At 66.1% G+C, this 55,774-nt stretch carries 55 protein-coding genes and 1 other RNA gene (2 of these 56 running past the window's edge); 15 read left to right on the forward strand and 41 right to left on the reverse strand.

Translation table 11 applies throughout. The annotated features are described in order from the left end of the window. On the reverse strand, window positions 1–647 hold the beginning of the coding sequence (gene ppc, locus N7607_RS01565; RefSeq protein ID WP_279867196.1) for a phosphoenolpyruvate carboxylase. The gene continues 1,990 nt to the left of window position 1, outside the view; only the first 647 of its 2,637 coding nucleotides appear in the window; the start codon lies at window positions 645–647; its stop codon lies off the left edge, out of view. A gap of 192 nt (window positions 648–839) precedes the next feature. Here ppc and N7607_RS01570 point away from each other — a divergent pair, with 192 nt between their 5' ends. The 3 genes from N7607_RS01570 to N7607_RS01580 all read left to right on the forward strand — a co-directional run bounded on the left by N7607_RS01570 (window position 840) and on the right by N7607_RS01580 (window position 2,555). After that, window positions 840–1,184 carry a pilin assembly protein gene (locus N7607_RS01570; protein WP_279867194.1) on the forward strand — a complete coding sequence of 115 codons (345 nt, stop codon included), beginning with the start codon at window positions 840–842 and terminating at the stop codon, window positions 1,182–1,184. Window positions 1,185–1,377: 193 nt separating this feature from the next. After that, window positions 1,378–1,758: a DUF4398 domain-containing protein gene (locus N7607_RS01575; protein WP_279867193.1), complete on the forward strand. Its 381-nt coding sequence runs from the start codon at window positions 1,378–1,380 to the stop codon at window positions 1,756–1,758. Window positions 1,759–1,775: 17 nt separating this feature from the next. Next, on the forward strand, window positions 1,776–2,555 hold the full coding sequence (locus N7607_RS01580; RefSeq protein WP_279867191.1) for an OmpA family protein: 780 nt from the start codon (window positions 1,776–1,778) through the stop codon (window positions 2,553–2,555). Window positions 2,556–2,595: 40 nt separating this feature from the next. On the opposite strand, the gene N7607_RS01585 is transcribed toward N7607_RS01580, so the two are convergent. From N7607_RS01585 to N7607_RS01635, 11 genes are all read right to left on the reverse strand, one after another. Beyond that, on the reverse strand, window positions 2,596–3,099 hold the full coding sequence (locus N7607_RS01585; protein WP_279867189.1) for an O-acetyl-ADP-ribose deacetylase: 504 nt from the start codon (window positions 3,097–3,099) through the stop codon (window positions 2,596–2,598). Between the two features lie 24 nt (window positions 3,100–3,123). Continuing rightward, complete coding sequence (locus tag N7607_RS01590) at window positions 3,124–3,453, reverse strand: hypothetical protein (RefSeq protein ID WP_279867188.1); 330 nt, start codon at window positions 3,451–3,453, stop codon at window positions 3,124–3,126. A 77-nt stretch (window positions 3,454–3,530) separates the two neighbouring features. Then, on the reverse strand, window positions 3,531–4,280 hold the full coding sequence (locus tag N7607_RS01595) for a TIGR00266 family protein (RefSeq protein ID WP_279867187.1): 750 nt from the start codon (window positions 4,278–4,280) through the stop codon (window positions 3,531–3,533). Between the two features lie 81 nt (window positions 4,281–4,361). Beyond that, a complete protein-coding gene (locus N7607_RS01600) occupies window positions 4,362–5,651 on the reverse strand; it encodes a flavohemoglobin expression-modulating QEGLA motif protein (RefSeq protein WP_279867185.1) in 1,290 nt (429 codons plus the stop codon). 9 nt (window positions 5,652–5,660) lie between these two features. Further along, window positions 5,661–6,212, reverse strand: coding sequence for a hypothetical protein (locus tag N7607_RS01605; RefSeq protein ID WP_279867184.1), 552 nt, complete (start codon window positions 6,210–6,212; stop codon window positions 5,661–5,663). A gap of 90 nt (window positions 6,213–6,302) precedes the next feature. Then, entirely contained in the window at window positions 6,303–7,016 is a 714-nt protein-coding gene (locus N7607_RS01610; RefSeq protein ID WP_279867183.1) for a TetR family transcriptional regulator, read from the reverse strand. A gap of 131 nt (window positions 7,017–7,147) precedes the next feature. Further along, window positions 7,148–8,650 (reverse strand): lysine--tRNA ligase, encoded by a 1,503-nt coding sequence (gene lysS, locus N7607_RS01615; protein WP_279867181.1) that lies wholly within the window; start codon window positions 8,648–8,650, stop codon window positions 7,148–7,150. 63 nt (window positions 8,651–8,713) lie between these two features. Beyond that, window positions 8,714–9,809 (reverse strand): peptide chain release factor 2 gene (prfB, locus tag N7607_RS01620; RefSeq protein WP_279867179.1). Its coding sequence is split into 2 segments (ribosomal slippage): window positions 8,714–9,736 and window positions 9,738–9,809, totalling 1,095 coding nucleotides; the frame shifts between segments, so codons are not numbered across the junction. Between the two features lie 317 nt (window positions 9,810–10,126). Further along, a complete protein-coding gene (locus tag N7607_RS01625; protein ID WP_279867177.1) occupies window positions 10,127–11,059 on the reverse strand; it encodes an autotransporter outer membrane beta-barrel domain-containing protein in 933 nt (310 codons plus the stop codon). Window positions 11,060–11,091: 32 nt separating this feature from the next. Then, complete coding sequence (xrtQ, locus tag N7607_RS01630; RefSeq protein WP_279867175.1) at window positions 11,092–12,447, reverse strand: exosortase Q; 1,356 nt, start codon at window positions 12,445–12,447, stop codon at window positions 11,092–11,094. Continuing rightward, entirely contained in the window at window positions 12,437–14,434 is a 1,998-nt protein-coding gene (locus N7607_RS01635; protein ID WP_279867174.1) for a VIT domain-containing protein, read from the reverse strand. Before N7607_RS01635 ends, xrtQ begins: the two co-directional genes overlap by 11 nt. A gap of 190 nt (window positions 14,435–14,624) precedes the next feature. On the opposite strand from N7607_RS01635, the gene N7607_RS01640 reads away from it, so the two are divergent. Then, window positions 14,625–16,256 (forward strand): sensor domain-containing diguanylate cyclase, encoded by a 1,632-nt coding sequence (locus tag N7607_RS01640; RefSeq protein ID WP_279867173.1) that lies wholly within the window; start codon window positions 14,625–14,627, stop codon window positions 16,254–16,256. Between the two features lie 3 nt (window positions 16,257–16,259). Here N7607_RS01640 and N7607_RS01645 read toward each other — a convergent pair whose 3' ends face one another. After that, on the reverse strand, window positions 16,260–17,006 hold the full coding sequence (locus tag N7607_RS01645; RefSeq protein WP_279867171.1) for a tellurite resistance TerB family protein: 747 nt from the start codon (window positions 17,004–17,006) through the stop codon (window positions 16,260–16,262). Window positions 17,007–17,266: 260 nt separating this feature from the next. Here N7607_RS01645 and N7607_RS01650 point away from each other — a divergent pair, with 260 nt between their 5' ends. Next, window positions 17,267–17,947 (forward strand): transglutaminase-like cysteine peptidase, encoded by a 681-nt coding sequence (locus N7607_RS01650; protein ID WP_279867170.1) that lies wholly within the window; start codon window positions 17,267–17,269, stop codon window positions 17,945–17,947. Here N7607_RS01650 and N7607_RS01655 read toward each other — a convergent pair. From N7607_RS01655 to N7607_RS01715, 13 genes are all read right to left on the reverse strand, one after another. Then, window positions 17,944–19,275: a choice-of-anchor Q domain-containing protein gene (locus tag N7607_RS01655; protein WP_279867169.1), complete on the reverse strand. Its 1,332-nt coding sequence runs from the start codon at window positions 19,273–19,275 to the stop codon at window positions 17,944–17,946. The genes N7607_RS01650 and N7607_RS01655 overlap by 4 nt on opposite strands. Before the next feature lie 176 nt (window positions 19,276–19,451). Next, window positions 19,452–20,783, reverse strand: coding sequence for a choice-of-anchor Q domain-containing protein (locus N7607_RS01660; RefSeq protein WP_279867167.1), 1,332 nt, complete (start codon window positions 20,781–20,783; stop codon window positions 19,452–19,454). Window positions 20,784–20,988: 205 nt separating this feature from the next. Next, window positions 20,989–22,326, reverse strand: coding sequence for a choice-of-anchor Q domain-containing protein (locus N7607_RS01665; RefSeq protein WP_279867165.1), 1,338 nt, complete (start codon window positions 22,324–22,326; stop codon window positions 20,989–20,991). A 127-nt stretch (window positions 22,327–22,453) separates the two neighbouring features. Then, the gene (gene recJ, locus N7607_RS01670; protein WP_279867164.1) at window positions 22,454–24,169 is read right to left on the reverse strand and encodes a single-stranded-DNA-specific exonuclease RecJ; all 1,716 of its coding nucleotides are present in this window, start codon (window positions 24,167–24,169) and stop codon (window positions 22,454–22,456) included. A 154-nt stretch (window positions 24,170–24,323) separates the two neighbouring features. Beyond that, window positions 24,324–24,863, reverse strand: a complete 540-nt coding sequence (locus N7607_RS01675; protein WP_279867162.1) for a YaeQ family protein — start codon at window positions 24,861–24,863, stop codon at window positions 24,324–24,326. A 72-nt stretch (window positions 24,864–24,935) separates the two neighbouring features. After that, window positions 24,936–25,625 carry a phospholipase D-like domain-containing protein gene (locus N7607_RS01680; protein WP_279867160.1) on the reverse strand — a complete coding sequence of 230 codons (690 nt, stop codon included), beginning with the start codon at window positions 25,623–25,625 and terminating at the stop codon, window positions 24,936–24,938. A 10-nt stretch (window positions 25,626–25,635) separates the two neighbouring features. Next, the gene (locus N7607_RS01685; RefSeq protein ID WP_279867205.1) at window positions 25,636–26,133 is read right to left on the reverse strand and encodes a rhomboid family intramembrane serine protease; all 498 of its coding nucleotides are present in this window, start codon (window positions 26,131–26,133) and stop codon (window positions 25,636–25,638) included. A gap of 50 nt (window positions 26,134–26,183) precedes the next feature. Further along, window positions 26,184–31,430 (reverse strand): DNA repair ATPase, encoded by a 5,247-nt coding sequence (locus N7607_RS01690; RefSeq protein ID WP_279867158.1) that lies wholly within the window; start codon window positions 31,428–31,430, stop codon window positions 26,184–26,186. Between the two features lie 179 nt (window positions 31,431–31,609). Then, window positions 31,610–31,849, reverse strand: a complete 240-nt coding sequence (locus N7607_RS01695; RefSeq protein ID WP_279867156.1) for a hypothetical protein — start codon at window positions 31,847–31,849, stop codon at window positions 31,610–31,612. Window positions 31,850–31,939: 90 nt separating this feature from the next. Continuing rightward, window positions 31,940–33,991, reverse strand: coding sequence for a flotillin family protein (locus tag N7607_RS01700; protein WP_279867154.1), 2,052 nt, complete (start codon window positions 33,989–33,991; stop codon window positions 31,940–31,942). Between the two features lie 39 nt (window positions 33,992–34,030). Then, complete coding sequence (locus tag N7607_RS01705; RefSeq protein ID WP_279867152.1) at window positions 34,031–34,669, reverse strand: OB-fold-containig protein; 639 nt, start codon at window positions 34,667–34,669, stop codon at window positions 34,031–34,033. A 56-nt stretch (window positions 34,670–34,725) separates the two neighbouring features. Continuing rightward, complete coding sequence (locus N7607_RS01710; protein WP_279867150.1) at window positions 34,726–35,421, reverse strand: PspA/IM30 family protein; 696 nt, start codon at window positions 35,419–35,421, stop codon at window positions 34,726–34,728. A 10-nt stretch (window positions 35,422–35,431) separates the two neighbouring features. After that, window positions 35,432–36,049, reverse strand: coding sequence for a YjfI family protein (locus tag N7607_RS01715; protein ID WP_279867149.1), 618 nt, complete (start codon window positions 36,047–36,049; stop codon window positions 35,432–35,434). A 267-nt stretch (window positions 36,050–36,316) separates the two neighbouring features. Here N7607_RS01715 and N7607_RS01720 point away from each other — a divergent pair, with 267 nt between their 5' ends. After that, window positions 36,317–37,513: a CaiB/BaiF CoA-transferase family protein gene (locus N7607_RS01720; RefSeq protein WP_279867147.1), complete on the forward strand. Its 1,197-nt coding sequence runs from the start codon at window positions 36,317–36,319 to the stop codon at window positions 37,511–37,513. Window positions 37,514–37,581: 68 nt separating this feature from the next. Here the strand turns inward: N7607_RS01720 and N7607_RS01725 are convergent, their stop codons facing one another. The 4 genes from N7607_RS01725 to N7607_RS01740 all read right to left on the reverse strand — a co-directional run bounded on the left by N7607_RS01725 (window position 37,582) and on the right by N7607_RS01740 (window position 40,526). Continuing rightward, the gene (locus tag N7607_RS01725) at window positions 37,582–38,466 is read right to left on the reverse strand and encodes an amino acid ABC transporter substrate-binding protein (RefSeq protein ID WP_279867146.1); all 885 of its coding nucleotides are present in this window, start codon (window positions 38,464–38,466) and stop codon (window positions 37,582–37,584) included. Continuing rightward, the gene (potE, locus tag N7607_RS01730) at window positions 38,463–39,791 is read right to left on the reverse strand and encodes a putrescine-ornithine antiporter (protein WP_279867144.1); all 1,329 of its coding nucleotides are present in this window, start codon (window positions 39,789–39,791) and stop codon (window positions 38,463–38,465) included. The genes N7607_RS01725 and potE overlap by 4 nt, the downstream gene beginning before the upstream one ends. A gap of 61 nt (window positions 39,792–39,852) precedes the next feature. After that, a complete protein-coding gene (locus N7607_RS01735; protein ID WP_279867142.1) occupies window positions 39,853–40,197 on the reverse strand; it encodes an antibiotic biosynthesis monooxygenase in 345 nt (114 codons plus the stop codon). Continuing rightward, complete coding sequence (locus N7607_RS01740; protein WP_279867141.1) at window positions 40,194–40,526, reverse strand: NIPSNAP family protein; 333 nt, start codon at window positions 40,524–40,526, stop codon at window positions 40,194–40,196. Before N7607_RS01740 ends, N7607_RS01735 begins: the two co-directional genes overlap by 4 nt. Window positions 40,527–40,599: 73 nt before the next feature. Here N7607_RS01740 and N7607_RS01745 point away from each other — a divergent pair, with 73 nt between their 5' ends. Next, the gene (locus N7607_RS01745; RefSeq protein WP_279867139.1) at window positions 40,600–41,280 is read left to right on the forward strand and encodes a helix-turn-helix domain-containing protein; all 681 of its coding nucleotides are present in this window, start codon (window positions 40,600–40,602) and stop codon (window positions 41,278–41,280) included. A 71-nt stretch (window positions 41,281–41,351) separates the two neighbouring features. Here the strand turns inward: N7607_RS01745 and moaE are convergent, their stop codons facing one another. The 5 genes from moaE to N7607_RS01770 all read right to left on the reverse strand — a co-directional run bounded on the left by moaE (window position 41,352) and on the right by N7607_RS01770 (window position 44,175). Then, entirely contained in the window at window positions 41,352–41,807 is a 456-nt protein-coding gene (gene moaE, locus N7607_RS01750) for a molybdopterin synthase catalytic subunit MoaE (protein WP_279867138.1), read from the reverse strand. Window positions 41,808–41,812: 5 nt separating this feature from the next. Further along, window positions 41,813–41,888: non-coding RNA, sX9 sRNA (locus N7607_RS01755), on the reverse strand. A gap of 61 nt (window positions 41,889–41,949) precedes the next feature. Next, complete coding sequence (locus N7607_RS01760) at window positions 41,950–42,195, reverse strand: MoaD/ThiS family protein (protein ID WP_279867137.1); 246 nt, start codon at window positions 42,193–42,195, stop codon at window positions 41,950–41,952. After that, window positions 42,192–42,683 carry a cyclic pyranopterin monophosphate synthase MoaC gene (moaC, locus tag N7607_RS01765; protein ID WP_279867135.1) on the reverse strand — a complete coding sequence of 164 codons (492 nt, stop codon included), beginning with the start codon at window positions 42,681–42,683 and terminating at the stop codon, window positions 42,192–42,194. Before moaC ends, N7607_RS01760 begins: the two co-directional genes overlap by 4 nt. A gap of 100 nt (window positions 42,684–42,783) precedes the next feature. After that, complete coding sequence (locus N7607_RS01770; protein ID WP_279867134.1) at window positions 42,784–44,175, reverse strand: PhoH family protein; 1,392 nt, start codon at window positions 44,173–44,175, stop codon at window positions 42,784–42,786. A gap of 442 nt (window positions 44,176–44,617) precedes the next feature. Here N7607_RS01770 and yaaA point away from each other — a divergent pair, with 442 nt between their 5' ends. The 5 genes from yaaA (at window position 44,618) to N7607_RS01795 (ending at window position 48,510) form a co-directional block, all read left to right on the forward strand. Further along, window positions 44,618–45,397: a peroxide stress protein YaaA gene (yaaA, locus tag N7607_RS01775; protein WP_279867133.1), complete on the forward strand. Its 780-nt coding sequence runs from the start codon at window positions 44,618–44,620 to the stop codon at window positions 45,395–45,397. Between the two features lie 80 nt (window positions 45,398–45,477). Then, a complete protein-coding gene (locus N7607_RS01780) occupies window positions 45,478–46,308 on the forward strand; it encodes an SDR family oxidoreductase (RefSeq protein ID WP_279867132.1) in 831 nt (276 codons plus the stop codon). A gap of 5 nt (window positions 46,309–46,313) precedes the next feature. Beyond that, window positions 46,314–46,685, forward strand: coding sequence for a hypothetical protein (locus N7607_RS01785; RefSeq protein WP_279867130.1), 372 nt, complete (start codon window positions 46,314–46,316; stop codon window positions 46,683–46,685). Between the two features lie 4 nt (window positions 46,686–46,689). Then, window positions 46,690–47,322 carry a 2'-5' RNA ligase family protein gene (locus N7607_RS01790; protein ID WP_279867129.1) on the forward strand — a complete coding sequence of 211 codons (633 nt, stop codon included), beginning with the start codon at window positions 46,690–46,692 and terminating at the stop codon, window positions 47,320–47,322. Window positions 47,323–47,349: 27 nt separating this feature from the next. Then, window positions 47,350–48,510, forward strand: a complete 1,161-nt coding sequence (locus N7607_RS01795) for an AAA family ATPase (protein ID WP_279867128.1) — start codon at window positions 47,350–47,352, stop codon at window positions 48,508–48,510. 100 nt (window positions 48,511–48,610) lie between these two features. On the opposite strand, the gene N7607_RS01800 is transcribed toward N7607_RS01795, so the two are convergent. Then, a complete protein-coding gene (locus N7607_RS01800) occupies window positions 48,611–49,513 on the reverse strand; it encodes a DMT family transporter (protein WP_279867127.1) in 903 nt (300 codons plus the stop codon). Window positions 49,514–49,659: 146 nt separating this feature from the next. Here N7607_RS01800 and N7607_RS01805 point away from each other — a divergent pair, with 146 nt between their 5' ends. Further along, complete coding sequence (locus tag N7607_RS01805) at window positions 49,660–50,529, forward strand: AraC family transcriptional regulator (RefSeq protein WP_279867126.1); 870 nt, start codon at window positions 49,660–49,662, stop codon at window positions 50,527–50,529. On the opposite strand, the gene N7607_RS01810 is transcribed toward N7607_RS01805, so the two are convergent. The 4 genes from N7607_RS01810 to N7607_RS01825 all read right to left on the reverse strand — a co-directional run bounded on the left by N7607_RS01810 (window position 50,530) and on the right by N7607_RS01825 (window position 53,254). Next, window positions 50,530–50,850: a DUF3325 domain-containing protein gene (locus N7607_RS01810; RefSeq protein WP_279867203.1), complete on the reverse strand. Its 321-nt coding sequence runs from the start codon at window positions 50,848–50,850 to the stop codon at window positions 50,530–50,532. Window positions 50,851–50,852: 2 nt separating this feature from the next. Next, the gene (locus tag N7607_RS01815) at window positions 50,853–52,385 is read right to left on the reverse strand and encodes a PepSY-associated TM helix domain-containing protein (protein WP_279867124.1); all 1,533 of its coding nucleotides are present in this window, start codon (window positions 52,383–52,385) and stop codon (window positions 50,853–50,855) included. Continuing rightward, on the reverse strand, window positions 52,382–52,678 hold the full coding sequence (locus N7607_RS01820) for a DUF3649 domain-containing protein (protein WP_279867122.1): 297 nt from the start codon (window positions 52,676–52,678) through the stop codon (window positions 52,382–52,384). The genes N7607_RS01815 and N7607_RS01820 overlap by 4 nt, the downstream gene beginning before the upstream one ends. Window positions 52,679–52,786: 108 nt before the next feature. Continuing rightward, complete coding sequence (locus N7607_RS01825; protein WP_279867120.1) at window positions 52,787–53,254, reverse strand: phosphate-starvation-inducible PsiE family protein; 468 nt, start codon at window positions 53,252–53,254, stop codon at window positions 52,787–52,789. 159 nt (window positions 53,255–53,413) lie between these two features. On the opposite strand from N7607_RS01825, the gene N7607_RS01830 reads away from it, so the two are divergent. Further along, window positions 53,414–53,677: a YebG family protein gene (locus N7607_RS01830; protein ID WP_192396679.1), complete on the forward strand. Its 264-nt coding sequence runs from the start codon at window positions 53,414–53,416 to the stop codon at window positions 53,675–53,677. A gap of 774 nt (window positions 53,678–54,451) precedes the next feature. Continuing rightward, window positions 54,452–55,345: a DMT family transporter gene (locus N7607_RS01835; RefSeq protein ID WP_279867119.1), complete on the forward strand. Its 894-nt coding sequence runs from the start codon at window positions 54,452–54,454 to the stop codon at window positions 55,343–55,345. A 12-nt stretch (window positions 55,346–55,357) separates the two neighbouring features. Here N7607_RS01835 and N7607_RS01840 read toward each other — a convergent pair whose 3' ends face one another. Then, window positions 55,358–55,774: the 3' end of a Glu/Leu/Phe/Val dehydrogenase dimerization domain-containing protein gene (locus N7607_RS01840; RefSeq protein ID WP_279867118.1), read on the reverse strand. It continues 603 nt past the right edge of the window; the window shows 417 of its 1,020 coding nt (coding positions 604–1,020); its start codon lies beyond the right edge, outside the window — the gene reads right to left on this strand; the stop codon is at window positions 55,358–55,360.

Raw genomic sequence — 55,774 nt, forward strand, 5'->3', positions numbered from 1 at the left:
CACAGGGAATGCTCAATCACCGCGAAGCCCCACTTGGCCTCGTCCACCGGGCTGGGCCGGCTGCGGCGGATTTCCTCGGTGTGCCAGGCCTCGGCGATCAGCCGGCGCAGCTTGAGCTGGGCCTGGTCGCGCTCGGCGGCCGACAGGTCGGCGTGGTCCAGGGCCGCCAGCTGCGCGGCAATCGCGTCGTACTTCTGGATCAGGGTTCGGCGCGCCACCTCGGTGGGGTGCGCGGTGAGCACCAGCTCGATGTCCACCCGACCGAGCTGGCGCGCCAGCTGCTCCGGCTTGTGCCCGCCGGCCACCAGGCGCTGCAGCAGCTCGGCCAGCACGCGGTCGTCGAAGGGCTGAGCCTCGCCAGGGCGACGACGGCGGATGCGGTGGTACTGCTCGGCGATATTGGCCAGATTGAGGAACTGGTTGAACGCGCGCGCCACCGGCAGCAGCTCGTCATCGCTAAGCGCGGCGAGGGTCTCGCGCAGTTGTTGCTCGCCGGCCGAAGGGCCCTTGCGCCCGGCCTTGGAGCCCTGGCGGATCAGCTCGATCTTGGCCAGGAAGGCCTCGCCGAGCTGATTGCGGATGGTGTCGCCGAGCAGCTCGCCGAGCAGGTGAACCTCTTCGCGCAGACGCGCATCGATCTCTGCCATGACCCTTCTCTCCCTCGGGATAGAGCCTTCAGCTTGCACAGGGCGACCCATTCTTACAAGCACACGACGAACTGCCGGCGGTCGAACGCCAGCGAGCTAGTCTCAACCTTGCGGGCGTCACAAGCGTCCGTGCCCGGCCTACAGGATGTTCCCGGGCCGCTATCCGTCCATGAAAGGGCAATCGAGGTGCCTATGAAGATCCGAGAACTCACCCGCCATTGGGAGCAGAACGCCAAGGGTCGCCTGACCCAGAGCCAGTACCACATCCATCTCGACCTGGAGTCGGCGGCGCGCCTGGCGGCGCTGTCCGAGATGTATCCGAAGCGCAGCGCCGAGGAGCTGCTCGGCGAACTGATCAGCTCGGCACTGGAGGAACTGGAGGCCAGCCTGCCCTACGTCAAGGGCCACAAGGTGGTTGCCACCGATGAACAGGGCGACCCGCTGTACGAGGACATCGGCCCCACGCCGCGCTTCCTCGCGCTGTCGCGCAAGTACCTGCAGCAACTGAGCGCGCAGAGCGACGGCACCCAGCACTGAGTCGCCCGCCCTGCCAAAGCCCCCTTCCGGGGGCTTTTTCATGCGCGTGAAAAATCTTGAACATTCTTTTTCGGGCAGCAGTCACAGCACTAGGCCGGGGCAAACGGCAGCGATTGGCAAGGCTTCTTCGCCAATCCGCCGACATCCGGCAGGTAACTCGTTTTGACAATGGAACTGCATGGAGCCAATCACCATGATCAACAGCTCGAGAACACTGCTGCTCACCCTCGCCATCGGTGGCAGCCTGGCGCTGGCCGGTTGCGCCGGCAACCCGCCCACCGAACAGCTCGCCTCCGCCAACGCGGTGATCAAGAGTGCCGAGGCCGCTGGCGGCCCCGAGTACGCTCCGGCGGACATGAAGGCGGCGCAGGACAAGATGACCCAGGCCCAGCTGCTGATGCAGGGCCAGGAATACGAGCAGGCCCGCCGCCTGATCGAACAGGCCGAGGCCGATGCCCGCGTTGCCGAGCGCCGCGCACTGGCCGGCAAGGCGCAACGCGGTCTGCATGACGCCCAGCAGGGTGTGCAGCAGATCCGTGAAGAAGGCTCGCGCACCCCGATCATCGTGCAGTGACCCAGGAGGAGCGAAATATGAATCGTATGACCCATCTGTTCACCCTTTCCGCCCTGAGCCTGGTCCTGGCGGGTTGCGCCCACGAACCGAATCCCAACCTGGAGCAGGCTCGCGCCAGCTACGCCGAGCTGCAGGCCAATCCGCAGGCGCAGACCCTGGCCAGCGTGGAAACCAAGGAAGCCGGCGACATGCTGACCCGCGCCAACCAGGCCTACGAGTCCGGCCAGGGTAGCGTGCAGGTCGACCACCTGGCCTATCAGGCCAACCGGCGCATCGACGTGGCCAAGGAAACCATCCTGCAGAAGAACGCCGAAGAGGCGCTGAAGACCGCTCCGGCCCAGCGCACCCAGGCGCAATTGGACGCACGTAATCAGCAGGTCGACGTGCTGCTGCAGCACCTGCAGGCCCAGGAGACCGAGCGCGGTTCCGTGGTGACCCTGGGAGACGTGCTGTTCGAGGTGGACCGCGCGCAGCTGACCAGTGCCGGTATGCAGAACGTACAGGAGCTGGGTAATTACCTGCTGCAGAACCCGGAACGCCAGGTGGTAGTGGAAGGCTTCACCGACAGCACCGGCACCCGCGACCACAACCTGCGCCTGTCCCAGGCACGTGCCGACTCGGTGCGTAGCGCCCTGGTGGCCATGGGTGTCGACCCGCGTCGCATCACCACCCACGGCCTCGGTCAGGACTACCCGGTGGCCAGCAATGCCACCGCCGACTCGCGCACCCTCAACCGCCGGGTGGAAGTGACCATCGCCCACGGCCAGGGTCCGGTGGCGCCGCGCGTACGACTGTAACGGTGCCGCAACGAAAAAGCCCCGCCTAGGCGGGGCTTTTTCATGCCTGCAGCAAACGTCGGTAGAACTCGGCCATTTCAGTCGAGAAGGCCACCAGCACCGCACGCCGCAGATTACTGCCTGCAGGGCGCGGAAGGCGCAGTTCGCTCACTGCGATGCGTGCGGCCGCCTCCGGCGGGTAGCCATAGACACCGCAACTGATGGCGGGAAAGGCGATGCTGGAACAGCCCTGGGCATCGGCCAGGGCCAGGCTGTTGCGGTAGCAGGCGGCCAGCAACGCCGGCTCGCCACGTTCACCACCATGCCAGACCGGCCCGACGGTGTGGATCACCCAGCGCGCCGGCAGACGAAACCCAGGGGTGATGCGCGCCTCGCCGGTGGGGCAACCACCCAGTACGCGGCAGGCTGCGAGCAGGTCGGGGCCGGCAGCGCGGTGGATGGCACCATCCACGCCGCCACCGCCGAGCAGCGAGCTGTTGGCCGCGTTGACGATGGCGTCCAGCGCCAGGATGGTGATATCGCCGTGGAAGACCTCGACCTGCATCGTTCGCCTCCTCGGCAGCCGCGACTACTGCTGCGGCGCCTGCGGGGTTTCCTGACCCATGCAGCGCACGGCCCGCTTCTTGTCGTCCACCAGCACGCCGGTCAGGCCCTTCTGCTGGGTATCGAACAGCACCAGCACGCCATCGATGCACTGGGCCACCTGATTGGCGGGCTTGAGCGAGACCTTGTAGTCCTCGCCGGCGACCGTCTTGAGCATGGTGAACTCGGCCAGCAGCAGGGCGTCCTCCTCCTTGGCGAAGTGCACGTAGCCGTAGTACCAGAGCACGCCAATGGTGCCGATGATGCTGGCGATGCCGGTGAGAATCAGGGGAATGGCGTTGCGTTCTTCGCTCATGGGAAAGGCTCTTGATCCGGAAGGCGCACAGTTTACCCGCAGCTCGCGCACACCGCGCGGGCGGGATGTCGCAGCCGCTACGACTTGCCGCCGGCGCGTACTTCCTCGCGGGCACGGAAGGTGGCGTCGTAGATGCGCTCGGCCAGGCGCGAGAACGGCAGGCTCTGCACCCACACGGTACCGGTGCCCTTGAGGGTGGCGAGCAGGATGCCCTCGCCGCCGAACAGCATGCTCTTCAGCCCGCCGGCCAGGCCGATGTCGTAGTCGATGCCGCTGGTGAAGGCCACCAGGCAGCCGGTGTCCAGGCGCAGGGTCTCGTTGTTCAGCTCCTTGCGAATCACCGTGCCGCCGGCATGCACGAAGGCCAGGCCGTCGCCTTCCAGCTTCTGCAGGATGAATCCTTCGCCGCCGAAGAAGCCGGCGCCGATGCGCTTGTTGAAGCTGATGCCGATCTCGGTGCCATAGGCGGCGCAGAGGAAGGCGTCCTTCTGGCAGATCAGCCTGCCGCCGACCTGGCTCAGGTCGATGGGCACCACGGTGCCCGGATAGGGCGCGGCGAAGCCGACCCGGTGCTGGCCGTTGCCTTGATTGCTGAAGTGGGTCATGAACAGCGACTCGCCAGTGAGCAGACGCTTGCCGACGCCCCACAGCTTGCCCAGCACGCCGCTGGCCGAGCCGTCACCCATGCGCGTCTCGAAGCGGATGCCCTCGGTCATGTAGTTCATCACCCCGGCCTCGGCGATCACCGTCTCGCCCGGGTCGAGGATGATCTCCACGGTCTGCGCCGAGGCGCCGAGGATTTCGTAGTCGAGTTTATGGCTGGCCATGGCGAGGGTTCCTTGATCGGTAGCCCGGATGCAATCCGGGACAACGGCCAACCCGGATTGCATCCGGGCTACGGCTTGCACTTAGAGGATATTGGCATAGTCCGCTTCGATGCGATCGAGGCTCAGATGGTTGAGGAAGTTAGAGAAGCACATCCAGGCCGCCAGCGCGTTGAGATCGCGGAACTGCGGCGGCAGGTATTTGGGCGGTGCCACCAGGCCTTCGTCCACCAGCTGGCGCAGGGTGCGCATGTCTTCCAGGGTGGTCTTGCCGCAGAACAGCAGCGGGATCTGCTCCAGCTTGCCTTTGCGCACGGCGAGCTGGATGTAGTTGTAGATCAGGATGAAGCCCTTGAGGTAGGACAGATCCTTGGTGAACGGCAGGCCATCCGGGGTGGAGCCGCGGAACGCGCGGCTGGCGTTGCCGTAGCTTTCCTCCAGGGTGAAGCCCTGCTCGCGATAGAACTCGTAGACCTGCAGGAAGTCCGCCCCCTCCTCCGCCATGTGGATGGCGCGGGTGCGGTTGGTCAGCTTGCGCAGGCGGTACGGGTAGGAGGCGAAGGCGATCACCTCCATCAGGATGGCCAGGCCTTCCTGGGTCACGGTCGACGAGGGCGGGCCTTTGGCCAGGAAGGTGCACACCGGCTGGTTGAGGCCGTTGAGCGTGGTGCCGACATGCACCATGCCCTCGTGCACTTCCAGCGCGCGCACGTCGCGCTCGTTGAACAGGGCGTCGGCGCGCACCTTGATGTAGTCGGCGCCGGCCGCCGCGTCGGCGACTATGCCGTCGGACTCGAACACGCGGATGGTGTCGTCGCCGAACACCTTGGCCAGGCGCTCCTGCAGGATGGCTACTGCGTCCTTGGCAGTCAGCGTCTTGGCCTCGTCGACCAGATCGCCGCGAGCGGCGATGTTGTTCAGGTAGCCGGAGAGCATCACGCCGAGGTCGGCCAGGGTCGGGTCGCCGGCGTGGAAGGCGTCCGAGGCGGCGCCATACAGCTCCTGGGAGATCAGGCCGAAGTCGGCGGTACCGCGCGCCTCCAGCATGCGGATCACCATGCGGTACTCCTTGCACATGCGCCGCATGATCTGCCCGACCGGGTTGAACTGGCCGAGCTGGCGGGTGATGTCACGTTCGATGTTCTGGAATTCCAGCTTCTTGGCCGTGGAGTCGAAGGCCAGCGGGCGGCTCTCGTAGTAGGCCCGGTCCACCGCCGGCAGCTCGCGCCCCTTGGCCTTGAGGAAGCCCTGGCGGATGCTGTCGTCCCACTTGATCGCATCGAGCACGCGGATCGGCGTCTGCGCCTCGACGATGCGCCCGGACAGGGCGCGGATGATGCCGTGGTAATCGTCCTGCGACTTGCGTCGGCTCATGCCAGCCCCTTATTCGGCACTGCGCTGGTAGCGCGCCACTTCGACGAAGACGTCGGCGTTGGCCTGGTCGTCGAGGTAGCTGAATACCTTATCCAGCGGGCTGGTGACCAGCACCGCCTCGCCCTCGGGAGTTTCCACCGGCTGGCCCTGCAGGGCGCCGCCCTCCATCTCCTGGAGGATGCGTTCGACGTCGAGGTTGTAGATCACCAGCTCGTTGCCGGTGGTCAGCTCGAAACCGGCGATGGCGAAGTTGGCACCCAGGCGCTTGGGCAGGCCGGCCGACATGTACCAGCGGCGACCATGATGGGCCACGGTGAAGCCGTACTCCTCGGCCACCTGGTCCTCGGCTCCTTCGCCCCAGGCCTTGGCGCTGTACACGTTGGAGCCGGCACGGGCGATGCTCAGGTACTGCTGGTCGCCCCATTCGTCCTTGCGCTCCCAGTCGCCGAGCAATGGCATGGGCGCCGCCTCGTTGGCCGGGATGGGATCCTTGAAGGTCACCAGGCAACCGCTCAACAGCAGGCAACTCAGGGTGGCTAGGGCCACGCGCCAGGCTTTCATCATGCACTCCTTGTGAGGTTCTGGGTCGTCGGATGGCGCAAAGAAAAGCCCCGCCAAGGCGGGGCCGGACCTCATGGTAGGGGCAACTCGTTAAGCCCCGATGACCAGATCGAGGAAGCGCTGCAGCACCGCGCGCTGAGCCTCCAGATCGAAGTCTTCCACCCCGTCGACAATGGCATGATATTCCATCCGCAAAACCAGCGTAGTCAACACCTGCGCGTCCTCGAACGGCGCTGTGGAGCCCATGGCCCGCACCGCGCGCTCGGCGAAGCGGAAACGCAGGCTCTGGTGGGCGAGGAACAGCGGGCGCAGATCGGCGTTGGTCAGCGCCTCCTGGCGGAAGGCCAGCTCCACCAGCAGCTCGTCATCGTGGTCACGCATCTTGGCCTGGACATGGGCCACGGCCAGGTCGATGAAATGGCTGACCATTTCGCGGCGGGCGCCCGGGTCCTGCTCGATGGCCGCGGCGATGCGGCGGAAGTCCTCGTCCACCCCGGCCCACAGCGTCGCCAGGCTGGCCGAGCTACGTTTGACGAACAGCGCGAAGCTGTCGGCGATCAGGTCCTGGATGTCATTGAAGTAGTAGGTGGTGGCCGACAGCGGCACGCCGGCCTCGGCGGCCACCGCGCGATGGCGCACGCCGCGCAGCCCCTCGCGAACGATAATGCGCAATGCCGCATCGAGAATGCTCAGGCGGCGCTGTTCGCTGCCCTGGCGACTGGCCTTGCGGCCGCGATACTGCACGGATTCGGCTAGGTCGCCGGCCAGTCTGACCGGGCATTCCGAGGCGGAGCTGAGGTTCACTGCTGATGGTTCCTCGCACTGACTGAAGATAAAAAACAGGGGCCTGCCGCGACGGTAGACCCCTGAGTTTCAAACAGCTAAGTGGCCAAGTGCCACTCTCACCTCGACGGTGCCCGTTCCAGAGCCTCCGATCAAGCCTGCGGCCGCATATGCGGGAACAGGATCACATCGCGGATGGATGGCGAATTGGTCAGCAACATTACCAGCCGGTCAATCCCGATACCCTCACCGGCGGTGGGCGGCATGCCGTATTCCAGAGCGCGGACGAAGTCGGCGTCGTAGTGCATGGCTTCGTCGTCACCGGCGTCCTTGTCGGCCACCTGCTGCATGAAGCGCTCGGCCTGGTCTTCCGCGTCGTTCAACTCGGAATAGGCGTTGGCGATCTCGCGGCCACCGATGAACAGCTCGAAGCGGTCGGTGACGCTCTGGTCGTCGTCGCTGCGACGGGCCAGCGGCGAGACTTCGAACGGGTAGCGGGTGATGAAGTGCGGCTGCTCCAGCTTGTGCTCGACCAGCTCCTCGAAAATCATCACCTGCAGCTTGCCCAGGCCTTCGAAGCCGAGCACCTTGGCACCGGCCTTCTTGGCGATCTCGCGAGCCTTGTCGATGTCGTTGAGGTCGGCGGCGGTGATGTCCGGGTTGTACTTGAGGATCGAGTCGAACACCGACAGGCGCACGAACGGCTCGCCGAAGTGGAACACCTTGTCGCCGTAGGGCACATCGGTGGTGCCCAGCACCGCCATGGCCAGCTCGCGGAACAGCTCCTCGGTCAGGTCCATGTTGTCTTCGTAGTCGGCGTAGGCCTGATAGAACTCGAGCATGGTGAACTCGGGGTTGTGCCGGGTCGAAACGCCTTCGTTACGGAAGTTGCGGTTGATCTCGAAGACCTTCTCGAAACCACCGACCACCAGGCGCTTGAGATACAGCTCCGGGGCAATACGCAGGAACATCTGCATATCCAAGGCGTTGTGGTGGGTCTCGAACGGCTTGGCCGCGGCGCCGCCGGGAATGGTCTGCAGCATCGGCGTTTCGACTTCGAGGAAGTCGCGTTTCATCAGGAAGCTGCGGATGTGGGCGATCACCTGGGAACGCACGCGGAAGGTCTGGCGCACGTCTTCGTTGACGATCAGGTCAACGTAGCGCTGACGGTAGCGCTGCTCGGTGTCGGAGAGGCCGTGGTGCTTGTCCGGCAGCGGGCGCAGGGACTTGGTCAGCAGGCGCACGTCGGTCATCTCGACGTACAGGTCGCCCTTGCCGGAGCGGGCCAGAGTGCCTTCGGCGGAGATGATGTCGCCCATGTCCCAGGTCTTCACCGCGGCCAGGGTTTCTTCCGACAGGGTCTTGCGGTTGACGTAGACCTGGATGCGCCCGGTCATGTCCTGGATCACCATGAACGAGCCGCGGTTGAGCATGATGCGCCCGGCAACCTTGACCGGAATGGCAGCGGCTTCCAGCTCTTCCTTGCTCTTGTCGACGTACTGTTTCTGCAGGTCGGCGCAGTAGTTGTCGCGGCGGAAGTCATTGGGGAAGGCGTTGCCCTGCTCACGGATGGCGGCAAGCTTCTCTTTGCGCTGGGCAATCAGCTTGTTTTCTTCCTGTTGCAGTTCGTGCTGGTCGAGTTGTTGGTCGCTCATGTCGTCGTCATTTCCGTCACGGTGTCGTTGCCGCCCTCGGCGCGAGGGCGGAATCGAAAGGTATTACAGGCCTTGCTTGAGGCTGGCCTCGAGGTACTGGTCGAGGTCGCCATCGAGGACCTTCTGGCAGTCGCTACGCTCGACGCCGGTCCGCAGATCCTTGATCCGCGAGTCATCCAGCACGTAGGAGCGGATCTGGTGGCCCCAGCCGATATCCGACTTGGAGTCTTCCAGGGCCTGGGAAGCGGCGTTGCGCTTCATCATCTCCAGCTCGTACAACTTGGCCCGCAGCATCTTCATGGCGGTGTCCTTGTTGGCGTGCTGGGAGCGTTCGTTCTGGCAGGCCACCACGGTATTGGTCGGCACGTGGGTGATACGCACCGCCGAGTCGGTGGTGTTCACGTGCTGACCGCCGGCGCCGGAGGAGCGGTAGGTGTCGATGCGCAGGTCGGACGGGTTGATCTCGATCTCGACCTTGTCGTCGATCTCGGGGGAGACGAACACCGCCGAGAACGAGGTATGGCGACGGGCGCCGGAGTCGAACGGGCTCTTGCGCACCAGGCGGTGCACGCCGATCTCGGTGCGCAGCCAACCGAAGGCGTACTCGCCCTTGACGTGCACGGTGGCGCCCTTGATGCCGGCGACTTCGCCTTCCGACAGCTCGATGATGGTGGCATCGAAGCCGCGTTTGTCGGCCCAGCGCAGGTACATGCGCAGCAGGATATTGGCCCAGTCCTGGGCTTCGGTACCGCCGGAGCCGGCCTGGATGTCGAGGTAGGCGTTGTTCGGGTCCATCTCGCCGCTGAACATGCGGCGGAATTCCAGCTTCTCGAGGATTTCGCGCAGGCGCTCGACCTCGGCGATGATGTCGTTCACCGCGCCTTCGTCGTTCTCTTCGGCGGCCATTTCCAGCAGATCCCTGGAATCGGCCAGGCTGCCGGTGAGGTCATCGATGGTTTCGACGATCTGCGCCAGCATGGCGCGCTCGCGGCCCAGGCTCTGTGCGTACTCGGGCTTGTTCCAGACGCTGGCATCTTCCAGCTCGCGGTTTACTTCGACCAGGCGATCATGCTTCTGATCGTAGTCAAAGATACCCCCGAATCGACAGGGTCCGCTCGGACAGGTCCTTGATGCTGTTGAGGATCGGATTGATTTCCATGGTGGGCAGCACTCTCGGGCAAAGGCGCAGAACGACCGGCTCCGGCCCGTCGGAGCGGCGTTGCGCCTGGCTCGACCGGGCACGGCAGGGGCCGCGACCGCAAAGTTTCTGAAAAGCCGGCGAGTATACCCGACTCGCCGCGCCCTGGCAGCCCGCGCACTGACCGGCGGGCCGCGCCCGCTCACGATCTAGTGAGCTAGAGACAAACGGGGGCGAGAGTGAGCGAAGAAGCGCAGTTTACAAGCGGTAAATGAGCAGTCTGAGAGAGCTTTCGCTCCCGTTTAGCCGACGCGCAGCAGGTCGTGTGTGGGCGCCCCTCAGAATTTCACGCTCAGCCGCGCCGCCAGGGCGTTGTCGCGGGCATCCTCGGCGTAGTGGCCGGCGTAGGTCAGGCCGAGATAGCAGCGCTCGCTCAGCTCGTGATCCAGGCTCAGGTCCAGGCGCAGGGTGCTGCGTTCGAACTCGCGACCCTGCAGGCGCAGCGCGTCGCCCTCCTCGCTCCAGGCGCGACTGGCCAGCCGGTCGCCGCCCAGGTCCTGACGCAACGCCAGGCTGGCGCGGCCGACCCACTTGCGCTGCTGCACATACCAGGGCGCGGCCAGACGCCAACCGAGAGTCAGATAGCCGCTCTCCTCGTCCGCGCCGGGCAGACGCAGGCCGCGCTCGCGCTGGCTGGGCGCATCCAGCTGCACATAAGCCAGGCCGGCGAAGGGCTCCAGGGTGAAATCGCGGAAATCCAGGGCCAGGCTGCTCTCACCGAACAGCTGCCAGCTGCGCGCCCGCTCGCCCCGCTCCAACTCGTGCCAGCTCTGCAGCGCACCGAGCTTGAAGCCCAGCTGGTTGTAGATGCGCGTGGCGGCGTACAGGCCCAGGTGCGTGCTGTCGCTGTCGGCATGGCCGGCATCATCCTTCAGGCGGGTGCGGGACACCCCGGCCAGCACGCCGCCGATCCACTGCCCGCCCAGTGGCCGATCCAGGCCGAGCAGCAGTCCCTCGCCGTTACGCTGCAAACCGCCATCCCAGGCACCATCGATGCCGTAGGCGCGCGACCAGAGCGGCCAGTCGCCTTTCTGCGCCTGCTTCTCACGGAAGGCGAAACGCACCTGCTGCAGACGATCCAGCGCCGCCTCGCGCGGCAGGCGGCTGTCGTCCAGCAGCAGTGCGCGCTGATCGAGCAGCAGATCGTCGGCCAGCGCGGCCTGGCCGATCAGGGCCAGCACCATCGCGCTCAGTGTCGTTCGCCTTGCCATATCCGCCCTCCCGCTGGACTGGCGGGAGTCTATCAGGGCAGTGGCTGCGCCGTGGTCACCGCCAGCCAGGGCCCGCGCGACTCGCCGGCCAGGGCGCTCCAGTACCAGGCCGAGTGGTCGCTGAAGCTGATTCCAGCGGCATCCTCGATATATTCGCAGACCCGCAGCGGGCCGCCCGGGCCCTCGGCGACGAAGCAGCGCTGCACACCGGAAGCGGCAACGCGCCGCTCCAGCGCCTGCGCACCGATGCGATAACCGAGCCCGCGAAAACAGTCTGCCGCCGGGTGCAGCTTGCGCGTCGGCCGGGTGACATGCCGCAGGCTGATGATCCGTTCGCCGTCGCTGAAACGGCCGATGGCGCCGGGAAACTGCGCAGCAAAACTCAGCTCCACCGGCGACAGCGCCAACGGGCGCAACTCGCGGCCGGCAAAGTAATGCGGCCATTCGTGCGAGCGAACCAGCGGCTGCGCCGGCTCCGCCTGCCCCTGCAACAGCGGCCAGCCACCCAGACAGAGAAACACCAGCGCCAACGACGCCTGCCAGAGGCCCGCTGCGGCGACTACCGGAGCCCGCACCGGAAGCGGCGCCGCTTGCCACACGCCGGCGCCGACGATGCGCAGCACCAGGGCGCAGACCACGCCGAACACCAGCAGGCCGATACCTTCGTGCATCCAGCTCGGCCAACCCAGGCGGCCGGTTTCCTGTAGTACCAGCAGACTATTGCGCAGGATATTGCCGACCAGCACCAGCGCGCCGAGCAGCGGAATCCTGCGCAGCAGCAGGCGGTCCGGCAGGCGCAACCAGGCGGCGGTGGCGAAGGCGGTGAAATAGGCGACCCAGGCCATCTGGATACCGGAACACGGGGCATCGACCATCACCAGTTGCCCGCCCACCTCCAGCGCGCAGCCCTGACGCAGAGTCTCCAGCCCGCCAGCGCGCAGCAGCCAGACACTGGCCTCGGCGGTCAGCACGCGCAGCGGATAGCCCAGATAGAACTGCAAGGAGGACAGCAACGGCAGCGCCAGCAACCCCAGGCCGAACCAGGCCAGGCGCGGCTGCCCGGCGCTGCGCAGCGCCATGGCCACGCCGAGCACCGCCAGCACGCCCAGCGCGGCGCGGGGCAGCGGCGGCCAGAACCCCTGGCTGAGCACCGCCAAGGCGGCCAACACGACCGCCGCCAGCAGCCAGCCCACGCGCGGTGCGTCAAGAAAGCCGGTGCGCTCGCGCCACAGCACCAGCAGCAATGCGCCCAGCGCGACGATGCCGTAGGGGTCATCCGAGCCATCGCTCAGGCGCCGCGCACTCCACAGCCATAGCGGCCACAGCGCGGCGCTCGCCAGCAGCAGCCAGAGCCAGGCCGGCAGGCGCGGCAGCTGGTCAGTGCGCATGGCTGCGGCGCCGGCTCGCCCAGAACATGCCCAGCGCGGCGACCAGCAGCATGGCCCAGGCCGCCGGCTCTGGAGTGCTCGGCACCAGCGCGCCGATCGCCTGATTGCTCACTCCTTGCGGCAGCGGCAACGGCTGCTGGACCTTGGCCGCCGCGCCCGGCTGCGGATTGCGCACTTCGTCATCCACCGCGACGAACGAGGTATAGGGCGTCAGCAACCCATACTTGAGGCCGAGGTCGAGAATCGCCTGGCTGTGCTCGTAGCCACCCTCCAGGGTTTCCTGGTCCACCAGCGTGGTCACCCGGCGGCGCGCCCACAAATGGGTCAGCGCCTGGCTGTCCTTGCGCACCTCGGCCGCGACTATCGGCACCTCGGCCTGGAAGAACCCCTGGCTGCCATGTCCCTCCACCCGCAGTCGCCCCTGGGCCGGACCGCGCCACTTGCCGAACACCGCCAGCGGGCGCTCGGCGAACAGGTCCGGCAGTAGCGCCGGCTCCACGTCGTACACATCCAGGCCTTCGAAGGTCAGCTTCGGGCTGGCCAGCAGCGGTGCATCGATCATCCGCCGCAGACGCTCGGCCTCCTGCTGCGCCGACTCGGCATCCAGCACAACGAACGGCTCGCCCTGACCCGCGCGGGCCAGCCCCTCGATCAGCTGGCGATTGACCGAACTGCCAATGCCGAAGGCGAACAGGTTGGCCTTGTCTAGGTTCTCGCGCACCAGCCGGAAGGCCTCCCGCTCCACCGCCACGAAACCATCGGTAACCACCACGAAGCTGCGCGAGCGCTCGGCATCCACCGGTATCGCCAAGGCCTGGCGCAGCGCCGGCAACAGTTCGGTGCCACCGGAGCCCATCTGCGTGTCGAGCAGCGCCAGCGCCGTCTCGATATTTTCTTCGGTGGCCGGCTGCGACTGCGGCGCCAGCATGCTGCTACTGCCGGAGAACAGCAGGACGTTAAAGCTGTCGGCCGGGCGCAGGCCGCCGATCAGCTTGCGCAGCAGCTGCTTGGCGGTATCCAGCGGGAAGCCGTGCATCGAGCCGGAGATATCCACCACGAAGATGTACTCGCGCGGCACGATCAGGCTGCTCGGCGCCTGCTTGGGCGGTGCCACCAGGGCGAGAAAGAAGTTCTCCTGCTCGCCTTCGCTGAGCAGCACGCCGCTCTGGAAGTCGGCGCCAGACAGGCGATAGTCGAGCACGAAGTCGCGATTGTTCGCCGGCCGGCCGTCGTCGCCCAGGCTCAGGCGCAGCCGGTTGGCCTCCACCTGTTCACGTTGCAGCGCGTGGCTGGGCGAGGCGACGTCCGCCAGCGGCGTCGGCGCCATCATGTCGATGGCGAGACTGAAGCCGGCACTCGATGGCACGCCCTCGCCCAGATGAGCGGTGGCGATCCATGGCTCGACCTTGTGGCTCGCGCTGCCCGGCTTGCCGTTGTAGCGCGGCCCGACCACCGTCGGGAAGACGAAGCGATAGACGCCCTCCTCCGGCAACAGCAGCTCGGTGTAGCGCAGCTCCACATCGACCTCATCGCCCGGCAGGATGTTGGCCACCTGCATCTGGAACACGTTCTCGCGCTGCTGCTCCAGCAGCGCCGCGGTCTTGCCGGCGCTCTTGGCCTGCTGGTACTCCACCTTGGCCTTCTGCTTCTCGCGGATCTGCGCACGCAGCTCGCGCTCGCCCAGGCGCACGGTCATGCCGTACACCGCCGCGCGGGTCGAGCCGGGGAACACATAGCGCGCCTCCAGCGCCTGCTGGCCCTCGTTGCGATAGCGCTGCACCACGCGCACATCGGCCATCACGCCGAGAATGCGCACCTGCACATCGGTGGACTTCAGCGGCAGGGCGTCCACCACGCCATCGCCGCCCTCCACCGCGAAGTAAGGGCTCTCGCCCTGATCCTGCTGCGCCGCCACCAGCGTCGAACAACCCAACAGCACCAGCCCCAGGGCCGTCCGCAGAGCCCGCCTACCTATTCCCGGCAACATATCCACCTCCCGCTCACGATTGCTGATGGCGGGATGCTGCGAGCGCAGAGTGTGAAAAGTTTGAAGATTGCGTGGGCTTTATGTGGAATGCTCGCCGAGCGGCCTGAACTACCCTGAAAAAAGGCCCGACACCCCGCTATGGCCCGCGCCAGGGCGAACCGCCACCGTCACGCATTCGGAGTCGCCGTTCATGCGCCCAGCCTTCAGTCTGCGCAGCCATATCGCCCTGCTCATCGCCCTGTTGGTGACCCTGCTCAGCTGGCTGCTCGGCACCCTGATCGGCAACGACTCCAGCCAGCGCATCCGCGAGGAAGTCGGCCGTGACCTGGTAGAAGTGTCGCTGCAGATGATCGACCGCCTGGACCGCGACATGGCCAGCCGCGCCGCCTACCTGCAGGTGCTCGGTAGCCTGAATGTACTGCGCCAGCCGGACGACGCCGGGCAGATCCGCGAGCTGCTCGACCGCCTCAAGCAGGAGATTCCCAGCATCGCCTGGATCGGCTTCACCGATCCCAAGGGCACCGTGCTGGCCGCCAGCGGCGGCATCCTCCAGGGCGCCAGCCTGGCCCAGCGCCCGGTGTATATCCAGGGCTACCGCGGCCTGTTCATCGGCGATGTGCACGAGGCCGTGCTGCTGGCCAAGCTGCTGCCCAATCCGAGCGGCGAACCGATGAAATTCGTCGACATCAGCCTGCCGGTGTACGGCCCGAACGACAAACTGGCCGGGGTGCTGGCGACCCACCTGTCCTGGACCTGGGCAGACGAGGTGCGCCGCTCGCTGGTCGAACCCATCCAGCAGCGTCGCAACGTGGAGTTTCTGATCCTCGGCCGCGACCACACGGTGCTGCTCGGTCCCAAGGCCATGATTGGCCAGCGCCTGGAACTGAGTGCCCTCGAGCGCCCTCTCGCCAAGGACGGCCAGTGGGCCGTACAACGCTGGCCGGACGGCCAGGAGTACGTCACCGGTTTCGCCGCCAGCCATGGCTACCAGGGTTACGCCGGCCTCGGCTGGATCGTGGTGGCGCGACAATCGCTGGACGAAGCCTACGCGCCGGCCCGGGCGCTGAGCCGCAACATCGTGCTGTGGGGCGTCGGCCTGGCGCTGCTGTTCGCCGCCACCGGCTGGCTGCTGACCGGCTATTTCACCCGCCCGCTGCGCCAGATCGCCGAGGCCGCCGACCGCCTCAGCGCCGGGCAGATCGCCGAGATCCCCGATCTCGACAGCCCGCGCGAGATCGCCGTGCTAAGCCAGTCGATCCGCCAACTGGTGGAGAGCCTGACCCATCAGCAGAACGCCCTCGGCCTGATGGAGAACAAGGCCCACAGCGACCCACTGACTGGCCTGGCCAACCGTGCCGCGCTGGAGAAATTCCTCATGCTGGGCAAGCAACGCGAAGGCTGCCTGGCCCTGCTCTATCTCGACCTGGACGGCTTCAAGCCGGTCAACGACAAGCTCGGCCACGCTGCCGGCGACCAGTTGCTCAGACACGTGGCCGTGCGCCTGCGCGGCTGCGTGCGCGACGGCGACATGGTGGCACGCCTGGGCGGCGACGAGTTCGTGCTGGTGCTACAGGTGCAGGAAGAGGAAGCGCAGGCGCGCATTCGTCACGTGGCCGAGCGCGTGCTGCATGGCCTGCAGCAGCCGGTGCGGATCGACGAACAGGAAGTCAGGATTGGCTGCAGCATCGGCGGCGCCCTGTGGCCGCTGGACAATCCCGAGCTGGAGAGCGTGCTGGAGATGGCCGACCAGGCGCTGTACCGCGCCAAGCATGCCGGGCGTAACCGCGCGGAGTTCCAGGACACAGCCCAGAACCCCGCGTAAACCTCAGTTGACCACCAGCTCCTGGCGCACCTGGGCTTCCAGCTCGGCCTTGAGCGAGGGCTCCAGCTTGAGCTGGCGGGCCAGCTCCTCCAGATAGGCGCGCTCCATGAAGTGCTCCTCGTCCACCATCAGCACGCTGGCGATGTACATCTCCGCGGCCATCTCCGGGGTAGTGGCGGCGCGTGCCACCTCACCCGGATCGAGCGGTTTGTTCAGCTCGGCATCCAGCCAGCGCATCAGCTCGGGGTCGTTGGACAGCGCGCCGATCTGCTCCTCGATCAGTTGGCGCTCCTTGGCGTCCACATGACCATCGGCCTTGGCCGCCGCCACCAGCGCCTTAAGGATGGCCTGGCTGTGCAACTCGGCCTGGGGCGCCGGCAGACGGTCGACGGTCTGCGGCTCGACGCGCGGCTGCGCGGTGCCCTGCTGCTGGGCCTGCCAGTTGCCATAAGCCTTATAGGCGATCACCCCGAGGGCAGCCAGGCCACCGTAGGTCAGCGCCTTGCCACCCAGCTTGCGCGCGCTCTTGTTGCCCAGCAGCAGGCCCAGGGCACCGGCCGCCAGAGCGCCACCGCCGGCGCCCTTGAGCAGGGTGCCGAGATCGCCACCACCCTTGACACCGCCGCTCGCGCCGCCGGCAAGGCCGCCGAGCAATCCGCCCAGGCCGCCGGATGACGATGAGCCGGACTTCTGCTGCAGCAGGTCCTGGCCGGATTTGAGCAATTGGTCGAGCAGTCCACGAGTATTCATCTGAGCCCTCCTTCAGGGGTTAACCGATCCATGGAGGTGCCCCGATTCTAGCCATATGACCTGCAGGAGGGGGTGACGCAGTGCTTCGGAATATTGCAGAGCGCCTTGCGGAACCCGCAAGCGGAGCGTGAACCAGTTCAGGGATTCGCACGGAACTGGACAAGTGTGCTCGCAAAGGGAGCAGGCCATCACATTTGCTCGGCAGGCGATCTTTCAGGATCGCCCGAGTCCCGCCACCCCGGCGGCCGGAGCAGCCGCCCATGCCCCTGCCTTCGCCCCATCGCCTTGTTCCGCGCCGCGCCTTGCTCGGCGCCTTGGGGCTATTGGTCGGCCTGGGTGGCACACCGAGCAACGCCGGCAACACCCAGCCCTCGGCGCTGGCCGAAGCGATCAGCAGCAATCGCCTGCAAGCCTGGCAGCAGTTGCTGGAGCAGCCCGCCAGCGGCGACGAGGCGCTTGTGCTGGAGCAGGTCAACCGCTTCGTCAACCGCAGCGTGCTGCATGGCGAGGATCTGGATGTGTGGGGCGAGGCCGACTACTGGGCCACGCCACGCGAGACCCTCGGCCTGGGCCGCGGCGATTGCGAGGACATCGCCATCGCCAAGTATTTCGGCCTGATCCAGCTGGGCGTGCCCAGCGCCAAGCTGCGCCTGACCTTCGTCAAATCCCTGGAGCTGAAGCGTGCGCACATGGTGCTGGCCTACTACGCCGACGAGCGCGCCGAACCGCTGATTCTCGACAACCTGCAGGCGCAGATCCTGCCGGCCCGCGAGCGCCGCGATCTGCTGCCGGTATACGCCTTCAACAACCACGGCATCTTCCTCGGCAGCGCGCCGCAGCGGCAGTCCAAGCAGTCACCGCAGTTGCTGTCGCGCTGGCAGGATGTCAGCGCGCGGGCGCTGGCCGAGGGCCTCTCGACCAACAACCCGCACGCCATCTAGCGCCTGGCGCCGCGCTCGTAGGCGCCCAGATCGCACACCGCCAGGTCATCGCCGTTACCATCGCGCGGCCGCGGGTAGCCACGCTGATCTACGGTCGGGCACGTACCGACACCTGCGTCCAGTGCCGGGCTGGCGGGAGGAAGGCTGAAAGTCGGCAAACCGGCGCTGTTGTCGGCCAGTGCATAGAGCACCTTGCCGTAGATGCTCTGATCATCGACATAAACAGCGGCTGGGCAATTGCCCGAATCGAGGCCGAGCAGCAGCCCGCTCGCCCGCTGGACGGTTGCGTCGTTGATGCAATTGCCGAACTGGTTGTCGACAATCACGCTGTTGCGCATGTCCAACAGACCTCGGTTATGCAGCCCCACCGCCGCGTTATCGGCAATGGTGACGTGCAGCAACTTCATGCGCGGGGAGTAATACAGAAGATCGGTGGCGCCACCGTTGGCCACTGCAGAATAAAACCCGTACCTCGAACTGCTAGCCGCCACCGTGACATTGGACATCGTCAGTACGCCATAGACCGCATTGCGTACAGCGACGCCTTCGTCGCCATCGGCCCGGCTGTCCAGAATGGCCACCCGCGCCAGGCTGGCCTCACCCGTATTGAACAGGGCCGCCCCCGCGCTGATGCTGTTGGAGCTGATGACCGAATTGCCACGGAACAGGGTGTCACGCACGCTCAATGTGCCGGTATTGAACAGGGCACCGCCCTCAGCGCGGCCAAGATCATAATTGGCGATGCCGTTGCCCTCCAAAATGCTGTCGTAAAGCTCTAGCGTGCCCTGGTTGTATATCGCCCCACCACGGTGCTCAGCAAACCACAGGTACCAGATACGCAGCCCCGTCAGCAGACTGCGACGCAGCACGACATGGCCGCGATTCTCGATACCGCCGCCATTCGAGGTGGTATAGCCGTTGCGCAATGTCACATCCTGCACATCCAGCGCCGCGCCGGCTTCCACCTCGAACAACCTGTCCATGCTTCCGCCGTCGATGATGGTATCCTCTCGAGTGACGCCCACCACGGTCAGATTGCCGGCGAGTACGTCGAGATCACCATTGACGTTCTGATCCTCGTCATAGACGTCACCGTCCACACCATATTCCGGTGGCAAGGAAAGCTGATAGGTACCGGCCCGCAGCACGATGCGATTGGTGCCACCCAACTGGTTGTTCACGCTAACGGCATCGCGCAACGAACAATGGGCATCGCAGATACCATCGAACTCATCGTTGAAGCGGTTGACCTTCAGGTCCTGGGCCAGTACGGCATCAGAAAGCGCAAGAACAGACGCGCAGGCAAGCGCGGATATGGAGTAGCGCATGGCGGAGGCTCCAGATACGGGACGTTATTCGCGGACAACGCCCAGCTTCCGCAGACCTGTCACACAAGGGCGACGGATAACTTCTTAGGGGTGCGCAGGAACCCAGTCAAGACCGCTCGTCCACCAGACCTCATCGCGGCGCCAGGGCCAGCACGCCCTGGCCGTGGCCTGAGCGCTCAGCGAACCTTCGAGCCGCGCTCGTAGGCGCCCAAGTCGCACACGGCTACTCCGTCACCGTCGCCATCCTGCGGCCGCGGGTATCCGCGCTGATCTACGGTCGGGCACGCGCCTACACCCGCATCCAGAGCCGGGCTGGCGGGAGGCAGGCTGAAGGTCGGCAAACCGACGCTGTTGTCGGTCAGTGCATAAAGCACTTTGCCGTAAATACTCTGATCATCGACATAAACAGTTGCAGGGCAGTTGCTGGAGTCGGCGCCTAGCAGCAATCCGCGAGAAATTAGGCTCCCCGCGTTGACGCAGTTGCCCTCCCGGTTATCGATAAGCAGGCTGTTGCGCGCGGTCAAGCTGCCCTGGTTGTGCACCCCGACGGATAGATTATCCGCAACGGTCGCGTGAATCAGCTTCATCGAAGGAGTACCCGGATACATGGGATAGTCGCTCCCGTTGGCAATGGCGGCGAAGCTCTCCTTCCCAGCGAAGGGTGTCTCCGCCACGGTGACATTGGCTAGCGTCAGCGAGCCTTCGCCATCGTTGCGTATCGCCGCGCCCTGGCCGTCGCCACTGTTGCTGACGAAGGATGCCCGTATGACGCTGGCCACGCCGGTATTGAACAAGGCCCCGCCGATGCCAGTTTCGTCGTCGGTACTCACGCCATTGTCGACAAACAGCGTGTCTCGCACCTTGAGCGTGCCAGAGCTGAAGATGGCTCCGCCAAAAGCCCCACCGCTGTCTCCCGTTAGCACATAGTTGCTCTTGAATTGGCTGGCATACACCTCGAGTTGGCCACTGCTGAAGATTGCTCCTCCGCTCTGCTCACCGCCCCATGGATATCGGCAGCGGTTCTGGGTCAACAAGCTGTGGCGCACGGTCAGCTGGCCACGGTTTTCGATTGCCCCGCCGTCCTCGGAGGTCTCCCCGTTGCGCAGCGTGAGATCCGACACCGTCAGAGCAGCACCGGCCTCGACCTCGAACAGACGGTCGACCGCGCCACCGTCGATGATGCTGTCGCGACTGTCGGTGCCGACCAGGGTCAGAGAGCCGGCGAGCACATCGAGGTCACCATTGAGGTTCTGGTCCTCGTCGTACACCTCACCCTCCTCGCCGTAATCGGGGGGCAACGCCAGGGTGTAGGTGCCGACGGGCAGGAGGATGCGGTTGTCACCACCCAGCAGATTGCTGGCCGCGACGGCGTCACGCAGCGAACAATGGCTATCGCAGATACCGTCGAACTCATCGTTGAAGCGGTTGACCTTAAGGTCCTGGGCCAGGACAACATCGGAAAGGGCAAAGACAGACGCGCAGGCAAGCGCGGATATGGAGTAGCGCATGGCGGAGGCTCCGGATACGGGACGTTATTCGCGGACAACGCCCAGCTTCCGCAGACCTGTCGCACATGGGCGACGGATAACTTCTTAGGAGTGCATAGTCCCCCAGTCAAGACCGCTTATCTGCCAGGCCTCAGCACGGTGCCCAGGGGCTGGCCGCCATTCGGTCTTCAGCGCCAGCTCGGGGTGCTCCTCGCCCACCACCCGCTCAGCGAACCTTCGAGCCGCGCTCGTAGGCGCCCAGGTCGCACCCGACCACTCCATCCCCATTGCCATCCTGCGGCCGCGGGTAGCCGCGCTGGTCGACCTGCGGGCAAAGACCGACACCGGCATCCAGCGCCGGGCTGACCGGCGGCAGACTGAAGGTGGGCAAGCCCGCACCGTTGTCACTAAGTGCATACAGAACCCTGCCGTAGATGGCCTGCTCGTCGACATACAGGTCCGCCGGGCAGTTGCCCGAGTCGCTGCCGAGCAGCAGGCCGGCGGAACGCACGATGGTTCCGTAGTTGATGCAGTTGTTCTGCGGGTTGTCGACGATCACGCTGTTGCGCAGTTCGAGGAAGCCGTCGTTATACAACCCCACCTGCCCATTGCCGGCGATGGTGACATTCAGCAGCTTGAGGCGCGGGCTACCGGGGTAGGCCCAGTGGTCCGAGCCGTTGGACACCGCCGCATCCGTCTCGGACTCCTGGCTGCCGCTGCCCGTGATCGTGGCGTTGGACAGGGTCAGCACGCCGTTGCCATCGTTGCGCACCGCGGTGCCCGGGCCGTCGCCCCTGCTGCCCAGAATCGCCACGCGGGCCATGCTGGCCTCGCCGGTATTGAACACCGCCGCGCCGAAGCCGGTAACGTCATCGGTGTCCACCACGTTGTTCTCAAACAGGCTATCGCGCACCTGCAGCCGGCCGGCGTTGAACAGCGCGCCACCCTGGGCGCTGCCGCTGTCATTGATGTTGATGACGTTGTGTTGAAAGAGGCTGTCGTAGACCACCAGCGTGCCTTCGTTGTAAATCGCGCCGCCGTAGTGCTGACCATCCCACTGGTAGGAGATCAGGTTGTCGGCCAGGCGGCTGCGCCGCACGATGAGCTGGCCGCGGTTCTCGATGGCTCCACCGTGGGTCGAGGTGAAGCCGTTGCGCAGGGTGAGGTCATCGGCATACAGCACGGCCCCGGCAGCAACCTCGAACAGCCGATCGATGCGGCCACCGTCGACAATGCTGCCGTCTCGCCCGGCGCCCACCAGAATGACGCTGCCGACAATCACATCGAGGTCGCCGTTGAGATTCTCATCCTCGTCGTAGACCTCCCCCTCCTCCCCATACTCCGGCGGCAGGGACAGCTGAAACGTGCCCGCCGGCAGCAGAATGCGGTTGGGCCCCTGGCCCGTCTGGTTGTGCGCGCTGATCGCGTCACGCAGCGAGCAGTGGGCATCACAGACGCCATCGAACTGATCATCAAGACGGTTGACCCGAAAATCATGGGCCAGTGCGGAGTCGGCAAGAGCAAGAACGGATGCGCAGGCAAGCGCGAACGGGACATGACGCATGGCGGAACCCCCATGGGCAGACGTTATCGCGGATAACGCCCGGCTTCCGCTCCAGCGCCGCATCGTAGCGGCGCATTAACCTTTAGAAGCCCACCCCGGTAGCGTCAACGCCACTCATCCGGTCAGCTCAACGCGGAGCCAGATGCGCCACCATCAGCTGCACGCTCTCGCGGCCTTGGTATTCGTTGACGTCCAGCTTGTAGGCCAGCTCCACCCAGCGCACGTTGGGGTTGGGCCAGGTGTCGCGGTCGACGTTGAAGGCGATGCCGTCCAGGGTCTGGCCGCCACATTCGGTCTTCAGCACCAGCTTGAGGTGCTTCTCGCCCACCACCCGCTGATTGACGATCTGGAACACGCCGTGGAACAGCGGCTCGGGGAAATGCTGCCCCCAGGGCCCGGCATGGCGCAGGGCCTTGGCCAGCTCCAGGTGGAACTCCTCGACGCCCAGCTGGCCGTCGGAGAGCAGGCGGCCGGTGAGATCGTCCTCGCTCAGCTGGCGGCGCACCTCGGCGTCGAAGGCGGCTGCGAAGGCGCCGTAGTTCTCCTGCGGCAGCGACAGGCCGGCGGCCATGGCGTGGCCGCCGAACTTGCTGATCAGCCCCGGATGCCTGGCCGCGACCGCGTCCAGCGCATCGCGGATATGCAGCCCCGGCACCGAGCGCGCCGAGCCCTTGAGCAGGCCGTCACCGGCGTCGGCGAAGGCGATGGCCGGGCGGTGGTAACGCTCCTTCAGGCGCGAGGCGAGGATGCCGATCACGCCCTGGTGCCAGTCCGCCTCGAACAGGCACAGGCCGAACGGCATGTCCTCGACGTTCATGTCCTTGAGCTGGGCCAGCGCCTCGCGCTGCATGCCCTGCTCGATGGCCTTGCGGTCCTTGTTCAGGTCGTCGAGCTGCTGAGCCATGTCGCGCACCAGCGCCTCGTCGTCGCACAGCAGGCACTCGATGCCCAGGCTCATGTCATCCAGGCGCCCGGCGGCATTCAGGCGTGGCCCGAGGATGAAGCCGAGGTCGGTGGAGCTGATGCGCCCATGCTGCCGCCCCGCCACTTCGAGGATCGCCCGCAGCCCCGGCCGCGCCCGGCCGGCGCGGATACGCGCCAGCCCCTGATGGACCAGGATGCGGTTGTTGGCGTCCAGCGGCACCACGTCGGCCACGCTGCCCAGGGCCACCAGGTCGAGCAGCTCGCCCAGATTCGGCTCGGCTGCGCCGCGGCTGGCAAACCAGCCGATCTCGCGCAGCTTGGCGCGCAGGGCCAGCAGCACATAGAACATCACCCCGACCCCGGCCAGGGACTTGCTCGGGAAATCGCAGCCCGGCTGGTTGGGATTGACGATGGCGTCCGCCGCCGGCAATTCAGGCCCCGGCAGGTGATGGTCGGTGACCAGCACCTTGAGCCCGGCGGCCTTGGCCGCGGCCACGCCCTCGACGCTGGAGATGCCGTTGTCCACGGTCAGCAGCAGATCGGGTTGACGCTGCAGGGCCACGGCGACGATTTCCGGCGTCAGGCCGTAGCCGTACTCGAAACGGTTGGGCACCAGGTAATCGACATGGGCCGCGCCGAGCATGCGCAGGCCGAGCACGCCGACCGAGCTGGCGGTGGCGCCGTCGGCATCGAAGTCGCCGACGATCAGGATGCGCTGGCGTTGCTCCAACGCCTGCACCAGCAGTTCCACCGCGTCGTCCATGCCCTTCAACTGCTGGTACGGAATCAGCCGCGCCAGGCCCTTGTCCAGCTCGGCGGCGGACTGCACACCCCGGGAGGCGTACAGGCGGGTCAGCAAAGGCGGCAGATCGCCCAGGTCGGGCAGGTTTTCGGGCAAGGGGCGAAGATCGATGCGCATGGGTATTCCGGTTGTTCTGCTAGGCGGCCCAATAGCGGCGCGGAAGACTCCCTCTCCCTTTGGGAGAGGGCTGGGGTGAGGGTGTTACGGGCAGCTCGGAGCCGCCGGATAGTCCCTCACCCCTGGCCCCTCTCCCAAAGGGAGAGCGGAAAGATCAACGCTCGCCGTGCAGCCACTCCAGCGGGATCTCGTGCTGGCCACGCTCGTCGGTAACGTAGAGCAGACCGTCGCTGATCATCACGCTCCAGCTCACCGAACGCGGCAGGTCGCGGGCCAGGTGCTCCAGGGCCTCCTGGTCCACGCCGACCACGTTGATGTTCTTCAGGCTACGCACGCCATCGAGCACCTTGTTCTGCCACACCCGCAGGCTGCCATAGGCCACCAGGCTGAAACGCTCGGTGCGGCGCGAGCACCAGGTGATGCGCTCGGCATCCGGCTGGCCGACTTCGATCCAGTGCAGCACGCGGTCGTCCAGGCTCTTCTCCCACAGCGCCGGCTCGTCGACGTCGGACAGGCCGCGACCGAAAGCCAGCTGCTCGTGGTACCACAGCGCATAGGCGATCAGCCGCACACACAGACGCTCCTCGGTCTCCGAGGGATGCTTGGCCACGGTGAAGCGCAGGTTCTCGTAGACGTTGCGGTCGATGTCGGTGAGGTTCAGTTCGACTTTATAGGGCGTGGCTTGCAGGGCCATGGGCGGGCTTCTTGGCTGGCGGGAAAGGCGGCAAGTCTACCCGAAAGGCCGACTCGCCACGAACCCGGCCGCTCAGCGGGAGAAGCGTGCCCAGAGCTGCTCGAACTCCGCCGCATAGGCCGCTACCAGCTGCGGGTGATCGGTCACCATCAGGTTCTCCTCGTTGCTGGTGCTGGCGCTACGGGTCCAGTTGAAGCTGCCGTTGAGCAGCAGGCGGCCATCGAACAGGGCGAACTTGTGGTGCATGTGGAAGGGGCTGTCGTCGATGCGCAGCGGTACGCCTTGGGCGAGCAGCTGCTGGATGTCGCTGCCCTCGTCGAACTGCTTTTCGTTGTCGCTGATCACCCGCACCGCCACGCCACGGCGATGACAGGCGACGATCTCCTCGCTGAGGCGATCGTCGGAAATGGTGTAGATGCAGATATCCACGCTGCTGCGCGCCTGGCGGCACAGCTCGCGGATCTTGCGCAGGCAGTCCTCGCCGGGGCTGAAGTGGGCGCTGGCCACGGCCGGGCGCGGCGGCGCACTGGCGGCGTCGAGGGTCTTGATCACCTGCTCCAGCCATTTCAAAGCCGGCAGCAGATTGGCCGTGTCTGTCAGCGCCAGGTCGCGCACCAGGTCGAAGGCGCGGTTGCGCAGGTAACGGATCTGGTCCGGCCCCAGGTCGCTGCCGAGCTGGCGCAATTCGTCGCGCTCCTCGTTGCTCAGCTTGAGATCGACCAGGCTGTCGCGCAGTTGCTGGTCGAGACGGGCAAAGTCCATTTCCGTATCCTCAGGTCGTGCTTCGACGCCGACTCAGCGCGGCAAACAGCACGCCGCACAGGGCACCGAACAGGTGGTATTCGAAGGAGATGCCCTGGCTCGGCAACAGGCCGAGCCACCAGCCGCCGTAGTAGAACAGCACCAGCAGGGCGATCAGCAGGCTGCCCAGGCTGTGCTCGAACCAGGCGCGCGCAAGCAGCAGGCCCCACAGGCCGAACACCCAGCCACTGGCGCCCAGGTGCATGCCCGGCCGGGCGAACAGCCAGACCAGCAGGCCGCTGCCGATAATGATGAAGGCGCTGGCCGCAAGGAACTGCCGCAGCGAACCGAGCAGCGCCAGCCAACCCAGCAACATCAGCCCCGGCAGGTTGTTCAGCAGATGCCACCAGCCGGCGTGCAGCCAGGGCGCGAAGAGTATGCCGGGCAGGCTGCCGGTGTAACGCGGTAGCACGCCCCAGGCATTCAGGGCATTACCGCTGAGACTGTTGCCTACCTGTAGCGCCAGCATCAGCGCGGCGATGCCGGCGAGCAGCCGCAGGCGCGGTGCCAGCCAGGCCGTCACTTCTGCTCCGGCACCGCCTCGGCGGGCGGCTGCGGCGCACCGAGGAACTGGCCCAACTCACGCAGGCGCTGGGCCATATCGCCCATGCGATTGTGGGTGCGCAGATCGATCTCGATCTTCTTGTCCATCGCGTTCATCAGCGGCAGGAAGCTGTTCTGCAAGGTCTCGGCCAGCCGTTCCAGCAGCACCTGAACGCCCGGCTGCGGCGGTGCCTGCACGGCTACCTCGACCTGCGGCTGCAGGCTGCCAAGGCGCTGCAGACCGGCCAGCAGCTCGTCCCAGGGAATGTCCTGCTGCTTCTGCGGCTCACCGCCCAGAGCACGGATGCCCTCGACCAGATCGTTAAGCTGGGCCACCACGCGGGAACCGACATCGCTGTCGCTGCCGCCCATGGCCTTGTTGCGCAGGAAGTCGCGCTTGATCTGCGCCCAGCGCTCGCTCTGCTCGGCCGTCATATTGCCGCGCAGCTCGGCCAGCTTGAGCAGGTTCTCCTCGGCGCCGGTGGTGAGCAGCTGCGACTCGCCCTGGTAATGGTCGGCAATCAGCTGCAGCAGCTCGGCGTCGTTCATCACCGCGCTGATCTTCTCGGTCATCTTGTTCATGTTGCGGTAGCTGCCCTGCAACTTGAACGGCGGCTCAGTGCGGTACTGGTCAGCCTGGGCGGCGCTGGCGATGTACTGCTGGTTGACCCGGCCCACCACGTCGCGCACCTGCATCAGGCGTTGCAGGGTGCTGACGATCTCGTTGATCTCCGCACCACTGTAGCCGTGGCTCAGCTCGTTGGCAGAGAACGGCTTGCCCTCGGCCTTGGCGACGAAGCGGTAGACGTCGGCCATGTCGCGGGTGGCCAGCGGCGCCAGCACCGGGTTGGAGGTCAGGCCGTTCTCGATGTAGCTGAGGGAGAAGGCCTCCTGCATGCCGCCCAGGGTGTCGCCGAGGTTATAGATGTCGGCGCGGTTGGCCAGCATGTCCGGGATCTTGAAGACGTCGCCGGACTCGGTGTACGGGTTGCCGGACATGATCACGCAGAACTTCTTGCCACGCATGTCGTAGGTCTTGGTCTGGCCCTTCCACACGCCTTCGATGCGCCGCGTGCCGTCGCACAGCGAGATGAACTTCTGCAGGAATTCCGGATGGGTGTGCTGGATATCGTCGACATACAGCATCACGTTGTTGCCCATCTCCAGCGCCAGGTTGAGCTTCTCCAGCTCCTGGCGCGACGTGGCGTCCGGCGCCTGGGCCGGGTCGATGGAGCGCACTTCATGACCGAGGGCCGGGCCGTTGATCTTCATGAAAATCAGGCCGAGGCGATGGGCCACGTACTCCATCAGCGTGGTCTTGCCGTAGCCGGGCGGCGAGATGAGCATCAGCAGGCCCATCAGGTCGGTGCGCTTGTTCTCGCCGGCGGTGCCCATCTGCTTGGCCAGGTTGTCGCCGATAAAGCCCAGGTACACATCGTTGATCAGCTTGTTACGCACGAAGGAGCTAAGCGGCTTGGCCTTGAACTCGGCCAGGCGCAGCGCCGCACGCTCGCGACCGATCACTTCCTGGCGCAGCGCCTGGTAGCGCTGCAGGCCGGGCAGGAAGGATTCGCGATGGCTGCGCAGGCGGGCGAACAGATCGTCCACCGCCAGCACCAGCTGGCGCTCGTGGATACGCGAATGCTCGCCCATCAGGTTGGCGACGGTGAAACGCAGATCCACCTCGGTGACGCGACCGGGGAAGCCATCGACCAGCAGCGACAGTGCCACCGCCTCGGCGACATAGCCGGCCAGCGGCGCGAACTCGTCCTGGGCGCAGAGGCCGCGCAGCCAGTTGTCGGCCAATGCCCATTGCGCCGCCGGGCGACCTTGCAGGCGTGCCAGGGCTTGCTGGTAGTCGTCCCACATGCGCGCGCCCTGCAGACGCAACTTGAGGCCTTCCTGCAATTGCTTGGCGTACTTGCTGAAGACGAACTCGATACGCTCGGCAGCCAGTTCCTGCACCAGATATTCGGCGGCCTCGCCCACCACAGTAGCGGCCAGGCATAGGGGCTGTTCGGCGAGGAAAGCCTGCAGTGCCTCGGCGATCTCGTCCTGCAGCTGCTGCAGGCCTTCACGACGACCGAACAGCTGCATGATGTGGCGACTGGTGCGCGCCCGCTCCGGCCATTGCGCGGCGCTTTCGTTGTCGCGTTGCAGGTTCCAGAACAGACAGGCCAGCGCGCGAGCTTCGGCGCCGTAGCGCAGCAGGCCGGCGCTGTCACGCAGCGGCAGCAGCTGGGCGAGGATGGCGGCGGCATCGTGGTCGTGGATGCCCTTCTCGTAGCCTTCCTTGTAGCGCGGCGCGGCGAAGTCGCGGATCAGCTTGGCCAGCTCGTCCGGTTGCGCCAGCAGGGATTTCAGGCGCTCCAGGCCGAGGCCCTCGCGGCCCTCGTCGGCGGCCGCCAGCACCTCGCCGGCCAGGTATTCGGCGCGGTACAGCTGTTCGGATTCGGATTCCAACGGCACCTGCCAGAACGGCTTGAGCGCCTCCAGCTCGGCGTTGGCCAGCGGTTCGAGGAAATCGGTGCCGGTCAGGTGCAGGTACAGCTGATCGCCGCGCGGCAGCAGGGTCAGGTCCAGCTCCTGGGTGTTGACGCTAAAACGGTGGCGCGGGCCGAGTTTGATGACGTTGCCGCCTTCCTCGAACAGCTCGCTCTTGTCACGCAGTGCACGCACGGCCTGGTCGCGGGCACCCTTGAGGCGCGCCTCGATGTCGTCGGCCTTGACGCTGTCCTTCAGCTCGCGCAAACGGCCGGTCATCTCGCGGAGTTTGAGGATCAGCGGGTCGGCGGCGAAGAAGGCGTTGAGCTCCTCGGCCTGGCTGAACTTGGCGGTGCGCCGGGACAGGCTGTCGAGGATGCGTTTGGCCGCATCCAGCACGCTCTGCGCCTTGCGCTGGCGCTCGTCGAGCAGCGCCTGCTTGTGCGCCTCGAAGGTCTCCAGCAGCTCCTCGCGCTTGGCCAGGATGTCGCCGATGAACTGCTCGTGGTCGCCGAACTGGCTCTCCAGTTCCTCCAGCTGCACCAGCAGGCGGGCCAGCTGCTCGTCGCAGCGCTCCGGGTCCTGGGCCTGGCCGAGGGCATTGGTGATGCCCTGGCTGAACAGTTTGAACTGGGCACCGAACTGCGCCACCGTCTCGCTCGATCCCAGGCCCTTGCGCCGTTGCTCGGCGCGGGCCTTGGCCTGGTTGAGGCGGGCATAGATCTCGGAGATGGATTCGACGATGCGGGTGCGCTGGGTGGCATCGTCGATCTTCAGCGACGCCATCAGAGCGGACAGCATGTCCAGGTCGGCGGCCATGGTCTGCAGCGCGGCCAGCGGCTCGGCCAGCTGGGCCACGGTCTCAGCCTTCTGCGCCTGCTCATCCAAGCCCTGCAGGCGCACGACGAAAGGCTGCAGCGCGGCATCGCCGGCAAGGAAGGTGGCGGTAGCAGCAGAGGTGCGCTCCTGGGCGGCCAGCAGCTCGGCCTCCATTGCATCCAGGCGCACCAGGTCGATGTAGCGGTATTCGCGAATGGTCAGCAGCAGACCGCGCTGAGCGGTGATGCCGTTGAGGCCATCGACGAAGCTCTGCGCCTGGTCCCAGCTGTCCGGTAGCAGGCCATCGAGCAGCGTCTTGTGGCGGCTCGCGGCATCGGCCATGGCCTGGGCCGACTGCTTGCGGATGCTCTCGACCTTCTCGTATTCGTCCAGCACTAGCTCGGAAGTGGCGGCGATCTCGCGCAGCAGCGGCGCCAGGCCGGCCAGTTGTTCGCCGCTAAGCCAGTGATAGGCGTCGAACAGACGGCGGGTGTTCTGGCACAGCAGGCTGTAGCGCTGCACCGATACCGCCGGCGTATCGATCTCGCGGCACAGGTCGTAGAGGTCGGAGACGCCGCGTACCAGCTCGGCATTGCCGATCTTGCCGAGGAAGCCGCTGCGCGCCGGCTGGCGGGCGGCGAATTCGTCGCTGCAGAACGGCGTCTGCCAGATCTGCATCGGGTGGATGCGGGTCGGCTCCTCGCCTTCGGCAGCGAAGATCACCGTGCGCCCGTCTTCCAGGCGCGCATAACCGTGGCCGAACAGCGGGTTCTGCAGCTGGCGGTTGATCATGTTGTAGGTCAGCAGCACAGCCCGCCCCTGCTCGGGGTGGTAGAAGATGTACTGCACGTCCTCGCCGTTGGGCGAGCGCACGGCGCGCTTGAAGCGCATGCCGGCCATCGATTGCTCGAAAGTCTTGTACTCGCCGTTCTGCAGGTAGTAGCCGCCAGGGAAGATGATCCCGTGGTCTTCCGGCAGCTGCACGCAGGCCTGGCCGATGGCGTCGATGCGCTCCACCTTGCCGGTGAGGCCGTTGTACACCAGGTAGCGCCACTGCTCCTCGCGGTACGGCAGCACCTTGAGCAGCACCAGGCTGCCGAGGCGGGCGAACTCGACCTGGGCATCGTCCAGCGACTGGGTCTTGTCCAGCACCTCCTCGCGGTAGATGCCCAGGCCGTCCTCGGTGTTGTTCTCGACCTTGATGGTGAGGTCGCCGCCGATGGTCTCGACGAACAGGGTGTCGAGGATGTTCAGGTGCGGATGGCGGCCTTCCACCACCATCTCGCGGGTGGCCTTGGTCCACTCGAAGTCGAACGGCGCTGGCAGCGCGATGTCGCGCTCGCCGCGGTTGTCGATGTAGCGCACGTCCTTGCCGTCGAGGGAGATCGACCAGCGGAACACGCGGATATCGGTGATGCACTCGCCGATCTGGAAGCTCGCCAGCAGCTTGCCGTCGCGGATGGCCAACTGCAGCAGGCGGGTATTCTTGTAGTAGCTGTACAGCTCGTTGAAGTCGTTGACGAAGCCGGGCGAGGCCAGGAAGGTGCCGTCCAGCGGCACCGGTTCGGCTTCGTAGGCATCGCCCTCGCCCACCAGGCGGTAGAGGGAGAACACGTCGGCAACGCCGGTTTCCTTCTTCAGGCCGAGGAATACGTTGTAGCCGAACAGCAGGCAGTCGCCGACCTGGACGATGTCGCGGGCGATGCAGTTGTTCTCGGTGCGGATGCGCACCCGCCCGACCACTTCCATCTGGCTGCTGCCGAACTCCTCCAGGCGCTGGCCGTTGAGGTTCTCGGTGATCTGCCGCAGGCGTTGGCCCTGGTCCAGCAGGCGCTTGTGCAGCACCTCGTAGGCGCCGCCTTCGGCGACGGCCTTGTCCAGTACGTCCTGTGTTTGGGTTGCGGCGGGTGCGTCCGACATCGTGGCCTTCCTGGATCTGCGCTGTCTGCGGGCAATGGTGCGGGGAGTGGAGCTAACGGGCTGAGCGGAATCGGTTGAGCGAATCGGGCAGAGAGTGGGCGACTTAATATCAGCCGCCTATCAGCCACTCGCTGTCACCTTCCTGGGCACGACATGCGCCGAGCTCGGGAACTGACGCTTCAGGCACCGATTTTTTTGGCGACCTCGGCCAGCTTGTCGCGCATGGCCTGATCGATTTCTTCGGGTTTGATCTGGGAGATGATCTTCTTCAGTACGCGAATCTCGTTGTCGTCGATTGCGCCGTCGCGCTCGGCGATGTCCAGCAGCGCACCGAGCTCCTGCACGTCCAGGCAGCCGTCATTGGCGAAGCATTGGATCGAGCGGAAAGACATTTCCAGATAGTCCCTGGGTTCCAACATGACACTTCTCCTTGTTTGGTATGGCTGGGCTGGTACCCGTGTCTTCGACGGAGGCGAGCCAATCTCGCCTCCGTACAGGTTGTTACTCGATCAGGCCTCGGCAGCCGGTGCCACGACCGCCAGGTCAGGCTTGTGCTCGGCCGGCTTGCCGTTGAGCAGACGGGCCAGCACGTCCTGCACCACGGGGCTCTTGCCGACCACGCCTTCGATGGCCTTGCCCACCGAGAGCGACTTGGCGAAGGAGTTGAAGAAGTCGCCCTCGCCGCCGACGATCTCGATCTTCGCCTTGGCCAGTGCGGTGGCGAGTACCTCGGCCTGGTCCTTGGCGATCTCCTTGTTGGCGGCAATGGCTGCCATGGCCTCCTCGAAGCTCTTCTCCAGCTGCATGCGGAACTCCTCGTGCTGGCGAGCGCTGTCGCTGAGGGCGTCGAGGGCACCGAATTTCTTGCCCAGACCTTCCGCTTCCGCGTTCAGGCGCTGCAGCAGCACGTCGGCTTCCGACGTACCCAGATCCTTGGTCGCCTGGGCCTTGGCCGCCCCGAGCTGCTGCTCGCCACGCGCCTGGGCGCCCAGTTTCTCTTCCAGCACCTTGGCTTCGGCCAGGCCATCCTTCTCCTTCGCGGCGGCCTGGGCTTCCAGTACGCGAGCCTCGGCCAGGCCTTTTTCCTGCTCACCCTTGGCTTCGGCGATCAATTGCTCGGCACGCACGCGCGCCTCGGCCAGACCGTCCTTCTCCTTGGCCGCGGCAGTGACTTCCAGCACGCGGGCGTCGGCCAGGCCAGGCGCGGCGCGCTCGGCCTCAATGCCTTCGGCCATGCGCTTCTTGGCCTCGGCCTGCTTGGCCGCGGCTTCCAGCTCGGCCTGGGCCAGGTTGTTGATTTCCACCGCCTTGTGTTTGGAGCGGGTCTCGTCGGCCTCGGCCTGCTTGACCTGGCGCACCAGCTCCTGTTCAGCCTGGGCCTGGGCCTGCAGCACGATAACCTGCTTGGCGCGTTCGGCCTCGGACACTTCACGCACTTCCTTGATGCGCTCTTCTTCCTGGGCCACGGTCTTCTCGACCGCCACGCGCTCGCGAATCACGTTGGCGATGTTCTTGCGCTGCTCTTCCAAAGCCTTCTCGGCCTCGATGCGCTGCAGCTCGACCTCACGCTCGCGAGCGACCACTTCCAGGTCCTTGGCACGGGTGACTTTCTCCACCTCAATGACCACGGCGCGCTGGCGGTTCTGCTGGGCCACTTCGACTTCACGCTGATGGTTCTCGGCGCGCACGTCGATTTCCTGCTGCGACTGGATACGCGCCTGCTCGGCCTTGAGGCGTTCCTCTTCCTTGACCTTGATGGTCTCCGCTTCCTCGCGGGCACGGATGGTCTCGATCTCGCGCTTCTGCCGGGCCTCGGCATCGGCCTGCTGGCGCTCCAGGGCCAGGGTCGCCTCGCGGGTCTCGACGTTCTTCTTCTTGATCGCCAGCTCCTCGTTGCGCTCCAGCTCGTTGGTGACGACGTTCTGCGCGGCGGTCAGCTCGGTGATCTTGCGGATACCAGCGGCGTCGAGGATGTTGCTCGGGTCCAGCGAGGCCTTGGCGGTCTGCTCCAGGTAGTCGATGGCGACATCTTCCAGCACGTAGCCGTTGAGGTCGTTGCCGATGGTCTCGACGATGCGGTCGCGGAAGTCCTGGCGGTTCTCGAACAGCTGGACGAAGTCGAACTGCTTGCCGACGGTCTTCAGCGCCTCGGAGAACTTGGCGTTGAACAGCTCGTTGACCGCGGCGCGGTCGGAGGCACGGTCCACGCCGATGGCCTTGGCCACCTTGAGCACGTCTTCCTGAGTCTCGTTGACGCGCAGGTAGAACGCCACGGTGATGTCGGCACGCATGTTGTCCTTGCAGATCAGGCCGTCCTTGCCACGGCGATCCACTTCCAGGGTGATCAGCGAGATGCGCATGAACTCCTTGAGGTAGATCACCGGGTACACCAGGGCGCCGGTGAAGTGCACCTTGGGCGTGGAAGACATGTCGTTGACGATCAGCGCCGTGCCCTGCGGGACCTTGATATAGAAGGCCTTGAACAGCACGAAGAAGCCGAAGATCAGCAGGAATACGACACCGACGCCGATCAGGAAGGGCATCACCAATTCGAGGCTCATTGCAATCAATCTCCTTTGATTCTGGGGTGAGTTCGAGGGTCAGAAGCCCTTGAACTCGTCCTCGGTAATGACCCGGTAGGCGTGTTCGCCTTCCAGGTACTCCAGCAACACGACACGGTCGCCACGTTTGAAACCGCGCGCCTCGTCGGCGCGCACGCGCAGGATCAGGCCCGCGCCACCGTCTTCCAGTACCGCCTCGCCGCGGCTCAGGGTGACCCGGCCACTGCGCACCACGGCGGTCTGCCCCAGCACCGACTTGCTGCTGGTGGCTTCCAACTTGCGGAACAACGGGCGCAGCGGGCGGCACAGGGCTGCCGTTACCAACACGGCCAACAGCAGCGCACCGAACACCAGCACCAGACCCAGCGGGTAGCGCAGAATGCCCAGCGGCAGATGACGCAGCAGCAACAGCTCGACGAAATAGCTGGCGATCCAGGCGAAGAAGAACAGCAGGGTCAGCACCAGCGTCACCGGAACGCCATTGAGGCCCAGCTTGAGCAGCAGGCCGGCGAGCCCCTCGGGCTGCACCGACTCCAGCGTGGAGTCGGCCTCGATATCGAGCACATCGACTTCGAGGATGCCCAGCGCGGCGACGCACCAGTAGAGCACCGCCAGGCACAGCAGGAAGCTGAAGATGACGGTGGGAAACGCAAAAGTGCTGTGCAGGAAATTTTCCATCGAGTTCCTATCCCTGAATCAGGCGGCGGAGCGAACTCCGCCGCAACGCACGACGGTCAGGACTTGGCCTTGTCCTTGAGGCGCGCCAGTACGCTGTCCGCGCTGGCATTGTCGGCCTTGATGCCGGCGGCACGCAGCTTGGCTTCCAGCGAGTCGTCGACGTTGGCCGCTTCGGCCAGCTCGGCCGTCGCTTCCATCTTCGCCGCCCGCTCGGCCTGCTGCTGCTTGATCCGCTCCAGCGATTCCACAGCAGTGTGCAGCTTGGCCTGGGAGCCGCCGTAGCGCTGGGCCACGGCCATCTGTGCCTTCTGCACGCTCTCGGTGGCCTTGACCGTATCTACCTGCTGCTTGAGGCGCTTGATATTGGCCTCGGCCTGGGTCACCGCCTTGCGCAGCTGCGCGACGCTGGCGGCATAGCTGTCAGCTTGCTCGCGCTCGCTGTTCAGCTCGACTTCCAGGTTGGCGATCTTCACCGCCACTTCCTGGGCCAGCGCTTCGTTGCCGGCCTCCAGGGCCTTCAGCGCGTACTGCTCGTATTCGGTGACCTTGGCCGAGCTCTTCTCGGCGCGATCGGCGGCCAGTTTCTGCTTGGCCATGATCTCGGCCAGCGCTTCCTTGGACTTGCGCAGCTCCAGGTCGGCGTCGCGGATTTCCTGATCGAGGATACGCAGGGCCTGGCTATCCACCATGGCCTCACCCACTTCGTTGGCGCCGCCACGCAGGGCGGTCAACAGTTTGCTCCACACGTTCATGGCAATCTCCTTAGGCACCGGCCTTGAGGAAGCCTTCATAGGCTTCGGTGGCCTGAATCACGTTGTCCGCCAGCATCTCGATTTCCTGCACCACGTTGGAGAGCACCGAGGACGCGCTCAGGGCACCGAACATGGTGTAGCAGGCCTGCCCGTCCGGCAGGGTTTCCAGACCGATCGAGGACAGCGGGAAGAGCTTGTGACTGCGCAGCACTTCCTCATTGAACGCCGCGCCATCGCGCACGTCGGCCGCCGGCCAGAGCAGCGCTTCGACGATGATCTGCTCGCCGAACACAGCGATGAACAACGGCAGGTCACCGTATTCGCGCATGGTCACGTGCAGGCTGGCGTCGGCGCCCTGGATCAGCTCGATGGCCGCGCGACCATCCTTGAACAACTCCGTCGCGGACAGCGCATCGAACAAACCTTGTGCAGTCCAAACCTGAGGCATGGCACCTCCCTCCTTCTCCATAGAGGCCTGCCCCACCTGGGGCTGGCGCAGTTTCCGCTCGAATGCCGCGAGCGCTTGCGCATGCTCGGGCAGTATCCACACCTCTTTCTTGATCAAGCCCTGCTCGCGCAGACGCTGACGAAAGAGACGCTGGTAATGGGCTGACGATTTGCTTTCCATGGGCAAGAGATTAGGCACTCACATGTAATGAAGCAACTACTCACATGTAATATTTTCAAACGCATGTATGACGAGCGCGCGAGCACGCAGAGAGCAGACCGAAAAGGGCCGCCACGGGAAAGGGTTTGCGGGTATGGGCAACGGGAGGGAAAGCCTTCCAGGGCCAGATAGGGAGCGCGCATCCTTTCGCCCGGCGATTTAACCGCAGATACTCCACCGACGAAAGCCCAAGGCGCGTCAACCAGGTCGCATCCAACAGGAGTCACGATGATCCCCAGCAAACCCCTCGCCGGCCTGAAAGTGGTCGAGCTCGGCACCCTGATCGCCGGCCCCTTCGCCTCGCGCATCTGCGCCGAGTTTGGTGCCGAAGTGGTCAAGGTCGAGTCGCCGGATGGCGGCGATCCGCTGCGCAAGTGGCGCAAGCTGTACGAGGGCACGTCGCTGTGGTGGTTCGTGCAGGCGCGCAACAAGCAGTCGATCACCCTCAACCTCAAGCACGAGGATGGCCGCGAGGTGCTGAAGAAGCTGTTGAGCGAGGCCGACATCCTGATCGAGAACTTCCGCCCCGGCGTGCTGGAAAAACTCGGCCTCGGCTGGGATGTGCTGCACGCACTGAACCCCAAGCTGGTGATGGTGCGCCTGTCCGGCTTCGGCCAGAGCGGGCCGATGCAGGATCAGCCGGGCTTCGGCGCGGTGGGCGAATCCATGGGCGGGCTACGCTACATCACCGGCTTCGAGGATCGCCCGCCGGTGCGCACCGGCATCAGCATCGGCGACTCCATCGCCGCGCTATGGGGCGTGATCGGCGCCTTGATGGCGCTGCGTCACCGCGAGGTCAATGGCGGCCAGGGCCAGGTGGTGGACGTGGCGCTGTACGAGGCGATCTTCGCCATGATGGAAAGCATGGTGCCGGAGTTCGACGTGTTCGGCTTTATCCGCGAGCGCACCGGCAACATCATGCCCGGCATCACGCCCTCCTCCATCCACACCTGCGCCGACGGCAAACATATCCAGATTGGCGCCAATGGCGATGCGATCTTCCAGCGCTTTATGCGCGCGATTGACCGCGCAGACCTGGCCGACGACCCGACATTCGCCGACAACGCCGGCCGCGATGCGCGCCGCGATGAACTCTACGGGGTGATCGACCGCTGGGCCGCCAGTCTGCCACTGAGCGAGGTGGAGGCCATCCTGGTACGCGCCGAGGTGCCGGCCAGCCGCATCTACTCGGCCGAGGACATGTTCAAGGACCCGCAGTTCCTCGCCCGGGAAATGTTCCTCTCGGCCAAGCTTCCGGACGGCAAGCCATTCAAGATGCCCGGCATCGTGCCCAAGCTATCGGAAACCCCCGGGGGCGTGGAGTGGACCGGGCCGCAGCTAGGCGAACACAACCAGGCGGTGCTGAGCCGCCTCGGCTATAGCGCCGAACAGATCGCCGCGCTGAAGGATGGCGGCACGATCTGAGGTGCGGCGCTCAGCCACCCTGGCACTGTGCTGATCACCCGATTCGATCAGCAGAACGCATTGAGCCGCTAGGGCCGCGAGTAGGTCTGGAACAACAGCCGCACCTGCGCACTCGGCTCGCCGAAGTACTTACGGTACAGCGGCTCGATCTCGCCGCTGCGGTATACCAGGCTCAGCTCGCGATCCACCAGCAGGCGGAAATCCTCGTCGCCACGAGCCATGGCCAGCGCCAGGGGTTCCAGCTCGAACAGCCGATCCAGTACCTGCAGCTCGTCCGCCGCCGGGCTGAGCACCACCTGATTCTGCAGCACCACGCGATCGGCGAAGAAGGCATCGGCCTTGCCCTGCGCCACCGCAGCGACCCCCGCGGCGTAGTCGACCACCGGCACCACGCTGGCCTGCACGCCATACAGGCGCAGCTTGCCGCGCACCCAGTGCTCGGAGACGCTGTCGCCGATGACGGCAAAGCGCTGGCGGATCAGGCCGCGGTTGATGGTGGCGCGCCACTGCGGACCGTTGTACTTGGCACGGCCATTAAGCGCCGCCACCAGGGCGGGCGAAACGTCGTTGCGTACCATCACGCCGCGCCCGGCCGGGTAGATGGGCAGCGAGAAACTCACCTGCTCGCGCCGCGCCAGGGTTTCGACCAACCCGCTGCACATCAGGTCGACTTCTCCTCGCTGCAATGCCGCCACTACCTGGTCGCGCGCCAGGGCTCGATAGTGCACCTGCAGCCCGGCCAGATCCTGCTCGCGCTTGACCCGCTCGGCCACTCGCTGGCAGAGGTCGACGGCGTAGCCCGCAGGCTCGCCGCCCTGCTGCGAGGAGAAGGGCGCCAGGTCAGGCAGATAGCCCAGATTGAGGCTGTTGCTGCCGCGAATCCGCTCCAGGGTCTGCGCCGCCAGCGGTTGCGCCAGCAGCAGCGCTACCAGCATCCAGGTCGCGCGTTTCATGGCGCATCTCCCTTCAGCGCCATGTGCTGCTCCAGCATGCGGTCGGCGATGTAGCCGAACAGCAGGTAGCCCACCGCCGTGACGATCATGCCGCCGAACACCGCCTCGGTGCCCGACGCGTACAGGGCGTAGAAGCTGTAGGCCATGGCCAGCGCCAGTGCAACCATGTTGCGGTACTGGATGGCGCGCGCCACGCCGGCCTTCTGCATGATGATCAGCAGCGCCGAGAGCGCAGTGATGTAGGGAATGATGTTGGTCACCGCCGCCAGGTTGACCAGCTTGCCGAACTGCTCGGAGGCGTTCGGCGAGATGGTCGATACCGCCATGCCGGTCTGCAGCACGGCGTTGGCGATCAGGCCGAGCAGCGGCGCGCCGAGCAGTGTCACGCGGGCGAACAACTGCGGGAACATGCGTTGTTCGGCGGTGACCTTGGCGGTCTGCGCCAGAGTGAACTGCCAGCCCAGCAGCGAGCCGACGCAGGCCATCACTGCCAAAGCCATGATGATGTTACCGACCCAGCCATTGAACATCTGCGCGTAAACGAAGGCGAACGGCGCGCTGGAGTTGGCCAGCTCGGCGTTCGGCACTATGCCCATGATCACAGAGGTGGACAGCACGTAGATCACCGCCGCGCCCAGAGTACCGAGCAGGCAGGCCAGCGGCACGTTGCGCTGGGGATTTTCCACCGCATCGGAGTTCTGCGCCGCCGACTCCATGCCGAGGAAAGCCCACAGGGTCAGCGGAATGCTCTGGGCGATGGCGTCGCTGGTGGCAATGCCATTGGGGTTCCAGGCCTGGCGGAAGATCTCCGGATCGAACCAGAACCAGCCGATCACCGACAGCCCTGCCACCGGGATGATCACGCCCCACACCGTCACCGAGCCAATCTGCCCGGTGACCTTGGGCCCGCCGAAGTTGGCCAGCGAGGTCAGCCAGATCAGGCCGACGCTACCGACGAACAGCGGAATCGCGCCAGTGCCCAGCCAGGGGAAGAACGGCGTCAGGTAGCCCACCGCCGAGATGGCGATGGCCACGTTGCCGATGGCCAGCGACAAGAAGTACAGGTAGGAGCAGAGGAAAAACGCCGACTTGCCGTGAGCCTCCTCGGTATAGGCCGACATGCCGCCAGGCCGTGTGCAGTAGATGCCGCACTGGGCGAAGCAGTAGGCGATGGCCATCGAGCCGATCGCGGTGATCGCCCAGGACAGCAGCGACACCGCCCCCAGCTGGGCCATGCTCGACGGCAGCATGATGATGCCCGAGCCCATCATGTTCACCGCCACCAGGGTGGTCAGCCCCGTCAGCCCCATCTTCTTCCCCGCCATGCCCGCGCCCTCCCCCTTGGCTGCTCCCTCCATACTAGGAGCCGCCCGGAGATTGCGCCTGTCAGCCGTGCAACTCGCGCGAATCCGCCGGCGCCTGCTCGCGCGCCTGCAGGCCGTAGTCGCGCAGCACCTCGGCGACACGCAGGCGGTAGTCGGCGAACACTCCGTCGCGCCCGGCCCTCTGCGCCTGGCGATGTTCCTCGGTGTTGCGCCACTGGCGCACCGCCGCCTCGTCGCGCCAGAACGACAGCGACAGTAGCTTGCCCGGCTGGCTGAGGCTCTCGAAACGCTCGATGGAGAGGAAACCGTCGATGGCCTGCAGCTTCTCGCGCAGATCGGCGGCGATGCCCAGATAGGTGTCGCGCCGCCCCTCAGCCGGCTGCACCTCGAAGATCACCGCGATCACGGCTGCGGCTCCACACCCAGGGTGCCCTCGACCACTTCGAGGAAGCTGCGCTCCTCGCTCAGGATGAAGCGCTTGTCCTGGGCCAGGGCGAAGTTGGCGCGGCCCTCCGGGTCGCTCTTCAGCCGGGTGCGATAGGCCTCGTAGGCCGCCAGGCTGGGGAAGGCGATCAGGCCCCAGGCGATATCGTTACTGCCCTCATGAGGTAGGAAGTAGCCAAGCAGATGGCCGCCGCAACGCGGGATGATGCGCCCCCAGTTTTCCGCGTACTCGCGGAAGGCCTCGCGCTGGAACGGGTCGATCTGGTAGCGGATGAAGCAGGTGATGGGCATGGTGCGTCCTCCTGGGTTGATGTGGCCAAGCTAACGCTTTGTCGCTGCCCGATGGTTCGACTAGGATCGAACCATGAAAGACGGACCCAACATCGCCCGCATCGCCGCGCTGATCGGCGACCAGGCCCGTGCCGAGGTGCTCACCGCGCTGATGGCCGACCGCGCCCTCACCGCCACCGAACTGGCCAACCTGGCCGGCGTCAGCAAGCCGACCATGAGCGCGCACCTGGCCAAGCTGCTCGACGCCGGGTTGATCGCCGGCGTGGCCCAGGGGCGCCACCGTTACTTCCGCCTGGCCGACGCCGACGTCGCCCGCCTGATCGAAGCTCTGATGGGCGTTGCCTTCCGCGCCGGCGCCATGCGCGTGCGTTCCAGCCCGCGCGAACCGGCACTGCGCAAGGCGCGGGTGTGCTACGACCACCTGGCCGGGGAACTGGGCGTGAAGGCCTACGAAACCCTGCTGCAACGCGGCTGTATCGAGGAACAGGGCGAGGAACTGCGCCTGACCGAAGCCGGCAAGAACTGGTTCGGCGCACTGGAAATCGATGTGGAGGCCGCTGCCGGACGACGGCGTCATCTCTGCCGCCCCTGCCTGGACTGGAGCGAGCGTCGACACCACCTCGGCGGCGCCTTGGGCGCGCAGCTACTGCAGCGTTTGCTGCAGCTGGGCTGGGCCAAACGCGATCCGGCCTCGCGGGTGGTCGCGTTCAGCGCCCGTGGCGAGTGCGAGTTGGAACGCCTGCTGCAGGGCTGAGCGATGTCAGCCCTGCATTGGCTTCAGCCCCATGACCTCGTCATGCCGAGCAGCAAACGTCTAAACGTTGCTCAGGGTTTCGACCAGCGCTGCGCCGCCTGCTGATCGCTGCAGCGCCCTTCCACCCAGCGCGCTCCGTCCGGCGTGTCTTCCTTCTTCCAAAACGGCGCGCGGGTCTTCAGGTAATCCATGATGAAGTTACAGGCGTCGAACGCCGCCTGGCGATGGGCGCTGGCGGTGCCGACGAAGACGATGGGCTCGCCCGGCTGCAACCGACCGACCCGGTGCAGCACTTCCACCCGCAGCAACGGCCAGCGCTGCTCGGCCTCGCTGACGATGCCGGCCAGAGCCTTCTCGGTCATGCCCGGATAGTGTTCGAGGAACATGCCGTGCACATCCTGGCCATCGTTGTAGTCGCGCACATAGCCGACGAAGGTGGCCACGGCACCGATGCCCAGGTTGGTGGCGTGCAGCGCATTGAGCTCGACGCCCGGATCGAAGGCCTCGACCTGAATTCGGATGCTCATAAAGTTGTCCTCAAAGCGTAGCGAGCGGGTGTCAGCTCGGGGCGGACGGAGCACAGGAACCGGAATGTACAACTAGTACATGAGGATTCCGAGCACCGCCCAACCCGAGATCACACACGCGCAGTAGCTTTGCGGATAATTTTCAGCCGCCTGTAACGGTGGGGAAGAAGGCCACTTCGTCGCCGTCGGCCAGCTCGGTCTCCAGTCCGCACAGTTCCTGATTGCGTGCGCACATCAGGTTCTGTTCGGCCAGCACCTGCCACACGCCACCACGGCTGAGCAGGTGGGCGCGCAGCTGTTCGAGGTTGCCCAGGGCGGCGCGCTGCAGTTGCTCGCCATCGATGCCCAGTACCTCTCGGTAGCGGGCGAAATACTGTACGCGAATCATGTCAGGCTCCCTGCCTCGTGATAGTCCAGATGGTAATCGCCGCTCTTGCCACCGGATTTCTCCAGCAGGCGCACGGTTTCAATGTTCATGCCGCGGTCCACGGCCTTGCACATGTCGTAGATGGTCAGCGCGGCGATGCTGGCGGCGGTCAGTGCCTCCATCTCCACGCCGGTCTGGCCGGCCAGCTTGCAGCGCGCCTGGATGCGCACGCAGTCGATGCCCTCGACTTCCAGTTCGACCTTGACGCTGGTCAGCAGCAGCGGGTGGCACAGGGGGATCAGCTCGTGAGTCTTCTTCGCCGCCTGGATGCCGGCGATGCGCGCCACGGCGAACACGTCGCCCTTGGGATGGCTGCCGTCGGCGATCATCGCCAGGGTCGCGGGCAGCATGCGTACACGGGCTTCGGCCACGGCCTCGCGGGAGGTCACCGCCTTGTCGGTGACGTCCACCATGTTGGCGCGGCCTTGGGAATCGAGATGGGTCAGCACAGTCTGGCTCCGGGATAGATGCGGCCATTGTAACGCCGCCACCACGGGGAGCGCGCGCCCGCGACGCTCCTCCGGTCGGAGGAGCGTGCGGCTGCATCGGTTACATGTGCGCTTCGGCGTACTCGGCCAGCACCGAGCGCGGCACCCCTTGCAGGGTGATGTGCACACCGTGCTCGAAGTCCTTGAAGCGTTCGGTGAGGTAGGTCAGGCCGGAGCTGGTGGCGGACAGGTAAGGCGTGTCGATCTGCGCCAGGTTGCCCAGGCAGATCACCTTGGAGCCCGTACCGGCGCGGGTGATGATGGTCTTCATCTGGTGCGGGGTGAGGTTCTGGCATTCGTCGATCAGGATCAGGCTGTGCTGGAAGCTGCGCCCGCGGATGTAGTTGAGCGATTTGAACTGCAGCGGCACCTTCTGCAGGATGTAGTCGACGCTGCCGTGGGTGCTCTCATCGTCCGAATGCAGCGCCTCCAGGTTGTCGGTGATGGCGCCGAGCCAGGGCTCCATCTTCTCCGCCTCGGTACCAGGCAGGAAGCCAATGTCCTCGTCCAGGCCCTGCACGCTGCGGGTGGCGATGATGCGCCGGTAGCGCTTGCTGACCATGGTCTGCTCGATGGCCGCGGCCAGCGCCAGGATGGTCTTGCCGGAGCCGGCGGCGCCGGACAGGTTGACCAGGTGGATATCCGGATCGAGCAACGCGAACAGCGCCAGCGACTGGTAGATGTCCCGTGGTTTGAGGCCCCAGGCTTCCTGATGCAACAGCGGCTCCTGGTGCAGATCGAGGATGATCAGGGTGCTGCCCTCGATGCCCTTGACCCAGCCGACGAAGCCCTGCTCGTCGATGATGAACTCGTTGACGTGCACGGCCGGCAGGTTGTCGGTGAGCTGCACCTGGTGCCAGGTACGGCCATGGCCCTGTCGGGTCTCGACCTTGCTCACGCGGTCCCAGAACGAGCCGCTCATGTTGTGGTAACCGCGCGACAGCAGGGACACGTCGTCGACCAGCTGGTCGGTGTGGTAGTCCTCGGCGGAGATGCCACAGGCACGCGCCTTCAGGCGCATGTTGATGTCCTTGGTCACCAGCACCACGCGCATGCCCGGGTTGCTGCTGCGCAGGTCCACCAGCTGGTTGATGATCTTGTTGTCGTTGAGGTTTTCCGGCAGCCAGGTGATGGGCTCGGCACGCTTGCTCATGAGGATCGACAGGCTGCCCTTCGGCCCGCTCTTGCCGCGCTGGATGGGGACGCCCTTCTCGACGTCCTCGGGAATCGCATCACCGAGTACCTGGTCGATCAGGCGGATGGCCTGGCGGCATTCGGCGGCGACCGTGTGCTTGCCGGTCTTGAGCTTGTCCAACTCCTCCAGCACGGTCATGGGAATGGCGACGTGGTGTTCCTGGAAATTCAGCAGCGCGTTGGGATCGTGGATCAGGACGTTGGTGTCGAGGACGTAGAGGGTGGGCTGGGTGGAGCGGGTGCGTCCGTGATCATCCATACTCGGTCACCTTATCGAGGGGCCTGGACGACAGAGCCTCTACAGCTCCGTCGCGGAGGACCGCCCACCTCCCGAACGGAGCGGGATACGCGAGCAAAGGTGATGGCCGAGGGCCGCCACCTGTGCTGCAGGGTTCGGCGGTCTGCTTTTTTAATACCCCAATCTGGATGACAGAAAAAAGAACTTTTTCTTCGGCCGGAAGCTTTTTTTACAGCGCGACGAATAACGCTTGGCGAGGTGCAGGTGCGCCGTTAAAGTCGGAAGTCCTCCCTGCGGCGAAGCCCTTCGCAACGCCGCTTCGCTTCACCTCCCTTGATCGCCTTCTCTCGCTTGGCACCGCCCGGCAAATGCGCTGCTGCCCGTCTCGTCAATCGCCCTCATAGGTAGAGCTGGGGACGCCATCCAGCCTAGAATCGCGCCTCGCTTACTGGAGAGCCACTCGATGCTGTTGGTGATTTCCCCCGCCAAGACCCTGGACTACGACACCCCGCCGCCTGTTGGCCGCTTCACCCAGCCCGAGCACCTGGACCATGCCCAGGAGCTGATCGGCCAGCTGCGCCAGATGAGCCCGCAGCAGATCGGCGAGCTGATGCACCTGTCGGACAAGCTGTCGGCGCTCAACGTGGCGCGCTATGGCAGCTGGCAGCGGCCGTTCAATCCGTCCAACGCCAAGCAGGCGCTGCTGGCGTTCAAGGGTGATGTGTACACCGGGCTGCAGGCCGAGGATTTCAGCGAGGCCGACTTCGACTTCGCGCAGAACCACCTGCGCATGCTCTCCGGTCTGTATGGCGTGCTGCGCCCGCTCGACCTGATGCAGCCGTATCGCCTGGAGATGGGCACCAAGCTGGCCAACGCCCGCGGCAACAACCTCTACGACTTCTGGGGCGAGCGCATCAGCGGCTGGCTCAACGCGGCGCTGGCCGAACAGGGCGACGACATCCTGCTCAACCTGGCCTCAAACGAGTACTTCGGTGCGGTCAAGCGCAAGGCGCTGAACGCGCGCGTCATCGACACCGAATTCAAGGACCTGAAGAACGGCCAGTACAAGATCATCAGCTTCTACGCCAAGAAGGCCCGCGGCCTGATGGCGCGCTACGTGATCAAGGAGCGCATCCGCGATCCCGAGCAGCTCAAGGCCTTCGACTATCAGGGCTATCGCTACAGCGCCGAGCAATCCAAGCAGGACAGCCTGGTGTTCCTGCGCGACCATTCGGAAGACTGATCTGGCCGACAGGGACAGTACGACACGGCGTCGAGTGGTTATCATCGGGCCTCCCCTTCTTTGCGAGACAAGGAGTGCCCATGACCCAGCCCGTAGTCCTGATCACCGGTTGCTCCAGCGGCATCGGCCGCGCCCTGGCTGACGCCTTCAAGGCCGCCGATTACCAGGTCTGGGCCTGCGCCCGCAAACCCCAGGACCTCGCCGGCCTGACCGCCGCGGGCTTCGTCGCGGTGGCGCTGGACGTCAACGACGCCGTGGCCGTGCAGCGTGCCGCCGAGCGCGTGCAAAGCGAGGCCGGGCGCCTCGACGTGCTGATCAACAATGCCGGCTACGGCGCCATGGGCCCGCTGCTCGATGGCGGCGCCGAAGGCATGCGCCAGCAGTTCGAGACCAACGTGTTCAGCCTGGTCGAGCTGACCCGCGCCTGTTTCCCGCTGCTGCGCGCCAGCCGTGGCCTGGTGATCAATATCGGCAGCATCTCCAGCGTGCTGATCACCCCCTTCGCCGGCGCCTACTGCGCGTCCAAGGCCGCCGTGCATGCCCTCTCCGGTGCCCTGCGCCTGGAGCTGGCGCCGTTCGGCATTCAGGTGATGGAAGTGCAGCCGGGGGCCATCCAATCCAGCTTCGGCAGCAATGCCAGCCACAGCGCCGAACAACTGGTCAATGAACAGTCACCCTGGTGGCCGGTACGCGAGGGCATCCGCGCCCGCGCCAATGCCTCGCAGGAAAAGCCGACGCCGGCCGCCGAGTTCGCCGCCACCCTGCTCGCCGCCGTGCGTCAGGCCGAACGCCCCGCCCTGCTGCGCATCGGCAATGGCAGCCGCAGCCTGCCGCTGATCAACCGCCTGCTGCCACGCAAGCTGATGGACCGCATGCTGAGCAAGCGCTTCGGCCTGAATACCCGGCTGTGAGCACCATGCCGCGCCGCTTCCCGATCTACCAGTACGTGCTCGGCGCGGTGGTCACCGCCTTCGCGCTCAACCTGCTGCTGCGCGCCGGGCTGAAGATCGGCGGGCTGCCCGCCACGGTAATGGCCGCCGTGCTGGTGGCCTTCGCCCTGCGTTGGTGCTTCGTGCGCCTGGAGCGACACCGGCCAAGCATCGGCGAACGCTGGAGCCTGGTGGCGCTGTATGCCGGCGCGCTCGGTGTGATCTATCTGGTGATCCTCGGCCTGATGTGGCTGAAGGACGAGCCCGGCGACATGGGCCTGCTGCTGTTCTTGTTCCACTACCTCTGCTACCCGACGGCCCTGGCGCTGATCCTCCATCTGGGCCGGCGAGTCGACTGAGGCCATGCGCCTGTCCGACTCGAGGTACGCACCCGCCGCCACCCTGGCCAGCGAGCTGCGCGACCACCCCGACTGGCACCTGGGCCGCCAGCGCTACAGCCTCTGGGCCCTGGCAGTGGAGTGCCCGGCCGTGCTGGCGCGGATGCAGGCGGCGCGACAGCTGCTGGGCGACTGGCTGCACCCGCCCGGCGTACGCCAGGCGCATATCACCCTGTTTGTCTGCGGTTTCCCTTGCACAGTGCCCCGGTACGACGACGATATCGCCCTGGAGCGGCTGGACGCCCAGCGCAGGGCTATCCAGGCGCTGCGCATGGCACCGCTCGAGCTGCGCATCGGCGGTCTGGACAGCTTCGCCAGCGCGGCCTTTCTCAGCGTGCAGGAGGATGGCCAGCTCGATCAGCTGCGCCAAGCACTTGCGCAGCTCGCGCCAGAAGTGCGCCAGGCCGAGTATGTGCCGCACATCACCGTCGGCCTGTATCGCCAGGCCGTCAGCGCCGCCAACTGGCGCCAGCGCGCCATGCCACTGTTCGACTGCCCGCCACTGCGCCTGCCGGTACGCGAAGTGCAACTGCTCAGCTATGCCGCCGCCGAACCCCAGGGCTCGTTGCGCATCGAGGCGCGGGTCGCGCTAGCATAAGCGGCGCACTCGTCAGGACGACTCTCCATGCTGCACACCCTCGCCGTCGGCAACTACCGCTCCATCAACAACCTGGTGATGCCGCTCGGCCGCCTCAACCTGATCACCGGCGCCAACGGCAGCGGCAAGTCCAATCTGTACAAGGCCCTGCGTCTGCTGGCCGAGACGGCGCGTGGTGGCGTGGTCAACGCACTGGCGCGCGATGGCGGACTGGAATCAACGCTATGGGCCGGGCCGGAGAAGATCAGCCGGCGCATGAAGAGTGGCGAGGTGCCGATCCAGGGCGGTCCGCGCAGCGAGGTGGTGCGTCTGCGCCTGGGCTTCGCCGGCGATGATTTCGGCTACGCCATCTCCCTGGGCCTGCCCGAACCCTCGCGCTCGGCCTTCGCCCTGGACCCGGAGATCAAGCGCGAATGCATCTGGGCCGGTCCCTGCTACCGCCCCGCCTCGCTGCTGGTGGATCGTGAGGGCCCGCTGGTCCGCCAGCGCGAGGGCCGCAGCTGGCAGGTGCTGGCCCAGCATCTGCCGAGCTACGACAGCCTGTTCGACCAGATCGGCAACGATCCGGGCTGCCCGGAGGTGTTCCAGTTGCGCGAGACCATTCGCCGCTGGCGCTTCTATGATCACTTCCGCACCGACGCCGATGCCCCGGCGCGCCAGCCACAGCTGGGCACCCGTACCCCGGTGCTGCACCACGACGGCCGCGACCTGGCCGCCGCCCTGCAGACCATCCGCGAGATCGGCGACCGTCAGGCCCTGGAAGAGGCCATCGCCGATGCCTTCCCCGGCTCCGAGCTGAGCATCGACTTCCAGCCCGGCGGGCGCTTCAGTGTGGCGTTGCGCCAGGAAGGGCTGCTGCGCCCACTCTCGGCCGCCGAACTGTCCGACGGCACCCTGCGCTACCTGCTGCTGGTAGCCGCCCTGCTCACGCCCCGGCCGCCCTCGCTGATGGTGCTCAACGAACCCGAGACCAGCCTGCACCCGGATCTGTTGCCGGCCCTGGGACGACTGATCGTCGAGGCGTCGAAGCACACCCAGGTGTGGGTGGTGTCCCACGCGCGCCGGCTGATTGCCGCGCTGGAGCAGCACCCGGAATGCAATTCCATCGTCCTCGACAAGAACCTCGGGCAGACCGCCATCCAGGGCCAGGGCATGCTCGACGAGCCCGCCTGGCACTGGCCGGACTAGGTGCTGGACGACAAGTCGTCGAACCAAGATTAGGCGTAGGGCGGGTGAAACCCGCATTGGCAGCTACGCGTGTTCCACCCGCCCTACCCTGCTTGCCGGACTAGGCCCGGCCCGGCTCGGCCGTGGCGGCCACCGGCCTGGGTTGGCGGAACACTAGCACGTTGCCGAGCATCACCAGCAGCAGGCCGAACAGCGCCGGCGCCGTCCATTGGTAGCCCTCGACGAACACCGAGATGTTCAGCGCCACCACCGGGAACAGCACGGTGCAATACGCCGCACGCTCGGGGCCCATGCGCCCAACCAGGGTCAGATAGGCGGTGAAGCCGATCACCGAGCCGGGAATAGCCAGGTACAGCAGCGAGCCGATGTAGCGGGTGTTGGCCTCGAAGGTGAAGGGAATACTGGCAACCAGGCAGTAGCCGGTCAGCAGCAGCGCGCCGTAGAACATGCCCCAGGCGTTGGTGGTCAGCGGCTTGAGCCCGGCCTGCTGCTGCAGGCTGGAAAGCAGGTTGCCGGCGGAGAAGCACAGGGTGCCGAGCACGGCCAGGCCAATGCCGAGCAGGGTCTCGCGGCTGGCCTCATGGTGCGACAGCTCCGGCCAGAACAGCAGGCCCAGGCCGAGCAGCCCCAGCGCGCCACCGGCCAGCACGTTGGCGGCGATCCGCCGGCCCATGAAGATCCGCGCGTTTAGCGCGTTCCACAGGGTGGCGGTGGAGAAGATCACCGCCACCAGACCGCTGGGGATCCACTGGCTGGCGGTGTAGAAGCACATGAAGTTGAGGCAGAACAGGCACAGGCCCTGGGCCAGGCACAGCAGCTGGCCGCGCCGGTCGAGGCGCTGCAGGCGCCGGCTGAGCAGGAGCAGGACGAACAGCACGCTGGCCGCCAGGGCGAAGCGGTAGGCGATGGATACCGGAATGGCCACCTCGCCCAACTGCAGCTTGAGGGCAATCCAGGTGGTGCCCCAGATCAGGACGGTGAGCAGGTACAGCGACAGGTTCATGGCAGGGCTCCGTTGACGGCCCCAGTTTCCTCCCAGCCCACACCGCCGTGCTTGCACAAACTTGCGCTTATCTGTTGCCAAGCGCTGGCGGCGCGGCGCCGTGGGAGTAGGATGGCAGGCATCCTCTCCAGCCGATGCAAACCCCGATGGCCAGCCTCGAACAGAACCTGGTGTTCCAGTCGCTCAGCAGCTCGCCCAACGCGCGCCTGCTGCGTGGCGCCGAGCTGGGCGACGAACTGGATGCGGCGCTGTGGACCAACCACCACGACGCCCGCGACTACCAGGGCCCGGATCACCACACCCTGTCCTGCTACCTGGCCGGTGGCACCGGCACCTTCCGCCGCGAACGCCCCGGCGCCAAGGGCGCGCCGGACAAGCTGTGCGTGCTGCCGGCCGGCCACGAGTCGTCCTGGGTGATCAACGGCGACATTCGCCTGGCCCATCTCTACGTCAGCCCGCAGCGTTTCGCCGCCAGCGCCGTCACCCTGCTCGACCGCGAGCCGCGCGAGCTGCAGCTGCGCGAGAGCACCTTCCTCGAAGATCCGCAGCTGGCCGTGCAATTCCGCCAACTGGTGGCGCTGGACTGGGACGAGCCCGGCGAGCGCCTGCTGGCCAGCAGCCTGGCTCATGAAATGATCAGCCACCTGCTGCTGAGCCAGGTCGGCCTGCGCCAGGGCTTGAAGCTCAAGGGAGGGCTGGCACCGCACCTGCGCCGGCGCCTGGTGGACTATATCGAGCAGCACCTGGACCAGGCGCTGTCACTGGGCGAGCTGGCCCAGCTGGCGGCATTGTCCGAATACCACTTCGCGCGGATGTTCCGCGCCAGCTTCGGCCTGCCACCGCATCGCTATGTGCTGCAGCGCCGCCTGTTGCGGGCGCGCGACCTGCTGCAGCACGGCCACCTGGCCCTGGGCGAGATCGCCCTGGCCTGCGGCTTCGCCAGCGCCAGCCACTTCAGCAACCGCTTTCGCGAGGCCTTCGGCGCCGCACCCGGGCTGCTGCGCGCGGCGCGCTGATCAGACCAGCGCGCTTACACCGCCAGCCAGCGGCAGCGCCGCCGCCAGTGGCAGCACCCAGCGCTGGCGCCAGGCCAGCAGCGCCACCAGCAGCAGGCCGGCAAGCATCAGCTGGCACAGCCAGAACACCGCGCCGATCTCACCGCCCGCGCTTATCCAGCACAGGGCCAGGCCACCCACCAAGGCGGGCAGCGCGAGCACACGCAGCAGGCGCTGGCGTGCCGGGCTCAGGGCGCCCTGGAACAGCAACTTGTGATGGCGGCTCATGGCCAGGCTGAGGGCGGTCATGGCGAGGTAGCTCAGGGCGAACGCGAGCAGCAACATCAGACGGCCTCCTCGACCAGAATGCGGCGAGCGCGCGGCGCCTTGACCGCAGCCGGCTGGGCGAAACGCCAGGCGCACAGGGCGCTGAGCAGGCCGCCGACGATCAGGAACAGGTCGATGCCGGCCAGCTCCCAGTCACCACGCGCCAGGCTGGACAGCAGGTGGCCATGCTCGCCGGTGAAGGCGTTGAGCAGCGGCAGGCCCAGGGCCAGCAGCGCGCCCAGGGCCAGCTGCTGGCTGAGCAGGCGGCGCGGCTGGCGCAGGCCGACCACGGCCCACAGTGCTGCCAACAGCCAAGCGCCGACGAACACCCAGGCCTCGGCGCTGGCGCGCTCGGCCATTCCGGTCGGGATCAGGCGATTGCCCCACAGCAGCGCCAGGCTGGCCAGCGGCAGGCCGGCGAATACCGCGCCGTTGAGCGCACGCACCACGCCGATACCGGCGCCGCCGCGGGCCTCGCGCTTGGCGACCCAGACCTTGACCCCGCCAACCAGCAGGGCACAGCCGGCCAGGCCGAGGAGGAAATACAGACCGCGCATCAGGGTGCCGCCGAACTGCACCATGTGCAGGCCGGCCAGCCAGGTATAGGTGGTGTAACCGGCCGGCGCCTTCTGCTCATGCAGCAGCTCGCCGCTGGCGGCGTCGAAGGTCAGCCCGGTCAGCGGACGGCCGATGCGCGACTCGCTGCTCTGCTCGCTGATATCCACCACCGCCGAGGCGTCGCCCGGGTGGTGCGCGCTGATCCAGCCGGCCTTGCTGCCACCCCAGTGCTGCTCGGCCTTGTCGACCAGAGCGTCGAGCGACAGTGGCGGCTGCGCCGGCTGATGCATCTCCTCGCGGTGATAGGCGCCCGCCACCTCACTGAAGAAGTGTTCGACGTCGCCCTTGTAGGCCACCAGCAGGCCGGCCGGCATGAAGTTGGAAACGAAGATCACCACGCCGGTGTAGGCCAGCACCAGGTGGAAGGGGAAGCCGACCACGCCGAACAGGTTGTGCGCATCCAGCCAGGCGCGCTGGCCGTTGGCATTGGGACGCAGGGTGAAGAAGTCCTTGAAGATGCGGCGGTGGATGATCACCCCGGAGATCAGCGCCACCAGCATGAACATGCCGGCCAGGCCGACGATGTACACGCCGATCATGCCGGCATGCAGGGTGTAGTGCAGGCGGAAGAAGAAGTCGCCGCCGACCGTCTCCGCCATCGGCTCGCCACCGGCCGGGGAGAACGCGTAGTTGTGCTGCTCCTCGGTACCGTCCACTTCCCAGCCCAGGCGCCAGAACGGCTCGCGCTCGCTCGGCCCGTGCATCCAGAAGGCGTGCAGCTTCTGGCCCTCGGTGCGGCTCTGCATCCAGTCGCGCATCTGATCGGCACTGGCCACCTCACTCGACACCTGATGCAGGGCCGGGCGCATCCAGCGCTCCAACTCCTTGTCGAAGCAGGCGATGGTGCCGGTCAGGATGATCACGTAGAGCAGCCAGCTGGGCAGCAGGCCGCCCCAGGTGTGCAGGCCGGCCATGGATTGACGCAGGCTCATGGGCGCACTCCCAGCTCGCTCGGCAGGAAGGCCGCCAGGCCCATCGCCAGGGTCAGGCCGACCAGCCACAGCCAGGCACGGATGGCACTGCTGGCGGCGAACACGTAGATCGCCGCCGCCGTCCACACGGCGAAGCTGAGCATGCCGGCGAAGGCCACGCGGTCCGGCCGCGCCAGCGGCAGGTAGACGGAGAAGAAGGAGGCAAAGCCGTAGGCCAGGGCATAGCCCCCGACCAGTGCTGCCAGCACGCGCGAGGCGATGCTCCAGGACGACAGGGTGGAATTCTTGCTCACGGTCGACTCATCGTTGGGGCGTGGTCAGTCCTGCCCGCGGAGCGGTGCTGACCATCGGGACAGATTGACCTCGCATATTATTGATAAATATTCGCAAATGAAAGCAGCTCAGCTCTCGTCCGAGTCACGGCCGATGCGCACCGGCGCCTGCACCGAAGGGAAGCGCGACGAGGCGAAGCGCACCACCAGAATCGCCATGGCCAGCAGCAGAATGGCGCCGGAGACATAGACCACGCCCATGTCCGGGCGATGATGGTGCGACACGTCGGAGATCAGCAGGCGGGTCAGCGCGGTGATCGCCACGTAGATCAGGAAGCGCACCGGCATATGGTTGGTCTTGAAGTAGATGCCGACCATGGCGCCCAGCTCCAGGTAGATGAACAGCAGCAGGATGTCATCCACCGTGATGTGGCCCTTCTCCAGCATGCCGAGAAACGCCACCACCGAGGCCCAGGCGGTGATGCCGCCGATGGCGAACAACGCCAGGTAGTGGAAACTCTCCACCAGCAGATTGCCCAGGGACTGGGCCAGGTCATGCATGCCGCCCCGCAGGGCATCGATTCGCTTGAGACTCACCAGCACACTCCTTCGACTGAACGGGTCCATGCTGGACCAGTTGGATGACAGCAGCTATGCAGGATGAGGGCCACGCGGCGGGCTTGCGCCGCAGGTGGCGAATCAAATACTGTATATACATACATATCAACCATCTAGCTTATGGGAATGAGGTGATGAATGGCCGTCGAAGTGGTGTACCGCAGCAGTCGCGATCCGGAGCGCTTGTTCATGGATAAGTCCGAAGCCGATCGCTACGACAAGATGCTGGAGCTGGCCGAGGCCCTGTCCAGCGCCCTGCACAAGGCCGTGCCATCGCTGAACGAGGAACAGGTGGAGGAGCTGGGCATCTTCATGGCGAAGAACCGCGACACCTTCGCCAAGGCCTTCAAGAACCAGCCGGACGCCCTCGCCGAGCTGGACGCGGCCTCCGCCGACGCCTGACGCGCCGTTTATTCAAACCGCCTGCCAGGCGGCTAGCGATGCTGGGCGCTCCCGTCCTTTTCCGGAGAGCGCCATGCGTCCCTGCCCAGCATCCTCTATGCCCCGCTGTTCTTCTGCGGCCTGATCGGCCTGGCCACCTGGCTGGTGGGCTTTAGCGATGTTTCTCCTACCCGGCTGGCGCTGATGCGTTCGCTCGCGGCCAGCCGACCAGTTCGAAGGACGGAAACCAGCAAGGTCCGCGTGCAATGCGGCCCCCCCTTCGACCAACAGGCGCAATGGCCGGTCGGTCGCCAGTAGCAATTGATGGGCGTAGTGCGCATGGGGTCGCGCGTTGTCGCTGGCACTCGCCAGCAGGCAGTAATCGGCACCGAGCCAGAGCGCGCCGTGCCAGTGCTCTGCCTTCTTGGCAGCTCGTCGAATGGAGCGGCAGCAATTTCCAAGCCCGCGTCCCGCGCGGGTCCGGCCACGTGCCGAGATTGACCGACCGGCCAACTCGGGAGTAGTGTCGGCGCATCCCTCAACGGATGCCCTCCATGAATCACCTCGCGCTCACTCGCTCCAGCCTCGCCGCCCTGCACGGCGAGCATCCGTGTGCGCCACCACCTGTCGCCCCTCCCCGCGCTCGCCGGGCCGGCACGCCACCGCCGCCACCCGCCCGCGCCTGATCGCCTGCGGCTCGTCGCCGACGGTCGATCACTAAAAACCCTTTTCCGGTTTACCGCCCCGCACGCGCTTCTGCGCGCCCGGCCGGCGGCTTTCGACAGGTGATTATTCATGCGTTTCGACAAGACCTTCTGGGGCGTCTGCGCCTCCACCACGCTGTTCGTCCTGCTCTGGAGCAGTGGCGCGATCTTCGCCCGCCTGGGCCTGGATCATGCCTCGGCCTTCGCCTTCCTGGCCCTGCGCTTCCTCCTCGCCTTCGGCGTCCTGCTGCTGGTCGGCGCCCTCGCCCACACCTGGTTGCCAAAGCGCGGCCTGCGCCTGCACACGGCCGGCACCGGCCTGCTGATGATAGGCAGCTATCCCATCTGCTACCTGCTGGCCCTGGATCACGGCATCACCCCCGGGGTGCTGGCCACCGTGCTCGGCGTCCAGCCGATCCTCACCCTGATGCTGCTGGAGCGGCGCTTCGCCGCCCTGCGCCTGGCCGGGCTGATGCTGGCGCTGTGCGGCCTGGTGCTGGTGGTGTGGCAGAGCATCGGCCTGGCGCGCTTTTCCCTGGCCGGCATGGCCTACGCCCTGGGCGCGCTGCTGTTCGTGACCCTCGGCGCCATCGCCCAGAAGGGCCTGGACCAATCGCCGCTGCAGGCGCTGCCGCTGCAGTATGGGGTGAGCCTGCTGCTGTGCGGTCTGTTCCTGCCGTTCCAGCATCTCGAGGTGGAATGGTCGCTGGACTTCCTGCTGCCGCTGTTGTGGCTGGGCGTCGGCATCTCGGTGGTGGCGCAGCTGCTGCTGTACCGGCTGATCCGCGCCGGCAACCTGGTCAATGTCACCAGCCTGTTCTACCTGGTGCCGGGGGTGACGGCGGCGATGGACTACCTGTTCCTCGGCAACGCCATGAGCGGCCTGAGCCTGGCAGGCATGGCCGCCATCCTGCTCGGCCTGATGCTGGTGTTCCGCCAGCCACGGGCGAGCGGCGCGGCGCCCCGGCTGGCCGAGGCCGACTAGACGCGCAGCGGCTCAGCCGTACAGCAGGCGCTCGGCCAGAATATCGGCGACCCGCGCCGGCGAGCGCTTGTCGGCCTGGGCGTGGGCGTAGATCTCGGTCAGACGCCGGCCGATCTTCGCCAGGTGGGCGGTGATCGCCGGCAGCTCCTCGCCGCGATGCTTGAGCGCCACGTAGATCAGCCCGCCGGAGTTGATCACGTAGTCCGGTGCGTAGAGGATGCCGCGCGCCTCCAGCTCGTCGGCGACCGCGGCGTGGGCCAGCTGGTTGTTGGCCGCGCCGGCCACCGCCGCGCAATGCAGCTCGCTCACCGTCTGGCTGTTGAGCACGCCGCCCAGGCCGCAAGGCGAGAGGATGTCGCAGGGCGTGGAGAACAACTCCTCGCTGCTTACCGGACGAGCGCCGAGCTGCTCCACCGCCAGCTGCACACG

Origin of the sequence: Pseudomonas sp. GD04019, from assembly GCF_029837695.1 — a bacterium.
Taxonomy (GTDB): domain Bacteria; phylum Pseudomonadota; class Gammaproteobacteria; order Pseudomonadales; family Pseudomonadaceae; genus Aquipseudomonas.

Bases quoted from the DNA above. Each gene is read 5' to 3' on its own strand.
- N7607_RS01590 (WP_279867188.1), bottom strand. From the start codon at position 3,453: ATGAGCGAAGAACGCAACGCCATTCCCCTGATTCTCACCGGCATCGCC.
- yaaA (WP_279867133.1), top strand. From the start codon at position 44,618: ATGCTGTTGGTGATTTCCCCCGCCAAGACCCTGGACTACGACACCCCG.
- N7607_RS01660 (WP_279867167.1), bottom strand. From the start codon at position 20,783: ATGCGCTACTCCATATCCGCGCTTGCCTGCGCGTCTGTCTTTGCCCTT.
- N7607_RS01725 (WP_279867146.1), bottom strand. From the start codon at position 38,466: ATGAAACGCGCGACCTGGATGCTGGTAGCGCTGCTGCTGGCGCAACCG.
- N7607_RS01680 (WP_279867160.1), bottom strand. From the start codon at position 25,625: ATGGACTTTGCCCGTCTCGACCAGCAACTGCGCGACAGCCTGGTCGAT.
- N7607_RS01715 (WP_279867149.1), bottom strand. From the start codon at position 36,049: ATGGAAAGCAAATCGTCAGCCCATTACCAGCGTCTCTTTCGTCAGCGT.
- N7607_RS01695 (WP_279867156.1), bottom strand. From the start codon at position 31,849: ATGTTGGAACCCAGGGACTATCTGGAAATGTCTTTCCGCTCGATCCAA.
- N7607_RS01595 (WP_279867187.1), bottom strand. From the start codon at position 4,280: ATGGCCAGCCATAAACTCGACTACGAAATCCTCGGCGCCTCGGCGCAG.
- N7607_RS01705 (WP_279867152.1), bottom strand. From the start codon at position 34,669: ATGGAAAATTTCCTGCACAGCACTTTTGCGTTTCCCACCGTCATCTTC.
- N7607_RS01805 (WP_279867126.1), top strand. From the start codon at position 49,660: ATGGCCAGCCTCGAACAGAACCTGGTGTTCCAGTCGCTCAGCAGCTCG.
- N7607_RS01570 (WP_279867194.1), top strand. From the start codon at position 840: ATGAAGATCCGAGAACTCACCCGCCATTGGGAGCAGAACGCCAAGGGT.
- N7607_RS01745 (WP_279867139.1), top strand. From the start codon at position 40,600: ATGAAAGACGGACCCAACATCGCCCGCATCGCCGCGCTGATCGGCGAC.
- xrtQ (WP_279867175.1), bottom strand. From the start codon at position 12,447: ATGCGCACTGACCAGCTGCCGCGCCTGCCGGCCTGGCTCTGGCTGCTG.
- N7607_RS01815 (WP_279867124.1), bottom strand. From the start codon at position 52,385: ATGAGCCTGCGTCAATCCATGGCCGGCCTGCACACCTGGGGCGGCCTG.
- N7607_RS01585 (WP_279867189.1), bottom strand. From the start codon at position 3,099: ATGCAGGTCGAGGTCTTCCACGGCGATATCACCATCCTGGCGCTGGAC.
- potE (WP_279867144.1), bottom strand. From the start codon at position 39,791: ATGGCGGGGAAGAAGATGGGGCTGACGGGGCTGACCACCCTGGTGGCG.
- N7607_RS01690 (WP_279867158.1), bottom strand. From the start codon at position 31,430: ATGTCGGACGCACCCGCCGCAACCCAAACACAGGACGTACTGGACAAG.
- N7607_RS01720 (WP_279867147.1), top strand. From the start codon at position 36,317: ATGATCCCCAGCAAACCCCTCGCCGGCCTGAAAGTGGTCGAGCTCGGC.
- N7607_RS01650 (WP_279867170.1), top strand. From the start codon at position 17,267: ATGCCCCTGCCTTCGCCCCATCGCCTTGTTCCGCGCCGCGCCTTGCTC.
- N7607_RS01635 (WP_279867174.1), bottom strand. From the start codon at position 14,434: ATGTTGCCGGGAATAGGTAGGCGGGCTCTGCGGACGGCCCTGGGGCTG.
- N7607_RS01665 (WP_279867165.1), bottom strand. From the start codon at position 22,326: ATGCGTCATGTCCCGTTCGCGCTTGCCTGCGCATCCGTTCTTGCTCTT.
- lysS (WP_279867181.1), bottom strand. From the start codon at position 8,650: ATGAGCGACCAACAACTCGACCAGCACGAACTGCAACAGGAAGAAAAC.
- N7607_RS01740 (WP_279867141.1), bottom strand. From the start codon at position 40,526: ATGCCCATCACCTGCTTCATCCGCTACCAGATCGACCCGTTCCAGCGC.
- N7607_RS01655 (WP_279867169.1), bottom strand. From the start codon at position 19,275: ATGCGCTACTCCATATCCGCGCTTGCCTGCGCGTCTGTTCTTGCGCTT.
- N7607_RS01835 (WP_279867119.1), top strand. From the start codon at position 54,452: ATGCGTTTCGACAAGACCTTCTGGGGCGTCTGCGCCTCCACCACGCTG.
- N7607_RS01625 (WP_279867177.1), bottom strand. From the start codon at position 11,059: ATGGCAAGGCGAACGACACTGAGCGCGATGGTGCTGGCCCTGATCGGC.
- moaE (WP_279867138.1), bottom strand. From the start codon at position 41,807: ATGAGCATCCGAATTCAGGTCGAGGCCTTCGATCCGGGCGTCGAGCTC.
- N7607_RS01785 (WP_279867130.1), top strand. From the start codon at position 46,314: ATGCCGCGCCGCTTCCCGATCTACCAGTACGTGCTCGGCGCGGTGGTC.
- N7607_RS01645 (WP_279867171.1), bottom strand. From the start codon at position 17,006: ATGAATACTCGTGGACTGCTCGACCAATTGCTCAAATCCGGCCAGGAC.
- N7607_RS01800 (WP_279867127.1), bottom strand. From the start codon at position 49,513: ATGAACCTGTCGCTGTACCTGCTCACCGTCCTGATCTGGGGCACCACC.
- N7607_RS01780 (WP_279867132.1), top strand. From the start codon at position 45,478: ATGACCCAGCCCGTAGTCCTGATCACCGGTTGCTCCAGCGGCATCGGC.
- N7607_RS01770 (WP_279867134.1), bottom strand. From the start codon at position 44,175: ATGGATGATCACGGACGCACCCGCTCCACCCAGCCCACCCTCTACGTC.
- N7607_RS01685 (WP_279867205.1), bottom strand. From the start codon at position 26,133: ATGCTGGCGCTACAGGTAGGCAACAGTCTCAGCGGTAATGCCCTGAAT.
- N7607_RS01675 (WP_279867162.1), bottom strand. From the start codon at position 24,863: ATGGCCCTGCAAGCCACGCCCTATAAAGTCGAACTGAACCTCACCGAC.
- N7607_RS01700 (WP_279867154.1), bottom strand. From the start codon at position 33,991: ATGAGCCTCGAATTGGTGATGCCCTTCCTGATCGGCGTCGGTGTCGTA.
- N7607_RS01830 (WP_192396679.1), top strand. From the start codon at position 53,414: ATGGCCGTCGAAGTGGTGTACCGCAGCAGTCGCGATCCGGAGCGCTTG.
- N7607_RS01600 (WP_279867185.1), bottom strand. From the start codon at position 5,651: ATGAGCCGACGCAAGTCGCAGGACGATTACCACGGCATCATCCGCGCC.
- N7607_RS01710 (WP_279867150.1), bottom strand. From the start codon at position 35,421: ATGAACGTGTGGAGCAAACTGTTGACCGCCCTGCGTGGCGGCGCCAAC.
- N7607_RS01795 (WP_279867128.1), top strand. From the start codon at position 47,350: ATGCTGCACACCCTCGCCGTCGGCAACTACCGCTCCATCAACAACCTG.
- N7607_RS01580 (WP_279867191.1), top strand. From the start codon at position 1,776: ATGAATCGTATGACCCATCTGTTCACCCTTTCCGCCCTGAGCCTGGTC.
- N7607_RS01605 (WP_279867184.1), bottom strand. From the start codon at position 6,212: ATGAAAGCCTGGCGCGTGGCCCTAGCCACCCTGAGTTGCCTGCTGTTG.
- recJ (WP_279867164.1), bottom strand. From the start codon at position 24,169: ATGCGCATCGATCTTCGCCCCTTGCCCGAAAACCTGCCCGACCTGGGC.
- N7607_RS01760 (WP_279867137.1), bottom strand. From the start codon at position 42,195: ATGATTCGCGTACAGTATTTCGCCCGCTACCGAGAGGTACTGGGCATC.
- N7607_RS01790 (WP_279867129.1), top strand. From the start codon at position 46,690: ATGCGCCTGTCCGACTCGAGGTACGCACCCGCCGCCACCCTGGCCAGC.
- N7607_RS01640 (WP_279867173.1), top strand. From the start codon at position 14,625: ATGCGCCCAGCCTTCAGTCTGCGCAGCCATATCGCCCTGCTCATCGCC.
- N7607_RS01575 (WP_279867193.1), top strand. From the start codon at position 1,378: ATGATCAACAGCTCGAGAACACTGCTGCTCACCCTCGCCATCGGTGGC.